41 protein-coding genes are annotated in these 47,205 nt (G+C 39.8%); 16 read left to right on the forward strand and 25 right to left on the reverse strand.

What is annotated here, in order from left to right:
- Nucleotides 1-718: 718 nt before the first annotated feature.
- Nucleotides 719-1,576, reverse strand: a complete 858-nt coding sequence (locus H5090_RS17265; RefSeq protein WP_182696307.1) for a tetratricopeptide repeat protein — start codon at nt 1,574-1,576, stop codon at nt 719-721.
- 111 nt (nt 1,577-1,687) lie between these two features.
- Here H5090_RS17265 and H5090_RS17270 point away from each other — a divergent pair, with 111 nt between their 5' ends.
- Nucleotides 1,688-2,998 carry a M20 family metallopeptidase gene (locus H5090_RS17270; protein WP_182696308.1) on the forward strand — a complete coding sequence of 437 codons (1,311 nt, stop codon included), beginning with the start codon at nt 1,688-1,690 and terminating at the stop codon, nt 2,996-2,998.
- Between the two features lie 76 nt (nt 2,999-3,074).
- Here H5090_RS17270 and H5090_RS17275 read toward each other — a convergent pair whose 3' ends face one another.
- The 4 genes from H5090_RS17275 to pomA all read right to left on the reverse strand — a co-directional run bounded on the left by H5090_RS17275 (nt 3,075) and on the right by pomA (nt 7,470).
- Nucleotides 3,075-5,015: a DNA topoisomerase III gene (locus H5090_RS17275; protein WP_182696309.1), complete on the reverse strand. Its 1,941-nt coding sequence runs from the start codon at nt 5,013-5,015 to the stop codon at nt 3,075-3,077.
- A 45-nt stretch (nt 5,016-5,060) separates the two neighbouring features.
- Nucleotides 5,061-5,567, reverse strand: a complete 507-nt coding sequence (locus tag H5090_RS17280; RefSeq protein ID WP_182696310.1) for a hypothetical protein — start codon at nt 5,565-5,567, stop codon at nt 5,061-5,063.
- A gap of 212 nt (nt 5,568-5,779) precedes the next feature.
- Nucleotides 5,780-6,700, reverse strand: coding sequence for a flagellar motor protein MotB (locus tag H5090_RS17285; RefSeq protein ID WP_024597196.1), 921 nt, complete (start codon nt 6,698-6,700; stop codon nt 5,780-5,782).
- Nucleotides 6,701-6,702: 2 nt separating this feature from the next.
- Complete coding sequence (pomA, locus tag H5090_RS17290) at nt 6,703-7,470, reverse strand: flagellar motor protein PomA (protein ID WP_024597197.1); 768 nt, start codon at nt 7,468-7,470, stop codon at nt 6,703-6,705.
- A gap of 321 nt (nt 7,471-7,791) precedes the next feature.
- Here pomA and H5090_RS17295 point away from each other — a divergent pair, with 321 nt between their 5' ends.
- From H5090_RS17295 to H5090_RS17310, 4 genes are all read left to right on the forward strand, one after another.
- Nucleotides 7,792-8,034, forward strand: a complete 243-nt coding sequence (locus H5090_RS17295) for an exodeoxyribonuclease VII small subunit (RefSeq protein ID WP_002961738.1) — start codon at nt 7,792-7,794, stop codon at nt 8,032-8,034.
- 2 nt (nt 8,035-8,036) lie between these two features.
- Nucleotides 8,037-8,924: a (2E,6E)-farnesyl diphosphate synthase gene (ispA, locus tag H5090_RS17300; protein WP_182694442.1), complete on the forward strand. Its 888-nt coding sequence runs from the start codon at nt 8,037-8,039 to the stop codon at nt 8,922-8,924.
- A gap of 105 nt (nt 8,925-9,029) precedes the next feature.
- Nucleotides 9,030-10,892: a 1-deoxy-D-xylulose-5-phosphate synthase gene (dxs, locus tag H5090_RS17305; RefSeq protein WP_182696311.1), complete on the forward strand. Its 1,863-nt coding sequence runs from the start codon at nt 9,030-9,032 to the stop codon at nt 10,890-10,892.
- 200 nt (nt 10,893-11,092) lie between these two features.
- Nucleotides 11,093-13,204 carry a hypothetical protein gene (locus tag H5090_RS17310; RefSeq protein WP_154903652.1) on the forward strand — a complete coding sequence of 704 codons (2,112 nt, stop codon included), beginning with the start codon at nt 11,093-11,095 and terminating at the stop codon, nt 13,202-13,204.
- A gap of 41 nt (nt 13,205-13,245) precedes the next feature.
- On the opposite strand, the gene H5090_RS17315 is transcribed toward H5090_RS17310, so the two are convergent.
- The 14 genes from H5090_RS17315 to H5090_RS17380 form a co-directional block, all read right to left on the reverse strand.
- Nucleotides 13,246-16,332 (reverse strand): ligand-binding sensor domain-containing diguanylate cyclase, encoded by a 3,087-nt coding sequence (locus tag H5090_RS17315; RefSeq protein WP_182672770.1) that lies wholly within the window; start codon nt 16,330-16,332, stop codon nt 13,246-13,248.
- A gap of 37 nt (nt 16,333-16,369) precedes the next feature.
- On the reverse strand, nt 16,370-16,855 hold the full coding sequence (locus H5090_RS17320; RefSeq protein WP_024596288.1) for a phosphatidylglycerophosphatase A: 486 nt from the start codon (nt 16,853-16,855) through the stop codon (nt 16,370-16,372).
- On the reverse strand, nt 16,852-17,826 hold the full coding sequence (gene thiL, locus H5090_RS17325) for a thiamine-phosphate kinase (RefSeq protein WP_024596289.1): 975 nt from the start codon (nt 17,824-17,826) through the stop codon (nt 16,852-16,854). The genes H5090_RS17320 and thiL overlap by 4 nt, the downstream gene beginning before the upstream one ends.
- Before the next feature lie 46 nt (nt 17,827-17,872).
- Nucleotides 17,873-18,283 carry a transcription antitermination factor NusB gene (nusB, locus tag H5090_RS17330; protein WP_002961751.1) on the reverse strand — a complete coding sequence of 137 codons (411 nt, stop codon included), beginning with the start codon at nt 18,281-18,283 and terminating at the stop codon, nt 17,873-17,875.
- Nucleotides 18,284-18,298: 15 nt separating this feature from the next.
- Entirely contained in the window at nt 18,299-18,763 is a 465-nt protein-coding gene (gene ribE / locus H5090_RS17335) for a 6,7-dimethyl-8-ribityllumazine synthase (RefSeq protein WP_002961753.1), read from the reverse strand.
- A 100-nt stretch (nt 18,764-18,863) separates the two neighbouring features.
- Complete coding sequence (gene ribBA / locus H5090_RS17340) at nt 18,864-19,976, reverse strand: bifunctional 3,4-dihydroxy-2-butanone-4-phosphate synthase/GTP cyclohydrolase II (protein ID WP_024603846.1); 1,113 nt, start codon at nt 19,974-19,976, stop codon at nt 18,864-18,866.
- A 29-nt stretch (nt 19,977-20,005) separates the two neighbouring features.
- Nucleotides 20,006-20,659 carry a riboflavin synthase gene (locus H5090_RS17345; RefSeq protein WP_024596291.1) on the reverse strand — a complete coding sequence of 218 codons (654 nt, stop codon included), beginning with the start codon at nt 20,657-20,659 and terminating at the stop codon, nt 20,006-20,008.
- A gap of 16 nt (nt 20,660-20,675) precedes the next feature.
- The gene (gene ribD / locus H5090_RS17350) at nt 20,676-21,809 is read right to left on the reverse strand and encodes a bifunctional diaminohydroxyphosphoribosylaminopyrimidine deaminase/5-amino-6-(5-phosphoribosylamino)uracil reductase RibD (protein WP_182696312.1); all 1,134 of its coding nucleotides are present in this window, start codon (nt 21,807-21,809) and stop codon (nt 20,676-20,678) included.
- Between the two features lie 2 nt (nt 21,810-21,811).
- Nucleotides 21,812-22,261, reverse strand: a complete 450-nt coding sequence (nrdR, locus tag H5090_RS17355) for a transcriptional regulator NrdR (protein WP_002961761.1) — start codon at nt 22,259-22,261, stop codon at nt 21,812-21,814.
- A gap of 415 nt (nt 22,262-22,676) precedes the next feature.
- Nucleotides 22,677-23,933: a serine hydroxymethyltransferase gene (gene glyA, locus H5090_RS17360; RefSeq protein WP_002961763.1), complete on the reverse strand. Its 1,257-nt coding sequence runs from the start codon at nt 23,931-23,933 to the stop codon at nt 22,677-22,679.
- Nucleotides 23,934-24,202: 269 nt separating this feature from the next.
- Entirely contained in the window at nt 24,203-25,486 is a 1,284-nt protein-coding gene (thrC, locus tag H5090_RS17365) for a threonine synthase (protein ID WP_039490421.1), read from the reverse strand.
- A gap of 11 nt (nt 25,487-25,497) precedes the next feature.
- Nucleotides 25,498-26,433: a homoserine kinase gene (gene thrB / locus H5090_RS17370; protein WP_182696313.1), complete on the reverse strand. Its 936-nt coding sequence runs from the start codon at nt 26,431-26,433 to the stop codon at nt 25,498-25,500.
- Between the two features lie 9 nt (nt 26,434-26,442).
- On the reverse strand, nt 26,443-28,860 hold the full coding sequence (gene thrA / locus H5090_RS17375; RefSeq protein WP_138489567.1) for a bifunctional aspartate kinase/homoserine dehydrogenase I: 2,418 nt from the start codon (nt 28,858-28,860) through the stop codon (nt 26,443-26,445).
- Between the two features lie 228 nt (nt 28,861-29,088).
- Complete coding sequence (locus H5090_RS17380; RefSeq protein ID WP_039490418.1) at nt 29,089-29,457, reverse strand: response regulator; 369 nt, start codon at nt 29,455-29,457, stop codon at nt 29,089-29,091.
- Nucleotides 29,458-29,812: 355 nt separating this feature from the next.
- On the opposite strand from H5090_RS17380, the gene H5090_RS17385 reads away from it, so the two are divergent.
- Together H5090_RS17385 and rdgC are read left to right on the forward strand one after the other, a co-directional pair.
- Nucleotides 29,813-31,582 (forward strand): sensor histidine kinase, encoded by a 1,770-nt coding sequence (locus H5090_RS17385; RefSeq protein WP_182696314.1) that lies wholly within the window; start codon nt 29,813-29,815, stop codon nt 31,580-31,582.
- Nucleotides 31,583-32,043: 461 nt separating this feature from the next.
- Nucleotides 32,044-32,961 carry a recombination-associated protein RdgC gene (gene rdgC, locus H5090_RS17390; RefSeq protein WP_002962662.1) on the forward strand — a complete coding sequence of 306 codons (918 nt, stop codon included), beginning with the start codon at nt 32,044-32,046 and terminating at the stop codon, nt 32,959-32,961.
- Between the two features lie 356 nt (nt 32,962-33,317).
- On the opposite strand, the gene H5090_RS17395 is transcribed toward rdgC, so the two are convergent.
- A complete protein-coding gene (locus tag H5090_RS17395; protein ID WP_002962663.1) occupies nt 33,318-33,554 on the reverse strand; it encodes a YgjV family protein in 237 nt (78 codons plus the stop codon).
- A gap of 287 nt (nt 33,555-33,841) precedes the next feature.
- Here H5090_RS17395 and H5090_RS17400 point away from each other — a divergent pair, with 287 nt between their 5' ends.
- Nucleotides 33,842-34,498 (forward strand): Crp/Fnr family transcriptional regulator, encoded by a 657-nt coding sequence (locus H5090_RS17400; RefSeq protein ID WP_002962665.1) that lies wholly within the window; start codon nt 33,842-33,844, stop codon nt 34,496-34,498.
- A gap of 48 nt (nt 34,499-34,546) precedes the next feature.
- Here the strand turns inward: H5090_RS17400 and H5090_RS17405 are convergent, their stop codons facing one another.
- Together H5090_RS17405 and pepB are read right to left on the reverse strand one after the other, a co-directional pair.
- Nucleotides 34,547-35,113: a phosphoribosyltransferase gene (locus H5090_RS17405; protein ID WP_002962666.1), complete on the reverse strand. Its 567-nt coding sequence runs from the start codon at nt 35,111-35,113 to the stop codon at nt 34,547-34,549.
- Nucleotides 35,114-35,296: 183 nt separating this feature from the next.
- Complete coding sequence (gene pepB / locus H5090_RS17410) at nt 35,297-36,592, reverse strand: aminopeptidase PepB (RefSeq protein WP_002962668.1); 1,296 nt, start codon at nt 36,590-36,592, stop codon at nt 35,297-35,299.
- 123 nt (nt 36,593-36,715) lie between these two features.
- Here pepB and sfsA point away from each other — a divergent pair, with 123 nt between their 5' ends.
- The 8 genes from sfsA to H5090_RS17450 all read left to right on the forward strand — a co-directional run bounded on the left by sfsA (nt 36,716) and on the right by H5090_RS17450 (nt 43,145).
- Nucleotides 36,716-37,435 carry a DNA/RNA nuclease SfsA gene (sfsA, locus tag H5090_RS17415; RefSeq protein ID WP_182696315.1) on the forward strand — a complete coding sequence of 240 codons (720 nt, stop codon included), beginning with the start codon at nt 36,716-36,718 and terminating at the stop codon, nt 37,433-37,435.
- Between the two features lie 308 nt (nt 37,436-37,743).
- Nucleotides 37,744-38,187 (forward strand): RNA polymerase-binding protein DksA, encoded by a 444-nt coding sequence (dksA, locus tag H5090_RS17420; protein WP_002962671.1) that lies wholly within the window; start codon nt 37,744-37,746, stop codon nt 38,185-38,187.
- Nucleotides 38,188-38,207: 20 nt separating this feature from the next.
- Nucleotides 38,208-39,152, forward strand: a complete 945-nt coding sequence (gene gluQRS / locus H5090_RS17425; protein WP_182696316.1) for a tRNA glutamyl-Q(34) synthetase GluQRS — start codon at nt 38,208-38,210, stop codon at nt 39,150-39,152.
- Between the two features lie 78 nt (nt 39,153-39,230).
- Nucleotides 39,231-40,712: a polynucleotide adenylyltransferase PcnB gene (gene pcnB, locus H5090_RS17430; RefSeq protein WP_002962675.1), complete on the forward strand. Its 1,482-nt coding sequence runs from the start codon at nt 39,231-39,233 to the stop codon at nt 40,710-40,712.
- Between the two features lie 4 nt (nt 40,713-40,716).
- Nucleotides 40,717-41,202, forward strand: a complete 486-nt coding sequence (gene folK / locus H5090_RS17435; protein ID WP_002962677.1) for a 2-amino-4-hydroxy-6-hydroxymethyldihydropteridine diphosphokinase — start codon at nt 40,717-40,719, stop codon at nt 41,200-41,202.
- A gap of 30 nt (nt 41,203-41,232) precedes the next feature.
- The gene (panB, locus tag H5090_RS17440; protein ID WP_002962679.1) at nt 41,233-42,027 is read left to right on the forward strand and encodes a 3-methyl-2-oxobutanoate hydroxymethyltransferase; all 795 of its coding nucleotides are present in this window, start codon (nt 41,233-41,235) and stop codon (nt 42,025-42,027) included.
- A complete protein-coding gene (panC, locus tag H5090_RS17445) occupies nt 42,027-42,875 on the forward strand; it encodes a pantoate--beta-alanine ligase (RefSeq protein WP_024597167.1) in 849 nt (282 codons plus the stop codon). Before panB ends, panC begins: the two co-directional genes overlap by 1 nt.
- Before the next feature lie 33 nt (nt 42,876-42,908).
- Entirely contained in the window at nt 42,909-43,145 is a 237-nt protein-coding gene (locus H5090_RS17450) for a hypothetical protein (RefSeq protein ID WP_024597166.1), read from the forward strand.
- A 70-nt stretch (nt 43,146-43,215) separates the two neighbouring features.
- Here the strand turns inward: H5090_RS17450 and H5090_RS17455 are convergent, their stop codons facing one another.
- From H5090_RS17455 to phoB, 3 genes are all read right to left on the reverse strand, one after another.
- Nucleotides 43,216-44,184 carry a PstS family phosphate ABC transporter substrate-binding protein gene (locus H5090_RS17455; protein WP_002962686.1) on the reverse strand — a complete coding sequence of 323 codons (969 nt, stop codon included), beginning with the start codon at nt 44,182-44,184 and terminating at the stop codon, nt 43,216-43,218.
- A gap of 115 nt (nt 44,185-44,299) precedes the next feature.
- Entirely contained in the window at nt 44,300-45,607 is a 1,308-nt protein-coding gene (gene phoR, locus H5090_RS17460; protein ID WP_182694011.1) for a phosphate regulon sensor histidine kinase PhoR, read from the reverse strand.
- 65 nt (nt 45,608-45,672) lie between these two features.
- Nucleotides 45,673-46,362: a phosphate regulon transcriptional regulator PhoB gene (gene phoB, locus H5090_RS17465; protein WP_006791869.1), complete on the reverse strand. Its 690-nt coding sequence runs from the start codon at nt 46,360-46,362 to the stop codon at nt 45,673-45,675.
- Nucleotides 46,363-47,205 lie beyond the last annotated feature (843 nt).

Here is a 47,205-nt window from a genome sequence, read left to right on the forward strand (position 1 = left end):
GAACTCAATCTGTACGAGTGCCCACACAGATGATTGCTTTATATTGTTAAAGAACGTTGCGATTATAAAGTTGAACTTTATCTCGCTAGGGCTGCGCATATTACGCTTTCCTATTTTTTTGTCAATACTTAAATTTAAACTTTCTAAAAAGATTCACTCTAAGTTTTACTTAACACCCTGAGTTGTTCGTGCCTCGCTATGCGTTGCTGTTTCCCGTCTCAGTGGGGTCGCATTATAGGGAGCGGCGGATTTTACGCAAGCGTTATTTGCATAAAATAGTAATTAAAATTAAGCCCCAAGCAAGCACACACGATAAGCACAAGTTACTCACAAAACCCTGTTGATAACTCTTTTTTTACATAGCTAAACCATACTAAAGCTATTAATTAAAACCTTAAAAATGCAAAAAGCACCTTATGTAGGTGCTTCTTAAAAGTAATAGTTATTAGAATCTAGGGTCTGTTTATCTTTCAAGGTTAAATTTGCAGCAGCCTGTTTGGTATTCAGGCAAGGCAGAGCCTATGTAGTGTGGTTACTCCCCATAAATAGGCGATAACGTAGCATTAATACCAAACAGGCGCTGCCCAAAGGGTTCTTCCTAGGGGCTATTTACTCTTTGTTACTCGGTTTTTACTTAGCCCACTAGGTTACAAATCTCGCGCCGCGATTAAACACCCCCTAGTTTGAACAAATTTTAATCCGCAAAGAGCAACAGACCCTAGTATAAAATACTATATAACTTGCGGCGATACTTAGCTGCGAGTGCGTCGCCATCAGGTAAAGAGGCAATAATGGCTAAAAAGCTTGGTTTTGCTTCGTTGAAGTTCAGATCTTTTTGTAGAACTGTAAATAGTACATCCAATGCCTCTTCTTTTCTGCCTGCTTCATTAAGTAAAATACTGAGCTCTTCTTTTAATTCTAAGTCATTTGGATACTTTTCTACTTGTTGTTGCTTTTCTTTAATCTCTGGTGAATCTTTTGCTTCAAGCGCGGCTTCGCATTTTGCTTTTATATTATTAAAGTAAGCATCTTGCTCTTGTGCATCTATTGTATTTATAAGCGCTTGCGCTTCATCTACCTTGTGAATTTGAATACATATGTCTGCTAGCACTAACTTGATACGTGCATTACCGCTGTCTATTTCATAAGCTTGCTTTGCATAATTAAATGCAGCATTTAAATCTGACTTTAATAACGCTTGCTTTGCTTGCTCTAATAGTAAGTCTTGTTGCGCAGGTAAATGCTTTGCTAGGGATTCGCGTATTTGCGCTTCGCTTTGAACACCTGCAAGTAAATCTACTGGTGCGGAGTCTTTTAATAATACAAGCGTAGGCAGTGTTTGCAGACCAACTTGTTGCGCAAGTTGAGAAGCGAGTGCTTGTTCTGCATCGCAATCTAAGTTTGCTACTACTATATAGCTTGCATATTCTGCTGCTACTTTATCTAAAATTGCAGCCTGTCCAATGCAGTCAGGACTTTGAGGAGAGAAAAAGTTAAGCAACACCAATTTTTGTTGTGATGTTTCACCGAGTACTTGTTGAAGGTTTTGCGCATTAATACTAACTATGTTGCTCATTGAATTGATTGCCATATTCGTCTATTTAGGTTTTTATATGGTGGTGAACATAATAATTACAAGTCATATACCTAAATCACTCGGTATACATATTCAACAATAAGGGAAAATATGAAATTAACTTACCTAAGTGCAATACTTTTATTAGCAAGCCCATTAGTACAAGCAAATGGACTCGATTTGAATTTAAGCAAAGCCATGCCAGCTATTGAAAAGTTTTACCTCGACTTACACCAATCCCCAGAGCTTTCTTATCACGAACAAAAAACAGGTAAAAAGATAGCAGATAGATTAACTCAGCTGGGTTTTAAAGTAACAAGTAATGTAGGTGGCTTTGGTGTAGTTGGTATTTATAAAAATGGTGAGGGGCCGACAGTAATGATCCGCACTGATACTGATGGCTTACCTATTATTGAGCAAACAGGAAAATCCTATGCCTCAAAAGTCAAAGTAATAGATGAGCACGGTGCAAAAGTAGGTGTAATGCACGGCTGTGGCCACGATATCCACATGAGCTCTTTTATTGGAACTGCAGAGCAGTTAATTGCTCATAAAAAACAGTGGCAAGGTACATTAATGATGGTTGCACAGCCTGCAGAAGAAGTAGGTGGGGGTGCTAAAGCGATGTTAAGCGAAGGACTATTTAGTAAATTTGCAAAACCTGATCATATAATTGCTTTACATGTAAGCGCTAGCGTCCCCGCTGGTAAGGTATCAATGAAAAATGAATACACGATGGCAAGTGTAGATTCTGTCGATATTACAATTAAAGGTAAAGGTGGTCATGGTGCTTATCCGCATACAACTATAGACCCAGTGGTTATAGCTGCACGCACTGTACTTGCTTTGCAAACAATCACAAGCCGAGAGCTTTCACCGCTTGAGCCTTCTGTTATTACAGTGGGGTCTATTCATGGTGGTTCAAAACATAATGTGATTTCGGATGAAGTAAAACTACAACTCACTCTTAGAAGCTATAACCCCGATGTAAGAAGCGCTCAAATAGCTGCTATCAAACGTATTACAGCTGGGATAGCACAAAGCGCTGGATTGGATGAATCAAACTACCCTGTAGTATATGTACATGAAGATGAATCGATTCCATCTACTTATAATAACCCTGCACAAACAGACATTGTTAGAAATTCTATTGCCAGCGCAATTGGCGATACTAATGTACTTGAAACACAGGCTGTAATGGCGGGTGAAGATTTTGGCCTATACGGGCGCACCGATGAAAATATCCCTATCACCCTCTTTTGGCTAGGAGGCGTAAACCAAGCACAATATGCAGATTCAATAAAAACAGCTGAGGTACTCCCTTCTCTACACTCTAGTAAATTTGCACCAGATTATAAAGTTGCTATTCCTACTGGAATAAAAGCAATGAGTAACGCTGCTGTTGCTTTATTTAATAAGTAACCTGAATTCTGGATAATAAATCTATCTCAAACAGAGTTCAGGTTAAGTAATATGGTTTAATAAAAAAGCTCTGTTGCTAACTAGCAACAGAGCTTTTTTTATAACTCGACTTTTTAAAGGTCGCTTTTCCACCTCGTTTAGCAAAACGTTTTTTAGGTGAGCTTTTTGGTAACTTCGCAAATGCATTGCTATCGCAGTTTGCTGCTAATTGAACAAACCCATTTAGGTCAGCAAGTAAAGGCTGTAAAAATTGCTGATAACTCATTGCCTGCTGTGCAATATCACCTAAGCTCGACTCCCACTTTGCGGTTAAATCAGGACTCGCTAAACCTTGTGGTAATACGCTAATAAGAGCAAGTCCCGTTTCGGTCGCTCTAATTGACTTACCTTCACGTTTTAAAAAACGCCGCTTAAATAGCAACTCGATTATTCCCGCACGTGTTGCCTCCGTACCTAAACCATCAGTGTCTTTTAATACTTTTTTAATTTGTGGATCTTTAACATAACGGCTAATGCCCGTCATCGCAGCCAATAATGTGGCATCGGTAAAATAAGCAGGGGGTGATGTATGCTTTTCGACTACTTCGCCTTTATCGCAAAAAAGAGGCATACCTTTTGTTAAAGGAGGTAGCGAGGCTTCATCTTTTAATTCAGATTTACCCATTAACACCTTAAAACCCAAGCTTACATCTTGCTTTGCATTTGCCTTAAAAAGCCCACCAGCAATAATTACCTCAGCTTTAGTTTCGTTATATATATAGTCGGGATAAAACTGAATTAAGTAATGACGGCTTATTAATTGATATACCTTTGCTTCGTCACCGCTCAAACTCGCTGACTTTAACTGCTTAGCCGTAGGCACAATGGCATGATGGGCAGCTACTTTTGAATCGTTAAAACATTTACTACGCTTTTTTACATCAGCCCCGTTTACTAATTCACTGCTTTGCCCCCCATTTGCACTTATTGCCTTTAAAATAGCAGATGCTTCTTGATGGTGATCTTTGGGTAAATAACGATTATCTGAGCGTGGGTAAGTAATTAGTTTATGACGTTCGTAAAGTATTTGGCAAATATCCAATACTTTTTGAGCTGGCATACCAAATGCTTTAGCGGCATCTATTTGCAGAGCAGATAAATTATAAGGTAATGGAGCACTTTGCTTTTTTTGTTTTTGGTCGAGTGAAATAAGCTCAGCACTTTGCCTTGTAATACGTGAAGCAACATTTTCTGCAAGAGCTTTGTTAAGTATTCGCCCTTCTTCATCTTGATGTGGCTCACATGCTTTGCTTGGAACCCACTTAGCTATGAATGGTTGATTATCTGGAGTAAGCAAATGCGCCAATACATCGTAAAAAGGCTTAGATACAAAGTTCGCTATTTCGTTATCTCTATTAACAACAAGACCTAAAATAGGGGTTTGCACTCGCCCTACCGAAAGCACATTACCAAACCCTGCTTTTTGCCCAGCTAGTGTGTATGCACGTGTTAAATTCATACCAAATAGCCAATCAGCACGAGAGCGCGCTAAAGCAGATACACTTAACGGAATAAAATCTCGATTAGAACGCATTGCGCCCAATGATTTCTTTACCGCCGATAAGTTTAAATCACTAATGAGTAAACGTTGCGTACTCTGCTTTTTAGCCTGACTTATTTTAGCTTCTTCTATTACTTGGTCGACCAGAAGCTGGCCTTCACGGTCTGGATCGCCAGCGTGAATAAGTTGCGAGGCCTGTTTAATTAATTTTTTTAAAACAGTGAGCTGTTTGCGAGTTTTGGTTTTGCCTTTTAACTTCCACTGTTCAGGTATTATAGGTAAGTGTTCAAACTGCCATTTTTTAAAGCGCTCATCATAGTCATCGGGTTCTGCTTGTTCTAGCAAATGCCCAATACACCACGATACACAATCGCCATTAGCGACTTCTATATAACCATCATGTTTTTTATGTGGTTTTGGTAAGGCATCAGCAATTGCTCTGCCTAGTGATGGTTTTTCTGCAATGTAGAGTTTCATGGGAGTCGCTCACTCACTGTTTATAAAAACAGTAGTTTAGCACAGCTATTTTGAAGGTGGGGAGTTTTCTATTTTTGACTTTACACTACCTTGCTTAGTGAAAAGGATAATTAAAGGTAAATAGCATACAACCACCGTGGCAATATTGATAAATGGCATTAGGGTCTGATAAATAACGGTACTGTAAGCTAAATCCCACAAATGGCGGTCAACTAATCGGAATAGTTGTAATATAGGTGCGCCAATAACAACTAGTTGCCCAATAACACATTGCCATAAATAAACTTTATCCTTTATACCCCAGTAAGCTATAAGTGCCATCCAAATAATATCTGTGATCGCCCAAACTAAATAACGATAAATATAAATGTCATCAAACGCTCGTAGGCTTGAAGCAGTTAGGTTACCAAAGAGGAAAAAAGCTGCGGTAAGTAATACAAATCGAAAGGCTAGGCGATCTTTAAATACAAAAAATATAAAAATAGCCGGACTTAGCATTAAAACCCAGCTTTTGCTTAAAATACTAACAATATATAAAAACCATTCAGGCAAAATACTCTGCCCTATTTTGTTTTTTTATCGTCATCAGTACCATCACCATTACCCGGCATGTCGCAATATTTATTGATTATTTTCACAGGCACTCCATTACATATGTTAAGGAAATGTACTGTAAGCTAAAATGACGAAATTGCCAAGATACTTAAGGCAATTAAGTACCTTAAATCAAAACAAACATAGTGAAATATAACACAAGCAATAACTTAGCGCACATCAATAGGAGCAGACTCTTTAGCCTTACCTTGCAGGATTGATATTTCTACTCGGCGATTCCTGCGGCGATCTTCATTTGAATCGTTTGGAACAAGTGGACGGGTATCAGCCCGCCCCACTACCATCATGCGGTTTTTATCAAACCCTTGCACCGTTTGCAGCTCGCTTGCTACTGCTACAGCTCGCTTTGACGATAAGTCCCAATTATTAATATATAACTCATTCGATACCTGAAAATCGTCGGTATGGCCAGATACAGTTATTTCACCGGGTACATCTTTTAACAGTACACCAATATCTTGAATTATGGGTTTAAACTTAGGTTGTAAAAATGCACTACCCGAAGGAAATGAACCATTCTCTCTAATACGAATAATTATTTGCTGCCCTAAAGATTCAAGCTCAATTGCACCATCTATTATTTGCTTTTCAAGCTGCTGCGCGATTTTTTTAACGAGCTCGTTAGTTTGTTCCTGATCGGCCGCTGAAGTTGCTTGCTCTGACGATTGCTCTTGAGAAGTACTACGAGATTCGCCACCACGTTTATCCCCGCGTTGTTCTTGCCTGCCGCCAGCCGAGCTTTCATCTCCAGCCTGAAACTCTAACATTTGTTGAGTCATTTCGACTGTTTGCTGCTGAATGGTTTCTATTGGGGTTGGCTCTGGTTTGCCTGGGGTAAACTCCATAGCAATAACAGAGGTACCTTTAGGGATATCTTTTACTTCAATTTTATTCTGCACTCCAAAAGCAAACTTCATAGAGCCCGCAATTTGTTTAAACTTAAGTACATCCATTTCTGAAAACGCAAGCAAGAGTACAAAAAAGCACATTAACAGTGACATTAAATCGGCAAACGTTCCCATCCATGCTGGTAGGCCTGGTGGTGGGCATTTGCACTCTTGATCAGACATAATTACTCCTCGGTATCTACTTTGCGTTTAGATTCAGCTAAGTAATTTTTCAAAATACCTTCGATAACTTTTGGATTTTGGCCATCTTGTATACCTAAAATAGCATCTAAAATTAAACGCTGATTCATAGCTTCTTCGTCTTTACGCAGTTCAAGTTTTACCTGAATAGGAATTGCCACAACATTGGCTAAAAACGCACCATATAAAGTTGTTAAAAGCGCTACCGCCATTGCCGGGCCAATTGCTTTTGGGTCATCCATGTTAGATAACATTGCAACTAAGCCAATTAGAGTACCAATCATTCCCATTGCTGGTGCAATATCGGCTAATGACTTAAATAAGCCTGCACCCATTTCATGTCGAGTAGTGGTTAAAGAGATGTCTTTTTGAAGTGTGGCGCGAACAACATCTGCGTCATGGCCATCAACAAGCATGTCGACGCCTTTGCGCATAAATGGATTTGGGATTTCAGCTTCTTCGAGTGCTAAAAAGCCCCCTTTACGAGCTGAATCAGCAAGTTCTACTGCTTTTTCAATAAGTTCTTCTGGCGTTTCAATTTTAAACATAAACGCTTTAGCAACAACTTTACCTATACCCAAAAACTGCGACATGGTGAAATTTGATAAAACAATGAAAAGTGAACCACCAAATACAATTACACTAGAAGGAGCATCGGCAAACATAGCCATTTCACCGCTACTACTCATAAACATAGACATGACAATTAAGCCAATTGCGCCTAGGATCCCGATTATGGTTGCTAAATCCACATTTCCTCCAGAAGTTTCATGCTTAATGGCCTTATCATAAACTTTTATTATTAACTGCTTATCGGCAACATATTGAATTGCTTAAGCCATTTTTATAAATAAACATAAAAAGCAGCCTTTAGCACTATTTTAGATCAAGTTATAAGGGCTACCTAATTATCAATTGATTTATTAAACTAACAGACCGCTATTAAGGCTTTATTAATACACTTGAAATATAATTTAACGTTATAAAGGTAAAAAACCAATATCATCCTTTGACCTAGTTTAGCATTCCCCCTAAAATTGACCCCTAAATTTATTATGTAAGCTGAAATAAAGATGGCGACTAAAAAACCTGAAAACTTAAGTTTCGAACAAGCACTAGAAGAATTATCTACAATCGTTAGTGACATGGAACAAGGTGACTTATCGCTTGAGCAATCGTTAAAGCAATTTGAGCGTGGAATTGCATTAGCAAGTGCTTCATCAGGTAAATTACAGCAAGCAGAACAAAAAGTATCAATTTTGATGGGGAATGGCGAAAAGTCAGTTCTTACGAATTTTGATAATGATATGGAATAGCTGTGAGCATAAATAATTATATCGAACGTGCTCAAAAAGATGTAGTAGCGACCTTACAACAGCATTTTAAACAGTCTCTCGATACTGAAGAAACAGTCAAGAACGCCACCCAGTATGGATTATTTAATGGCGGTAAAAGATTACGTCCATTTTTAGTTTATGCCACAGGTAAAATGCTCGGTGCAAACCAGCAAGACTTACATGTACTTGCAGCTGCAATTGAGTGTATCCATAGCTATTCGCTAGTTCATGATGATTTGCCCGCTATGGACGATGACGACTTACGCCGTGGCCGCCCTACTTGCCACATAGAATTTGGCGAGGCAAATGCAATTTTAGCCGGTGATGCCCTACAAACACTCGCCTTTGAGCTTATTGCGAATCACAAATTTACATGCTCGTCGCAAACACAAGTAAAAATGATTGCTACGCTTGCCAACGCATCAGGCCTTGAGGGCATGGTAGGCGGACAAGGTCTTGACATAGCAGCAACAGATAAAGTAATTACCGTACAAGAGCTTGAGCGAATACATAAGCTAAAAACCGGAGCTTTAATTAATTGTGCAATTACACTTGGTGCACTGTGCAGTGAAAAGGCAGATCAACAAACCTTAGAAAATTTAAGCATTTTTGGGTATGCTATAGGGCTGGCGTTTCAAGTACACGACGACATTTTAGATGTTGAAGGCGATACGGTTACTTTAGGTAAACCACAAGGCTCCGATATTGCCGCGAATAAAGCGACATATCCGGCGTTATTAGGTATGCTAGGCGCTAAAGAAAAGGCGCAAAATTTAATACAACAAGCCCATGAAGCGTTGGCAAATATAGATGCTGACACAACACTTCTTGCGTCGCTAGCAAATTACCTAATTGAGCGTGACCACTAATTTTTGCTCATACGTATTGCAATTAGCACTGACATTATTACTCAACATTAATTATTCGTAAAAGCTTTGAATGAATTAATGTTAGCGAAGGATATATATAAAACCATGACACTTGATAGTAGCAAGTATCCATTACTTAATTTGGTTGACGAGCCAGCCCAATTGCGTGACTTAGCGCAAGACAAACTCCCTGCATTTAGCAATGAGCTGCGCGATTATTTACTCAACTCAGTATCGCAAAGTAGCGGTCATCTAGCGTCTGGTTTAGGGACGGTTGAACTAACCGTTGCGCTACATTATGTTTATAACACTCCAGACGATCGCCTAGTTTGGGATGTGGGTCACCAAGCTTATCCACATAAAATCCTTACAGGTCGTCGCGACCAAATGCACACTATTCGCCAAAAAGACGGTTTGCACCCTTTTCCTTTTCGCGATGAAAGCCAATACGATACGTTTAGCGTAGGTCATTCAAGCACCTCTATTTCAGCTGCCTTAGGTATGTCTATTGCCGCCCAAAAAGAAGGCAAAGGTCGAAAATCTGTAGCCATTATTGGTGACGGAGCTATCACCGCAGGCATGGCATTTGAAGCGATGAATCATTTAGGCGATGTAAAATCAGACATGCTTATTATTTTAAATGATAACGAAATGTCGATTTCAGAAAATGTTGGCGCATTAACAAATCACTTTGCCCGAATTTTATCAGGTAGCTTTTATACTAACATTCGTGAAGGCAGTAAAAAGTTACTCTCAGGTGTGCCTCCGGTAAAGCAACTTGCCAGTAAAATGGAAGAGCACATTAAGGGCATGATGATCCCGGGGACCTTCTTTGAAGAATTAGGCCTAAATTACATAGGCCCAATTGATGGTCACGATGTAAACATGCTTGTAGATACATTGCGTAATATGCGTAATTTAAAAGGCCCACAGCTTTTACATATAAAAACGCAAAAAGGTAAGGGCTACAAACCGGCTGAAGCCGATCCTATTGGCTACCATGGTGTACCAAAATTCGATCCGAGCACAACTAGCCTGCCTAAATCTAAACCTAGCGCTGCTACTTTTTCAAAAGTTTTCGGCGATTGGTTATGCGACATGGCAAAGCAAGACAGCAAGTTAATGGCTATTACGCCAGCAATGCGCGAAGGCTCTGGCATGGTACGTTTTTCTAAAGAGTTTCCAGATCAATACTTTGATGTGGCCATTGCAGAGCAGCATGCTGTTACTTTAGCAGCTGGTTTTGCTTGTGAAGGTTTAAAACCTGTTGTTGCTATTTACTCGAGCTTTTTACAACGTGCGTATGACCAATTAATACATGATGTTGCACTGCAAAACTTACCTGTATTATTTGCCATTGACCGCGCAGGTATTGTTGGAGCCGATGGTGAAACTCACCAAGGTGCGTACGATTTAAGCTTTATGCGCTGTATTCCAAATATGGTAATTATGGCACCAAGCGACACCAACGAATGCCGCCAAATGCTATACACCGGTTATAAAGAAAACTGCCCTGTTGCAGTTCGTTACCCTCGAGGTAGCGCAGGTACTGCAGACATTGAAAGCACTATGCAACTGCTTGAAATAGGTAAGGCAGATACAATTAAGAAAGGCAGTAAAATTGCCATTTTATCGTTCGGTACATTACTTGAAAACGCCCAGCTTGCAGCTAACGAATTAGATGCAACGCTTGTTAATATGCGTTTTATTAAACCACTTGATACTGCACTTTTAAATGAGCTTGCTACTAGCCACGATACCTTTGTTTCGCTTGAAGATAACGCGATTGCTGGCGGTGCTGGCTCTGCAGTTAATGAATACTTGGCAACGCAAAAAGCTGATATTAATATCCTTAACTTAGGTATTCCTGATGAGTTTATTAAACACGGCACGCAAGATGAAATGCACGATGAAATGGGATTAGGCGAGCAAGGAATATTAAACGCTATTAAGGCGTTTATCGCTTAAGCTATTTACTTAGTTTATTAAAAAGGAGCCTCAAGGCTCCTTTTTTTGTTTTTAATTTTAACTTTTTTGCATCCAGTTTCATTTTATAGCCGTTATTGATATGAGGTTAACATGTAAATAATCGGTGCCGCTTAGTCTATGCCTTATGAGCAAGCGCGTTATTTACCTACATTTGATGGAATATTTAAAAGGTAAAAATGATGAATAAAGCTAATTTAACAACTCATTCAACACAAAAAAACACACTTAAACACACGCTTAGTTTTTCAGCTTTAACACTTGCAGTATTAATCGGCATTACAGGCTGTAGCTCAGACGATGGTGAAAACGGCGTAGATGGTATTGCAGGCACCGATGGACAAAACGGTACCGACGGTACAAATGGCAACCCTGGTTTTGCATCAGCCACATTAATTTTGGCAAACAATGGCGAGAGCAATACAGGCACTATCGATTTAATTAACCAAAACGCCTCTAAACTAAAAACCTTTAATACAACAGCTAACGAAGGCGTTGCATTTGATAGCTTAGGTAATTTATTGCAAGCAAGCGACAGCGAAAATGGCAGTATTAAAACTATTTGCCAGCTTGCAAATCGTAGTGACGGCGCAACCTATACAGCTAATACAGATCGCGAAATAACAGGTACTAACACAACACTGGTAAACCCTAAAGGAATAGCTGTAGCACAAAAGAGTGGCCTTGTTTTTATTGCTGACTTTGGCGCTATGCAAGTAACGACTTTTGGCGCTACAGCCGCGGGCGATGCAGCGCCTTTAGGCACAACTATTACAGAAGCGGCGCCGTGGGATGTTGATTATGATGAATCTAACGACCGCCTTTATGTAGCACTAACAAATGGTGATGTAGCCGTTTATGATAATTTTGTTGGTGGTGAATTTGCCGCAATGCCAAGCCGCACAATTACTCCAAGTAATAATGATGGCACGCAAATATCTGTAAATATTCACGGCATTGTTTATGACTCAAATACTAACAAACTTGTTTTGTCTGATGTAGGCAGTGCCTCAGACGCAACCGATGGTTCGTTATTTGTAATTAATAATGCTTCAACTGCAGAGGGCTTAGTAAGCGTTGCACGAAGTATTGCCGGTCCAGCAACAATGCTTGGTAACCCAGTTGATATTAGCCTTGAAGGTAGTGACTTACGTGTAGCTGAAAAATCAAATGATGCTGTTCTTGTGTTCAGCAATATATTTTCAGGTGAGAGCGGCGATATCACTCCTGATTTAGTTACCTCAACAATTAAACCTGAGTCAATTACTAAACTGGGTATACAAAATGAAATGGCTGATATTTCAGATAGTGATACCGCTAATATGGCGCTGCTAGGTGTTGCTGTAAGTAGTAATCCGGGCACTGCAGGTGAAACAACTGGGCAAATTAGTCGATTAAGTTCACAACTTAACACAGAAATTGGCAACTATAATGCAAGTCAAACTATCGAAAGTGTAACTTTTGATAAAGCGGGTAATAGTTATACAACGTTCGATAACAGTACAACCTCAATTGGCGGTATTGTTATTTCAAATAAAGTGGCAATAAACAGAGATGGGCAAACTTATAATACGAACCAAGACAGCATTATTACTGGTTCGAATACAGGCCTTATATCTCCTAAAGGTCTTGATGTGGCTTCTGATAGCGGTATGATTTTAGTTGCAGAAAATAATGCAGATACTCCAAGTATTTCAATATTTTCAACTTGCACCACAGGGGATGCAAGCCCATTAATGACGCTTACGTTTGCAAACGATGCTCGCCCTTGGGATGTTGATTACGATGCAAACACTGATCGAGCTTTTGTAGCACTAACAAATGGAACCGTTGCTGTATTTGACGAAGTTAAAAGCAAACTAATGGCTGGTAGTACTAATATTGCAGTTGAGGATAGGCTTATAACGCCAGCAAATGCAGGTACAGCAGTAGCAGCACCAAGCAACATGCACGGCATCGACTACGACTCGCTAAGTGGCTCGCTAATACTCTCTGATGTTGGTAGCGCAGCAGTTGCTGACGATGGCAAAATATACGTATTGAATAACGTAGCAACGGCATCGGGCTTGGTAAACATAAGTACCACTATTAGCGGTCCAAATACCCTACTGGGTAACCCTGTTGATATTATGTATACCGGAACAGATTTATACGTAGCTGAGAAGTCAAATAATGTGGTTATGCGATTTAATAATATTTTAAGCAGTGCAGGCGGTGATATAAGCGCCGATACCAGTACGGCATTTACAGCCCCTGAGTCGATTGCAATATTACCAGCTTGGCTTAACAAATAGAGTTAACCTCACCATGCCTGACCAATAACCTTGGTCGGGCATTATCGCATCCACACTTTTATATCTGCCAAGCCATTACTTTGTAAAATACCTAATTGCTGATCAACATTAGAGTTTTGTTCAAACTCAAATGCATCGAGCTGCTCATCAAACGTAATATTAGCCACACCATCACCACCGCGTTTTTTAACTTGATGCAATGCTATATCTGCTAAGTTAATAGAGGTTTCCCAGCTAATTACCTGCCCGCCTAATAAAGGTAATGGATAAAATGACCAACCAATTGATGCCGTGATATTAGTTGTTTTTCCATTTGGTAATTGGAACGAATTAGCCGCTATTACTTTACAAAGTTCTGAAGCATAGCTGTCTATTTTATTGCATTTAAAGTCACGTAATAATAATAAAAACTCATCACCACTCCAACGTGCCACATAGTCAGAGCCCTGCGTACGCGAATTTAACAATGCAGCCATTTGCTGTAAGCAGCTATCACCTGCAATTGGGCCGTAGGCATCATTAATACGGCTGAAGTTATCAAAGTTAATAATTACCAGCACCAGTGACTTACCTTGTGCCTGCAGCGACTGTGAATTACGTTGAAAGTGCTCAATATCTTTAGGGAGTTGATCAAACAAAAAGCGGCGACTACGTAGCCCTGTTAGCTCATCTGAGTGACTCACTAATTTAAGCTGTGAATTCACTTGGCCTAATTTATCATTAGCTTGGCGAAGCTCTAAGGTACGCTCAGTGATTAAGCCCTCTAATGCTTCTTGTTTTCTGCGCTCTTGTGCTCTAAACACCCAAAAAATGAGATAAAAAAGCAAAATAAAACCACTGGTAATTAAAAGCCTAAAGTAAATTGTTTCGTCAAAGCGCTCAGGCACTACAAAACCGTATTCTACATCTTGCGCTTTAGCCCAGTCTTCACCTTGGCGCTTAGCTTCTAATTGAAACAAAAACGAGCCAGGAGGCAAGTTAGTATAAATAGCTTCACGTCGCGTATTTGCATAGCGCCAGTCACTATCTAAGCCACTTAGTTTATATCTAAATTCAATGCTGTTTGGTGCATAGTAATCAATAGCTGTGTAAGTTAGCGTTATATCACGCTCGTCTGTTTCTAATGATGGTTTTTTACCAAGCGCAGCGGTAGTTAAATGACGAAGTGGCGTTGTTATTGTCTCTATTGTTGGCTTTAATGCAAGCACACCAAATAGCTCTACATTTTTAGGTATTTCAACAACACCTTGTAAGCTTGGGTACCAAATAGAATTTCCGGTGTCTGCTACCGCATCATGCCCAAGTCCACTACAACATTGATTCGCTTTACCATCAAGTTGACGGTCAAAAGATGAAATTACTTCTTCAACTTTTAAGCTTTTTATTTCTGTTTTAAATTGCTCTACAGGCATTCTGTAAACACCTTTCATGGTGCTTACCCAAACATGCTTTAACTTTTCATCATATTCTAGGCTAAATATAGAACCATACGGTAGACCATTAGCTGCATCGAGCTGACGCCATTGCCCTTGCGTACTTCTGTAAAAAAGCCCATCGTTAAGAGAGCCTATTAAAATACCCACGCCATCTATATGTAGCACGCTAGTTACGTATGCGCTTTCAAGTGTTGTTTGGTCGCCAATTTTTTCAATGCCACGGTCTGTAAAGTAATATGCGCCCTTACTAGTACCAATCACACCAAAGTTTGTTTTATCTAATACGTAGGTAATAAACTTACTACCTAAAAAAGCGTTATAGGCAAAAGGCGTTAAACCAGCATAATTTAATCGATATAAACCGCGTCCGGTACCAATCCAAAAGCCGCCTTTACTAGAGCGACTTATTGCAAATACCGGATTATCGCGAAGTGCTCGACCAGGGACGGTGTAAAGTGTCTTGTTTTCAAAAACAAATAAGCCGCGCCCTGTGGCTATATATAATCGCTCACCATCAAATTGTAGATCGTGTACTGATGCGTATCCATATTTACTACTTGGGACTAAATTAATAAAACTTTTATCTAAATCGAAATAACCAATGCCGCTTTTATTCGCAACCCACAGTTTACCATCGGGTGCTTGGCTAATAGCCATAACAGATTCGGTCATATTTGAAACTGCTGAATGCCTTTCGACTCGCCCTTCATGAGCAAGCCACAAGCCTTCACTAAAGCTTGCTAACCAAACGTTATTTTTATCATCTCTAAAAATATCAGCAAACCATATACTTTGATCGAGTTGGCTAGGCTCTACCCATTGCCACTCACCGGTTTTATCTCTGAATAATAAGCGTCCATAGGTCGAAACCCACAAGCCACCATCGGTATCACTCATAAACTTATAAACGGCTGAGTTATTTGCATTAGGTAGAGGAAAAGGTCTTAGCTCGTCATCTAAATCTAAAAAGTATGCACCTAGCTCAGAAGCTATATACAAATTACCATTTAAAAATGATAAATCGTGCACTATGGTTTGCGCTAAGCGCTCTGGTAAAGATATTTTTGCGGTAAGCTCTAAACGTAGTTTAGAAAAATCTGATGAGTTTTTTGTAAGGCGTAATAAATGACGATCATTAACCAGCCAAATGCCTTCAGGAGAGAGTGCCATTTGGCTAACAGAGCCAACTATTTGTGTGATCACAGTAGCATTAACAATAGGTAGAGGACCATTTACTTCAGTGCGTAAATCAACTTGCCCTCTATCTACATAGTATAAGCCGTTGGCCGCAATCCATATGCTACCTTTAGAGTCCTCAAGAATATCCCTTACTGGACCTTTAATATTAAATTCTTGTGCTGCAAATGTGGCTGGGTTAATAACTACCAAGCCACTTTTAGTGCCTACCCATAGCAAACCACTAGAATCGACTAAAAGCTTATTAACACCATTACTAGGCAAGAATGGACTATTTTGCGTGTTATAATTTGTAAATGTTGTACCATCAAAACGGCTTAAACCAAATTGCGTACCAAGCCACATATAGCCTTGCTGATCTTGCACAACACTTTTAAGTGATTGCGACGGTAGGCCATCTTTTATATTCCATTGCTTAACTACGTAATCAGTAATTGAAGCCCAACTTGGCGTCGCGCACAACATAAGTACACAAACCAGTAAAAATCGCATCATATTGCTGCCACCTAGTTAAACAAATCAAATATAAAAATTAAAAGGGCAGTAAACCCACTTTTATTAACGCTTGTAAACATATAAGCGAAAAAATACCCGCAAGTATATCGTCGGCCATTATACCTAAACCGCCATGTACTCGTTTGTCTAGCATACGGATTGGGCCGGGTTTTGCTATATCAAAAAAGCGAAATAACAAAAAACCTACGAGTAATGTTTGCCAGCTAAGTGCTGCGCCAATCATAGTGATGTAATAACCCGCCACTTCATCCCATACAATAGCAGGATGATCGTGCACGCCTAAATCATCAGCCGTTTTACCGCACGCCCATATACCAAATATACTGATCACAACGGCAAATACAATTTGCAGCCATAACGGATAATACATGGTCATAAAAATGAATGGCAAGGCAGCAAACGTACCAAATGTACCGGGCGCTTTAGGGGCAAGCCCAGTCCCAAAGCCCAGACCAAAAAACTGATGTGGACGCTTTAAATTAAACTTGCGGTTATTGTTCAAACCAGCTCCTTTGCAAAGTGCTCAAAACCCTGCGGTTCAAAATCAAACTTTTCACCGTTGTGTAAAAGCTCAATTTGGCCATCGCCACTTTTAACTTGGCCAATGCATGTTGCATCTACACCATACTGGCGTAGCTTTATTTCTAACATACTTTTATTGCTATCAGGGACCGTAAAAATTAATTCGTAATCATCACCGTAACTGAGAATAAATGGCAGCTGCTGATTAAAATCAAGGCTTGCTTGCATCGCATCTGAAGTTGGAATACTTTCAATATTCACCACTGCACTTACTTGTGACATATCGAGTATATGACTTAAATCAGCTATTAAGCCGTCCGACACATCGATAGCCGATGATGCAAGGCCTCGTAATACCTGCCCTGCAGCAACACGTGGGGTTGGAAAGTCAAAGCGTTTATTTACGTACTTTAAATGCTCTGGCTCAATACTTATACCTTGTTTGCGAGACTCAATTGCAAGTCCAGCGTCACCTAGCGGACCCGTAACATAAATCCAATCACCCACTTTTGCGCCACTACGACGAAGTGCAGTACCTTCGGGTACAGTCCCTTTCGCACAAATAGTGATGGTTAGTGGGCCCTGAGTTGTATCGCCTCCTATAATCTGCACATTAAAATATTCAGCAATTTCATGCATGCCATCAGTAAACTCTTCAATCCACTGTGGGTCAATACTTGGCAAAGTTAACGCAACTGAAACCCAAGTCGGCTCAGCGCCCATGGCCGCTAAATCACTTAAATTAACAGCAAGCGCTCTGTGACCTAATGCACGAGGGGAAATATCATCAAAAAAGTGTACGCCAGCAACAAGAGTGTCTGTTGTAACGGCAAGTTGGCAGTTTTGTGGAACGGTTACTAAAGCGCAATCATCCCCTATACCTAGGTTTACATCACGACGGGTGATACCGCGACCTTTAAAGTAGCGGTTAATTAATTCAAATTCCTTCATACACAAAAAAGCCGGCCTATGCCGGCTCCCCTCTTTAACGGTTTACTTACTTGCGTAAATGCTTAACAGCTTTATCAAGTACACCGTTTACAAATTTATGGCTGTCTTCAGCGCCAAAAATTTTGGCCAGCTCAATACCTTCGTTAATAGCAACTTTATAAGGTACGTCTTCACGGAACTTAAGCTCATAGCTGCTCAAACGTAAAATTGCACGCTCAACCATATCTAAGTCATCAAACGGACGTGTTAAATGTGGTGATACAGCTTCGTCTAGTTGCTTGTAATTTACAGCAACACCCGTCGCTAGATCTTTAAAGTATTCAACATCAATTTTAGTAACGTCTGTTTCGATCAACATTTGTTGTTCGATATCGGCAATTAAATTGCCACTTATTTGCCAAGAATAAACGGCTTGGAGTGCTAAGATACGTGCTTTACGTCTTGCTGCTGGTTTCACAAAAATTCCTTAAACTTAAATTTTATCTAACACATTAACCATTTCAAGCGCGCCTAAAGCAGCTTCGCCGCCTTTATTGCCCATTTTGGTGCCAGCACGCTCAATTGCTTGTTCAATGCTTTCTGTGGTTAATACGCCAAATGCAACCGGGATATCATACTCAAGTGATACTTGCGCAAGACCTTTGTTTGATTCGCCAGCAACTAGGTCAAAGTGTGGTGTACCACCTCTGATCACTACGCCTAATGCGATGATTGCATCATACTCTTTTTTTGCCGCAACGCGTTTAGCCGCTAAAGGTAATTCTACCGCGCCTGGCACATAAATAACGGTAATGTCGTCATCTGATACGCCACCTGTGCGTTTTAGCTCATCAACAGCACCTGCAAGGAGACTGCTACCAATAAAGTCATTAAAACGAGAAATGACAATGGCAAATTTTTTGCCTGGAGCGTACTTATTACCTTCAATAATTTTCATTTGATAACCCTAAAAATAAGTTCAAGCGGTTGCGATTGCGCAAAAATTGCTGCGCATCATACCATAAAAATAAAATAATAGCCTAGTTTAAGCGTGATGCTTATTGTGGCTCAACGTAATCAACAACTTCTAAATGAAAGCCCGAAAGTGCATGGTACTTTTTAGGGCGACTCATTAATCGCATTTGTTTAATTCCAAGATCGGCAAGTATTTGCGAACCTACGCCAACAGTACGAGATGTACCTTTGAATTTACGTGGCGTAACGCTTTCGCCAGCATCAGCTGCTGCAAATGCTTTCACAGTTGCCTCTAACTCTTCAGTGCTTTCTTGCTTACCTAAAATAACTAAAGCACCTTCATTTTTAGCGATATAAGCCATTGCTTCAGAAAGGCCCCAGCTACGGTCAGCACTTCTGTCTGAAAGTAGAATATCGTTAAAGGTACTTTGCAAATGTACACGTACATTTGTCGGCTCTTGATCTTTTATATCGCCTTTGAGCAATACGTAATGTAATTGGCCGTCAATTGTGTCTTTGTAAGTAACTAAATCAAATTCACCATGAACAGTTGGTAACTTACATTTTGCTACTTGCTCAATTGTTGTTTCGTTTAAGTTGCGGTATTCGATTAAATCAGCAATGGTGCCAATTTTAATATCGTGCTCTTTCGCAAAAACTTCTAAATCAGGGCGACGTGCCATAGTGCCGTCAGCATTAAGTATTTCAACAATAACAGATGATGCTTCAAGTCCAGCTAAACGCGCTAAATCACAGCCAGCTTCAGTGTGTCCTGCGCGAGTTAATACGCCACCAGGTTGCGCCATAATAGGAAAAATATGTCCAGGCTGAACAATATCACTTGGGACTGCGCCTTTAGCTATAGCCGCTTGCACTGTACGCGCTCTATCTGCTGCTGAAATACCGGTTGTAACACCTTTTGATGCTTCTATCGACATTGTAAAGTTAGTCGAAAATGCTGCACCATTGTTTTTAACCATTAACGGTAAATCAAGTTGCTCGCAACGCTCTTGCGTCATGGTTAAACAAATTAAACCACGGCCATGGGTAGCCATGAAATTAATCGCTTCTGCGCTAATATGCTCAGCTGCTATTATTAAATCGCCTTCATTTTCTCTATCTTCATCATCCATTAAAATAACCATTTTACCGGCTTTAATATCGTCGATGATTTCTTGCGCACTGTGTAAATTCATAAATTTGCTCGTGTAAGTTGTCAGTTTCGTTATTTAATAAAACCCGCTTTAGCGAGTAAGCTCATCGAAATATCAGAGCCCGTTGGTTGCTCTGCACCCTTTATAAGGCGCTCTAAATAACGTGCAATTTGATCGACTTCTAAATTAACTTGGGTACCTACTTTAAAATGAGCAATTGTGGTTTGCTCACTCGTGTGTGGGACAATTGTTAATTTGAATTTATTACCCTCTACAGCGTTTACTGTCAGGCTTATACCATCAATACATACCGAACCTTTGTAAGGAATGTATTTCATTAAATTTTCGTCAGTTGTAAGCCAATATTCTGTTGCTCTGGCGTTTGCTGTAATACTTGTAATTGTTGCGATACCATCAACATGGCCAGACACTAAATGACCGCCTAAACGAGAAACAGGTTGCATGGCTTTTTCAAGATTCACCGTTTGTCCTAAAGCATAGTGAGCAAAACCGGTCAAACTAATCGTCTCATTAGATAAATCCGCACTAAAACCATCAATATGTTTATCAACTACAGTTAAGCAAACACCATTAGTTGCAATGCTGTCACCTAACTTTACGTCTGTCATATCAAGATCAGTACTTTGGATACGAATGGCTAAGTCGCCTTGTTTTTTTTGTAATAAAGCAATTTTGCCTGTGGCTTCTATTATCCCAGTAAACATAGCACTACTCTTTTTATTAAGTGATTTTAATGAGTTTTGACGCGGTGATACGTAAATCGTCACCAATGCGCGCACATTCATTAAATGTTAAATCAACGGTGTTTTGCATACTCGTCAATTCAGGAAAATTAACTAAACTTTTTGCATCATGGCCCATTAGTTTAGGCGCTAAATAAAAAACAAACTCGTCAACTAAATTAAGCTCTGTCATTTTACCAGCAAGTGTTGCGCCAGCTTCAAGCCAAACATTATTAAACTGCAGTTGCCCAAGTTTTTCTAAAACGGCTTGTAAATCAACTTTACCGTTACTTTCACTGACTTCAATATGCTTTACAAAATGCGGCCATTGCAATGATTTATCAACCTTAGTCGTAAATATTATTACATCACTTTGGATTTCAAATAAAGCAAGGTCAGGTGTTAAACGGTTTTGAGAGTCAATTATAACACGCACGGGCTGGCGAAGCGGCAAATCAGTAGGCAGTGTGCAAGGCAGCTCACTTAGTCGCACATTAAGTCTAGCATCGTCTACTAGCACTGTATCGGCACCGGTTAAAATAGCGCAGCTTTTCGCTCGGTATAATTGTACGTCTTGTCGAGCAGCAGGACTTGTGATCCACTTACTTTGCCCATTTTTAAGCGCCGTTTTACCATCAATACTCGCTGCCATTTTGCAAATCACATAAGGTAAGCCTTGTTCCATACGCTTAAAAAAGCCAACGTTAAGTGCGCGAGCTTGTGATTCGAGTAACCCGTAAGCAACGTCAATACCCGCGTCGCTCAGTATTTTAAGGCCTTTGCCAGCAACTTGTGGATTTGTATCAACCATAGCAGCAATTACTTTTACCACACCGGCAGCTTTTAAGCCTTCGGCGCACGGTGGCGTACGGCCATAATGACTACACGGTTCAAGCGTTACATAAGCCGTTGCACCTTGTGCATTTTTTCCAGCGACAGCCAGTGCATTTACTTCTGCATGGCCTTGACCTGCTAATTGATGAAAACCCTCACCAATTATTTGATTATTTTTAACTAAAACACAGCCAACATTAGGGTTAGGTGTGGTAGTAAACCGGCCTTTTTTGGCAAGTTCTATGGCGCGTGCCATATACATTTCATCATGTTCAGTAAAAGGAACTTGGCTTTGCATTGTTACTCCCCTAAGCGGGCAATTTCTTCGCCAAATTCGCGTATATCTTCAAACGAGCGATAAACAGAGGCAAATCTTACATACGCTACTTTATCGAGCTTTTTGAGGGCTTCCATAATGCATTCACCAACCAAATGGCTTGAAATTTCTCGCTCGCCTGTAGCACGCAACTGCGATTTTATTATATTCACTACTTCGTCTACTTGCTCTGTGCTCACTGGGCGTTTTTCGAGTGCGCGATTTAAGCCATTTAATAATTTATCTTCGTTAAATGGTTCGCGGCTGCCGTCTTGTTTAATAACACGAGGCATAACCAGTTCAGCGCCTTCAAATGTAGTAAAGCGCTCATGGCAGTCGTTGCACTCACGGCGCCTGCGAACTTGATGGCCTCCACCAACAAGGCGTGAGTCAATAACTTTAGTATCTTTTGCGGTACAAAATGGACAATGCATAGCTCGGTACTTCCGTTTTAAAACAAAAAAGACCGCTAAATAGCGGTCTTTTATCTTAGCAAAAAAATAGGGCCTGTTGACCTTTCAGGATTAAATTTGTTCTATCTATGGGTGATTTAATCGCGGCGCGAGGTTTGTAACCTAGTGGGCTAAGTAAAAACCGAGCAAAGCTTCCGCGTCCTGCTCACGCCCCTTACCTACATCCATGTAGGCAACAAAGAGTAAATCGCCCCTAGGACGAACCCGAGGGCAGTGCATGTTTGGCATTTATGCTGCGTTATCGCCTATTTGTGTGGAGTAACCACACTACATAGACTCTGCCTTGCCTAAAAACCAAACATACTACTGCAAATTAAACCTCGAAAGATAAACAGGCCCCTAGCCTATGTGATCTAAATTACTGCTGCTTATGCAATTAAGCGTAAACAGGTAATTTTGCACAAATTGCTTTTACTTTTTCTTTAACTTGCGCCTGTACAGATTCATCAGTGATGTTATCTAGTACGTCACAAATCCAGCCAGCAAGCTCTTTTGATTCTTCTTCTTTAAAACCACGACGAGTGATTGCAGGAGAACCAATACGCAAACCAGATGTTACAAACGGAGAACGTGGATCGTTTGGCACTGAGTTTTTATTAACTGTGATGTTAGCGTTACCAAGGGCTGCGTCTGCATCTTTACCAGTAATATCTTTATCGATTAAATCGAGTAGGAATAAGTGGTTTTCAGTTTTGTCAGATACGATTTTGTAGCCGCGCTCTTGCATTACAGCAACCATTGCTTTTGCGTTTTTAACAACTTGTGTTTGGTATACTTTAAATTCTGGTTGAAGCGCTTCTTTAAATGCCACTGCTTTTGCTGCAATAACATGACATAAAGGACCACCTTGGCCACCAGGGAAAACTGCGCTGTTAAGCTTTTTATAGATTGCTTCATCGCCACATGCAGAGATAATTAAACCACCACGAGGACCAGCAAGTGTTTTATGCGTAGTTGTAGTTACAACATGTGCATGAGGAACTGGGCTTGGGTAAACGCCTGCCGCAATTAAACCTGCAACGTGAGCCATATCAACAAACAGGTAAGCACCTACTTTGTCAGCAATTTCACGGAACTTAGCCCAATCAACAATACCTGAGTACGCTGAGAAACCACCAATAATCATTTTTGGTTTATGCTCAAGTGCTAGTGCTTCAACCTGTGCGTAATCAATTTCGCCCGTTGTTTCATCTAGTCCGTATTGAATTGCATTGTAAAGCTTACCAGAGAAGCTTACGTGTGATCCGTGAGTTAAGTGACCACCATGAGCTAAGCTCATACCAAGTACAGTATCGCCTGCTTCTAATAGCGCTAGAAAAACAGCTGCATTAGCTTGCGAACCAGCATGTGGTTGTACGTTTGCGTAGTCAGAACCAAATAACTCGTTAGCACGGTCAATTGCTAATTGCTCAACAACATCAACGTGCTCACAACCGCCATAATAACGTTTGCCAGGGTAACCTTCTGCGTATTTATTTGTAAGCTGTGAACCCTGCGCTTCTAGTACACGTGGGCTACAGTAGTTTTCTGAAGCGATTAGTTCAATGTGCTCTTCTTGGCGAGCAGTTTCTTTGTTTATCGCGTCAAATAACTCTGGATCAAAATCCGAAATATTCATGCTACGTTCTAACATTGGGGTCTCCTAGGGCAACGTGTATGGTGTTTTTTAGAGGCTTTATTGTACGCTTTAAACGACTCTTTGCCTACGCTCTTAAGTTGAGGATATTTAAACAGGGATTGAAACTATTTCACAGACTTTTTAAGATGATATTTTCTTATAAAACCATAACGATTTTAAATGAATGCTATTTCCTACATTTAATTAGTAAATGCAACTCACTAGATTTAAAAGCCTAAAGTTATAAAAAAAGGCGGCTTAACCGCCTTTTTGAACTAATTAACTTAGCCAAGTTTAGCAAGTATTTCTGTACGTAATGCGTCGTAATCGGCCTTTATATCGCTTGCTAGGCATGGTTTTGCTAGTGCGTCGCTAAGTGGTTTTGGCATACCTAATTCAATATTTAAAATACCCTCTACGCTTTCTTTAAACTTAGCAGGGTGAGCTGTGGCTAAAAAGATACCCGCGGCCCCTGGCGCTCGATTTTCAACAAGACCTTGGTACGCAATAGCAGTGTGAGGCTCTGCAACATAACCCGTTTGTTGAATTTTTTTCATCACCGATTGCGTGTCTTCCTCGTTTACGCTAGTTGAATAAAAGTTATCGTAGCTAAACCAGTTATTATCTAACATTGTTTGCACACGCGGCCAGTTGTTTGGCTTACTTACATCCATTGCATTTGAAAGCGACTCAAGTGTTGCGTTTGGCGTCCAGGTTTTATCAAGCATAAAGCGCGGCACAGTATCATTTTGGTTGGTTGTTGCACTTAATTTACCTACAGGTAAGCCAATAACCGCACCAATCATTGCAGCACATACATTACCAAAGTTGCCACTTGGCACTGATATATGCGCTGTTGCGCGTTTTTCTTTTGGTAGTTGTGCAATGGCCTCAAAGTAATAACAAACCTGAGCAACTAAACGGCTAATATTAATTGAATTAGCAGAATTAAGCCCAAGTGTTGATTTAACTTCTTCATCTAAAAAGGCATTTTTAACCAACTCTTGGCAATCATCAAAACTGCCATCAACTGCGTAACAATGAATATTGTTACCTAACGTAGTAAATAGCTTTTGCTGAGCGAGTGAAATTTTGCCTTTAGGATATAAGATGACAACATCGATATTCGGCTTGTTATAAAAAGCATGTGCAACGGCTGCACCAGTATCGCCCGATGTTGCGGTTAAAATAGTTACTTTTTCATCTTTATTAAATTGCGCTAAACACTCAGCCATAAAGCGACCACCAAAGTCTTTAAACGCAAGCGTAGGACCATGAAACAACTCTAAGCAGTATGTATTCTCTTCAACTTCCACCAGCTTAACTGGAAAGTTAAATGCATTTTTAACCATTTGTGCCACAGTGTCGCTAGGCAGCTCATCACCAATTAGGTGAGATAATATTTTGCCACTGCGTGTAACAAAGTCCATATCAAGCAAAGCATCAACATCGGACAGTGGGGCAAGGGATTCAGGGAAAAACACACCTTGATTACGACCCAAACCTGTTTTTACGGCTTCAACGAACGACACTTTTTGTGAGCTATCTTTTAAATTATGTAATTGCATGACTACCTATCCTATAAAACTGTTAATTGACGCGTGCCGTCGTTATCTAATTTACAAATGTGGCAAAAGCCTTGCTCGTTAATGTAATTTGCCTCTAACCACTGCGCGCATTGCTGTGCAGCTTCAAGTGTTTTACATACACTAAACAAGGTAGGTCCTGCGCCCGAAATACTCACTATTTCAGCGCCCAACGCTGGTAAGCTTGCTTTGGCTTCACTAAAACCTTTAATAAGCGGTGCGCGGTAAGGTTCTGCTATTTCATCTTTCATTATGCTCAGTGCATCGTCAAAACGATTAGTCAACAGTAAGCTACTAAATGCCGATAAACGCTGTGCAAACTCAACACTTGCATGCATGCTCAACTCTTTTGGTAAAACCGAGCGCGCTTTTGCAGTGTTGAGTGAAAAACCAGGGAACGCAGCAACGTAGTACCAATTTTCATCAACAGGCAGTGCAATCGATTTATCAGGGACTAAATCACCTGTTAATTGCAAACCACCTAAATAGCATGGCGTGATGTTGTCGTAATGACGACCACCGCTCACTATAGCTTCAAAGTCAGCCATAAGCTCAATAAGCTCAACCTGACTTAAGTTAGTTTGTGCAAACTTATCAAGGGCAGCAAAGGTAGCCACGACCGAGCATGCACTAGAACCAAGTCCAGATCCAATTGGTAAATTCTTTTTAAGCTCGAGCTTTACGCTTGGCATATCAGGCGCAACATGCGCTCTAAAATGTACTAAACACTGGTACGCTAAGTTTTCATTCGCATCACTTGGTAACTTGTGAGCGTAGTCGCCAGTGCAAATAAATTCGTCACTTGGTGCTGCACTTACAACGGCTACATCGCCTAATAAACTACCATCAATTGGCGCAAGCGCTGCGCCAAGTGCATCAAAACCCACTGCAAAATTACCAATAGACGCCGGAGCATATACTTCAATCATAACGAGCTCCTAGCGCGATAGTGTTTTTAAAATATCAGCAAATACACCCGCTGCTGTTACTTCAGAGCCGGCACCATAACCACGAATTACAAACGGACGTGGCTGGTAGTATTGGCTTAAAATAGCAAGCGCGTTTTCGCCATCGCGAATTACATTAAGCGCATGTTTTTCATCAACAGCCTCAATACCTACTTTACAGTGACCTTCTTTAATTGTACCTACATAACGAAGTACCTTTCCTTCGCTCGCAGCACTTTGAATGCGGTCATTAAAATCAGCATCTAGGCTTGGTAGTTTTGCCATAAACTCATCAACGCTATCACCTTGTGCAAAACCTTGTGGTAATACTGACTCAACTTCAATATCGCTTAGCTCCAACTTCATACCGGCTTCGCGAGCAATGATCAGTAACTTACGTGCTACATCGGTACCCGATAAATCATCACGAGGATCTGGCTCAGTAAAACCGCTTTCTTTAGCTTTAATAGTTGCCTCAGAAAGTGATAAACCATCTTGAAGTGCACCAAACATATACGAAAGTGAGCCTGATAAAATACCGCTAAACTCTAGTAACTCATCACCGGCACCAAATAATGACTGCAAGTTATCGATTACTGGTAAACCTGCACCAACGTTAGTTTCGTATAAAAATTTACGATTATTCTTTTGCGTAGCAGCTATTAAATCTTGGTAATACGTGTATGAGCTTGTTGTCGCTTTTTTATTAGCTGCAACCACATGAAAACCTGCATTTAAAAAGTCTACATACTGCGCAGCAAGTGCATCTGAAGATGTACAATCTACTAATACCGGATTCACTAAGTGGTTTTGCTTAACAAATTGCTCTACTAATTTTAAATCAAATGCTTGCTCAGATGAGGCCAATTTTTGCTGCCAATCACTAAAAGCGATGCCTTCGTTATCAAGGTGTAATTGACGAGAGTTAGCAACACCATACAAGTTAAGTTTAATATTACGCTTTTCAAGCCAAGCTTGCTGACGTTCAAGCTGATTAATAAGCTCTTGCCCTACTAAGCCACAACCTAGTAAAAACACATCAATTGACGGCACATGCGTGAAAAAGTTTTCATGGCATATTTTTACAGCGTCATTACATAACTCACCATCAATTACCGCAGAAATAGCACTTTCTGTAGAATCCTGTGCAATTGCCACAATATTTACTTGCGCTTGTGCAAGCGATGCAAAAAACTTAGCCGCTAAGCCTCGGTGTGCGCGCATGTTGTCGCCCACTAAAGTAACAATGGCTAAATTACGTTGTACTTGTACAGGCTCAATAAGCCCTGCTTGTAATTCAAGCTCAAATGCAGTTTGTAGCGCATCGAGTGCAAGTGCTAGGTCTGTTTCGTGCACACAAAAACTAATACTAAATTCACATGATGATTGCGTGATCAATACAATTGATACGTTATCGTGAGCAAGCGCGTTAAATACCTTAGATGCCATGCCTACTTTACCTTTCATGCCTGGGCCTGAAACAGTTAACATTGCAAGGTCTTGTAAGCTAGAAAGCGCTTTTACGGGCTCATCAGATGAATAATCGTTACCAATTAATGAGCCTTGTGCGTCTGGGTTATGCGTATTTTTAATTTCACATGGCACGCCTGCTTTAGCACACGGTAAAATTGTTTTTGGGTGAAGTACTTTTGCACCAAAGTAAGAAAGCTCCATCGCCTCTTTATAAGATAAAAAATCTACTTTAGTGGCTTTTTTAATATAGCGAGGATCAGCGCTATATACGCCATCAACGTCAGTCCAAATTTGGCAAATCTCAGCTTCTAAACATGCCGCAGCAATAGCTGCTGAGTAATCTGAACCATTACGGCCAAGCGTCGTAAGCTCACCTTTATCATTACTCGCCGTAAAACCAGGCATAATATAAATAGTTGCAGGGTTTTCTTTAAGCACAGCTTGAAAGCGAGCTTTACTTGCCACTAAATCAGCTTCTGCATCAATGTAGCCACCAGTTGAAGCAATACAGCTTGTTGCTTCTAAGTACCTTGCATCTTGTGAGCTCAATAAAGCCTGCATTAAAGAAACGCTAACGCGCTCTCCAAAGCTAATTACAAATGCGCGAACTTGATCAGGGCAACACTGTATAAGCGACACGCCATCTAATTTATTTTTAAGCTCGCCTAGGTCTGGCCAGCTTGTAACTACTACGCCACTTTTTTCAACGTCAGCTTTTAAGCCTTCACAACGACTCGCTAATGCTTGCCATTGCTGCGAAAAATCTAAGCCTTGCTCTGCAGCACTTGCAAGTGCAACTAGCGAATCGGTCATTCCACCTGGAGCAGAAAGCACCAATAACATTTCATCTTTTAACTGTGCTTTAACTAACTGAGCTACCTGTTGTAAGCATGCATAATCGGCAAGTGAAGACCCACCAAATTTTAAAACTCGCATTGTTTATGTTCCTCATCCCATAAAACGAAAAAAGGCCTGTGTTCTAAGTGAACACAGGCCTTTAAATTTGTTGCACCGACCTATGCCACTATCCAGTAAGAATGATGGTTGTAATAATAATGGTCAGTACGCGATTAATTGTTTTCATATGTTAAGACTGCCTTAACAAAGGCTATGCTGTCAACCCTAAATCAAAAGATAAAACAGCCTTTTTTAACATGAAAAAACCTAATGAATGCCAAATTTATGCAATATTTCATTCAAGCTTGATTTATTAATAGGTTTATCAATAAAATCAATTGCGCCAAGTTGGGCGACTCGTTGCTTCATTTTTTCCTGTATATCAGCAGAAATAACCAACACAAAGCACTCTATTTTTTCTGTTTTTATAGTTTCAAGTACTTGTATACCATCAACCTCTGGCATGGTGAGGTCTAGGCACAGTAAATCAAAGTTTTGTGCTCTTAAAAGATCGAGGGCGTTTGCTCCATTTATAGCTTGTTGTATATCTGCGTCTATACACTCATTTAAACACCGCACGACTTGTTTACGAGCAACAGCAGAATCATCACAGACTAATACAGAAAATTTCATCATGTTTACTACTACACAACCATCAAAGTTATTAAAAGACCATCTTTCTTTGCACACAGGACACTTTAACACGCATCTAAATACTTAGCGCATTAATAATTCAATGTAATGATAAATATAGAATTAACTCATTTAAATATGATTAACGAAACTAAATTCTAATCAAACTTACAAAACTTAACGTCTAACAAATTTACTAATTCATAGCTGAGTTTAATTACATTAATACTACATACCTACTTAATTAGATTTATCTTATCAAATTTTAACTTTTTTATTTATTTTTAGAGGTTTATTGACTAACTTTTAAATTACAATAGTAACGTTACAAAAATAACAAAGGATGAACAAGTCACTCATGTTACAAAAAAGCCTTTCTAAGAAGCTGCTAACAAGCGTTTTATCCGTTTATTTTTTGCTTACCTTCGTAGTGACTTGCGGACAGGTGCTTGCTGAATATCTCAATACTAAAGACTATATACGTGATGAATTAAGTACATTACAAAAAACCTTTAGTCGTAGCTTAACACGTGCAATTTGGGAGCTTAATACCAAGCAAACAATTACAACAGCAGAAGGTTTACTCGCCATTCCCATGATTGAAGGGATTATTGTTCGAGACGACAGCGGCGAAATTATTTCACAGTTAGGGCGCTCGCTCGACATACATAAGCTATATAACCAACAGTTAGTACAAGAAGAAGCTATTTTAGAAGACGCGAAATCCGGTCTGTTTGGTTACACCTTTCCACTTATTTTTGAATTTTCTGGCCGTGCTACCCAAGTGGGCGACGTTACCTTGTTCTCTAGCCGAGAAGTTGTTTTAAGCCGAATTATGGTATCAATCTACTTTTTGATTGGTAATGCGATGATTAAAACTACCTTTTTAATCATTTTATTTTTAATGGCATTTAGAAAGCTTCTTACAGATCCCTTAGCTGAGCTTACTGAGCAACTAGAAAACCTAGAATTAGATGAGCTAGAAGGGCAACACATAGAAATAGAAACAGAGGAGCATAACGAACTAAAAGTAATGGAGCAGTCGTTTAACAAACTAATAGATAAAGTGGTTCAGTACAGAAAAGAGCTTGAGCACACCCAAAAAGAACTTATTATTAGTAACGAAAAGCTCGATCATCACAACATACAACTTGAGCAAGACGTAGCCCGTAAAACATCAAACTTAAGCCAAGCAATGATGGAATTACAACAGCAAAAATACGAACTTGAGAAGCAAAAAATTGTGCTCACTGAAGAAATAGACTTACGCCGCAGCACAGAGCAAGAGCTAATTACAAAACAAACTGAATCTCAGCGTTATATAGAGGAATTAAGCCTTGCACAGGAACGTTTATTAGGCACAGAGAAGATGGCCGCACTAGGCGGGCTCGTGGCGGGTATTACGCATGATATTAACACCCCTATTGGTATAGGTGTAACGGCAATATCGTTTTTGCAAGAACGCTTAAATAAACTCGAAAGTGCTTATAGTGAAAAAACACTTTCACCAAAAGCACTAGAAGAATTTATTAACGAAGCAAAACAAAGTACAAGCTTGTTAACCACTAACTTAGATAGAGCCTCAGAGCTTATTGCTAGCTTTAAGCAAATAGCGGTCGATCAGGCCAGTGAAGCTGTAAGAACTATTAACTTTAAAGATTACACTAACGAAGTAATACGCTCACTGCATCCAAAACTAAAAAAGACATCCCATACAATAAAATTAGAATGCCCTGATGATTTAGTTTTAAATTTACCGGCAGGCGCCATCAGCCAAATTTTTACTAACTTAATTATGAATTCACTCATTCATGGCTTTGAAGGTAAAAGCAACGGTGTGATGGATATCAAAATAAGCGCAGATAACACTAACTTAACGATTGATTACAAAGATGACGGTAACGGAGTTACCAGTGAGCAATTGAAAAAATTGTTTGACCCATTCTTTACGACTAAACGCGATGAGGGCGGAAGCGGATTAGGTACCCATATAATGTTTAATTTAGTTAAACAAACTCTTAGTGGATCTATTGATGCAACGAGTGAACCTGGTAAAGGTCTGCGTTACTATATTCAATTTCCAAAGAACATGGCTAAGCCAATGCCTATTTTTGATAAATATGAATAAAAAAGTATATGTATTAAATTATTAGGGCGTGTTGATCTTTGGTGGTTGAATTTGCAGCAATATGTTTGGTTTTTAGGCAAGGCAGAGCCTATGTAGTGTGGTTATCCCCCATAAATAGGCGATAACGCAGCATAAATACCAAACATGCGCTGCCCTTTGAGCTCGATCTAGGGACGATTAACTCTTTGTTGCCTACATGGATGTAGGTAAGGGGCGTGAGCAGGACCCGGAAGCTTTGCTCGGTTTTTACTTATTCTTACATGGGTGTAAGCCAGTAGGGTAACGCAGGAGCAGTTACTTAGCCCACTAGGTTACAAACCTCGCGCCGCGATTTAATCTTCCTTGGATTGAACAAATTTCAATCCATAAAGTTCAACACGCCCTAGTAACAAATCAGTCATTTCGAGATGCTGTTTTTATTGCTATGATTGGACAAATTTTTCAAATGGATCAATTCCCCTATGTGGTTTAGTAACCTTATTTGTTACCGCTTTAAGCAAGACGTTTCATACACCCAAGAAGATTTTGATAAAGCATTAGAGCAAGATTTATTTCGCCCATGTACTGGTCAAGAGCTTGCAACATTTGGTTGGACGAAAGCGTTTGGAAAGCATGGCGAAACACTATCGCATTTTTCTCAAAAAAGTATTTTAGTTTGCGCAAAACGTGAAGAAAAAGTACTCCCTGCTTCTGTTATCAACGAACTAGTTGCTGAGAAAATTGATCAGATAGAAGCCGAAGAAAACCGCCCTGTTAAAAAGAAAGAAAAAGACGAATTAAAAGAAAACATTCTTCATACTCTTCTACCCCAGGCATTTAAAAAGTCGAGCTTACAATTTGCCTTTATTGACCAAGAAAATGGCTGGGTGGTTGTAAATAGTGGCAGCTTTAATAAAGCTGAAGAGCTACTGGCACTACTTCGTAAATCGTTAGGAACGCTCCCAGTTGTACCTGCGTTTGCTAACTACGACCTAGATGTATTCTTAACTGATTGGTTAACTAACTTTAGTACACCAGAAGGCTTTGCTATTGGCTCTGACGCTGAGCTTGAAGAAGCTGACGACAGCGGTGCACAAGTAAAACTAAAAGGCCATGATCTGGCATGTGATGAGGTTAAATCGCACTTAGAAAGTGGTAAACGCGTAACTAAACTGGCACTTGATTGGCAAGAACGCCTTAAGTTTATGCTGCAAAACGATGGCTCTATCAAGCGTTTAAGTTACTCTGAAACTCTAAAAGAAGAGAACGCAGATATTCCTAAAGAAGATATGGCTTTAAAACTTGATGCTGACTTTATTTTAGCTTCTGAGGAAATAAAGCAATTACTTGAAGAACTAACCGCTGGCTTAGGTGACGTTGAAGATTTAGAAAAAGCGTAAATACCACAACCTACATAAATATTTAAGCGCTTTGAAGCTTTAAATAGATTCATATATAAGCAGGTTGGTATAACAGATAAAAAATCCGATAGCAGTTTACTGCTATCGGATTTTTTAATGGAATTTTTAGAAGCACTTATTTATATATTTGTTATCCGCGAACAGAATTTAGCTAACGTTCGGCGTATTAAAACCTAAGGTAATCATCTTTTAAGTAAGAGCTTACAGCAAGGTTCAAAGAAAAGTTATGTAGAGTGATATGAGATTATCTGTATTCACTTCAAGCCGGAATGCACAAAAAACTGAAGTTTTGATTTTAATTGAAATCATTAACTTATTTGTGCAGATAACTTATTTTAGCTTTTAGCGTCTTCAACTTTAGGTTGGCGATATATTTTTATAATGTGGTATAAATTTACAAGCGACAATAAGCCGTTGGTAAAAATAACAGGTACTGCGCCAATGGCAACACCGTATGCAGTAAATACAATACAACCGAACATGTTGTACCAACGCAGTTTTACTACATCTGTCATTGTTAACGATGCAACCAATAAAGCTGATGCAATATAGCCTAAATATTCCCAACTCAATTGTTCTCTCCTAGCCTTTAGGTTAGCATTACATGTACTGCTAACTTATGGCACTTATAAGTATTGCAAAGTTACAACAAAATAAAAAAGCTAACTTGCTTAAAAACCTGAAAAAGTTTGCCGGAAAACACCAGCAAATTCTTAAATCATTACACGGGAAATGAAGGTAAAATAATACTATTAGCAAAGCTAATAATATTAGTAGCAAGTTAGCGTAAATTCTTAGTGTCTTAATGCTAACGTCATTAAGATGTAATAAATAGGACAAATGTCCGAAGAGCACATTGATGTTTCAATACCATTTTTCTAGTTACCTTGTTGATCAGCTTTTAACCTTTGCCGGTAGTAGCTATCAACAATCAAAAAAAGAAGTTCTGATCCATCAAGATCAGCCTTTAAGCAAGCTTGTGCTTGTACGCAGTGGCACTGTGTCGTTTAGTTACGACGTAGGTAATGGACGACGCCTGCTGTTAGGACAATTGGATTGTAACAACACCCTTATTGGTGAAATAGAAGCGCTAAATAATAATCCGTGTATTTATACGGTAACGTGCTTTAGCGATGTAACTTATAATCTTATTGAATTAAGACATTGGCGTGCTCTGCTGCTTGAAAAACCAGAACTGAGTTTATACACCGCACAAACTATTGCGGCTAAATTTCAGGAAAACCAAAAAATCAATTTAGATAAGCTACTACTACCATTGAGCTACAACATAGCCAAAGATTGCTTACTAAGGGCCGAGAACAACAACCCTACGCTACTTAGAGCCTACCCAACTGTAAATGCTGAAGCCGAACGTTTTGCTACCACTGAGCGAGCTTACAGACGTGTTGTTACAGAACTTGTCGAAAAAGGCTTGGTACTTAGAAGTAACGATGGCTTACAAGCAGTCGATATACCAAAGCTAAGTGAATACGTAGATAGCTTTGCTCAGCTTTAAAATAAAAAAAGGCCTTAACGGCCTTTTTTTATTTATACAAATTACTGATTACTTCTCTAGCAAAATGTCATGAATTTTCACAAGATCAGATTTACCTGCAATAATTTCATCCGGTGTTAAACCCGATAGTTCATGCGGGAACACTAACCACTCTTCAGACTCATGAATATAATAATCTGGAACAGTGTCTACTTTTGAGTTTTTTGGCTTGTAGTACGGACATGCAATACGAATATCACGTGGCAAGTTTAAGCGCATAAGCTCTGAAAGCTTTTCTTTTAATGCAACAATACTACGACCAGAGTCAAATACATCATCAACAATTAATAATGAGTCGCCTGCATTTGCGTTCTCAACAATGTAATGCAAACCGTGGACTTTAATTTCTTTAGATTGTTTACCAATACCGTAATAAGACGATGTACGTACTGCAATGTGGTCAGTCTCAATGCCTTTATAATCGTAATATTCTTGAACAGCAATACCGATCGGTGCACCACCTCGCCAAATACCAATAATAAAATCAGGACGAAAGCCATCTTGGTATACTTGTGCCGCTACGCGGAACGAATCTTCAAGCAGCTGTTGAGCTGTGATGTAGCACTTATCTGACATAATTAGAAACCCCAGTGGTGGATATAAGATTTGAGCGCAGCTTAGAGTTAAGCAAAAATTAAACTCAAACAGGTATTGGCAACGGATTTTACCGCAAATGAAATAAAATTGCTTGCCTGTAAATTAAAAAATAGGCACCCATAGGTGCCTATTTTTAGTGTAAAAAGCATAATTTAGTAAATATTATGCTTTTTCTTGTAGGGTACGAGCAACCGTACGCATACCTTGGGTTGTTGCGCCCGCTGCCCATTGGCTTGTACTGCCCATGTTAAAAGCAGCCGCTAAATCTATGTGCACCCAGCCTTTGCCATCGTTTGGCACAAAGCGTGATAAAAAGCCTGCAGCATTCGATGCACCGCCGTAACCGCCACCCTTTTGTGCACGGCTATTTGCCGTATCAGCATAAGGAGATGGGCAGTTTTGTTGATGCCATTTTTCAAGAGGAAGTGGCCAAGCAGCTTCCATTTCTTGAGATGCAAAACTTTCAACTTCACGTGCAAGTTCTTTATCAAGTGCAAATAATGCATTGTACTCTTGGCCAACAGCAACAAGCGCTGCTCCAGTTAGTGTTGCTGCATCAATGATAAGTGGAGCGCCAGTCTCTCCTGCTGCCATTAAGCCATCAGCAAGTACTAAGCGACCTTCAGCATCCGTGTTTACAATTTCAACTGTTGTGCCATTTTTATAAGTAAGAATGTCACCTAATTTGTATGCATGACCCGAAATTAAGTTCTCAGCACAACATAAAAACAGCTTAATACGTTTTTCAATACCACGGTTAATAGCCAATGCTAAACCTGCTGTTACTGTTGCAGCGCCGCCCATGTCGCACTTCATACCAAGCATACCTTCGCTTGATTTAATTGAGTAACCACCTGAGTCAAACGTAATACCTTTACCTACAAGCGCAGCACTTACTGGTGCATTTTCGTCGCCTGTTGGGTTGTAATCAAGCTCAAGCAATACTGGTGGGCGAACACTGCCGCGACCAACTGCATGAATACCAATCCACTGTTGTTCTAGTAACGCATCACCTTTAATAATTTGGTAACTTACGTGTTCAGGCGCTAATGATTGAATAAACTCAGCTGCTTTTTCAGCTAGGCTTTCTGGGTAAATGTCATCGGCAGTACCGTTAACCATTTCACGTGCCCAAATTGCTGACGTTTTTAAGTGAGCAAGTTCTTTAATATCTGATTGTGCGTTATCAACAAACTCAACACCGTTTAACGATTTTGGTGTTACAAAGCCTTGGTAAAAAGCCCACTGGCTTTCTGTACACCAAGTATCACCTGCTAATTCAACATTTTTAACGCCTTGGCTTGCAATAGTACGGCCTGCTTTTTGAACATTTTTTAATGTGTCTTGCTCAGATAAATGAACAGTTGCACCGCGCTCGTTAAAAGACAATGACGCATTATCGCCCCAATGACTCGCTGCTGCTTGTTCGCTTAGTTGAACAACAAATTTTTCACTCATGTTAGAATTCCCTTGCACTTAAATGTGCCACCGAGTTTACTATAGAGCGCTTAAGTTCCCAACAGCTTGAGATAAATAACATAAATCACACTGCTGAGCAGTGTTTACGCTTTGGAAGTTATTATGAAGTACACGCCAGCGCTGCAACCAGCCATATTATTAAAGCGCTACAAACGCTTTTTAGCTGATTTACAATTAAGTGATGGCAGCGAATTTACCGCCCACTGTGCAAATACAGGTAAAATGACGGGATGCGCTGAGCCAGGCTTTACTGCTTTTTATTCAACAAGCGATAACGCAAAACGAAAATACCCGCATTCATTAGAACTTACGCAAAATAACTTATCGCAGCTTATTTGTGTAAATACAGCGGTGGCTAATAAAGTAGTTGAAGAAGCAATAAACAATAATGTGATAAGCGAGCTACTCGACTACAGTCAATTGCAAAGCGAAGTTAAGTACGGCAGCGAAAACAGTCGTATCGACTTTTTACTCACAGACGAAAATAAGCCCAATTGTTATGTAGAAGTTAAATCAGTCACATTATTAAGCGAAGATACACCACAAAGCGGGCAAGGCTACTTTCCTGATGCGCAAACAGTGCGTGGACAAAAGCATATTCGCGAACTAATAGAAATGATCGAACAAGGCCACCGAGCAGTATTACTGTTCGCTGTTTTGCATGAAGGAATAAATACCGTAAGTGCAGCTGCGCATATTGATAAAAAATACGCCACGTTATTAAACCAAGCAATAATAGCCGGTGTTGAAGTATTAGCATACAAAGCCAAAATTTCAGCTAATGGAGTCTTACTTCATAAAAGAATAGCATTTATAGAATAGTGTAATAAACCAAGAGATTGAACTAAGCGTAATTTACAAAGCACTCTAATTATAGAAAGTGGTAAAAAGTGAATTATAAAAATTAACTTGCTTTTGAAGCTTTTGCCCATATAACAAGGCAAGTTTTAGAAAGCGAATATGTGAATTAATTAAAAGTGTAAATAAACTATTAATACACTTTTTTACTCAGTAAGCATGGTTGAAGCTAATTCGATTAATTAAAAATAAATTTGCCTAGGGTATAAGATTCTGTTATTTATACCGCCGGCTAATGCTGAGGCATTAAATTAAGGATTTAGGAGAGAGTTATGCCAGACCAAAAGAAACATGGTTTATTGGCTCAAGCCGGTTTAGAACCATACCAAGAAAAACCAGGCGAAGAGTACATGAATGATGCACAACGTGCTCATTTTAGAGCAATTTTAGAGACTTGGCGTAACGATTTACGTAACGAAGTTGATCGTACTAAATCGCACATGCAAGACGAAGCTGCTAACTTTCCTGACCCAGTTGACCGCGCTGCACAAGAAGAAGAATTCTCTTTAGAACTTCGTACTCGTGACCGCGAACGTAAATTAATCAAAAAAATTGAAAAAACAATTAATTTGATTAAAGAAGATGATTTTGGCTTTTGTGAGTCTTGTGGCATCGAAATTGGCATACGTCGCTTAGAAGCACGTCCTACTGCCGATTTATGCGTAGACTGTAAAACACTTGCAGAAATCAAAGAAAAGCAATCTGGACGCGGCTAATTAAAACTTATTAGTTAGTTATGTCTCCTACAGCCGTTACTGCGCCTATGTGTAAATATCGCGGTCGTTTTGCGCCGTCTCCTTCTGGGCCATTACATTTTGGCTCACTTGTAGCGGCTGTGGGTAGCTACCTAGATGCAAAAGCTAATCAAGGAAAATGGTTAGTTCGTATAGAAGACATTGACACTACGCGCGTGGTTAAAAACGCCGACTCCGATATTCTAAATACCTTACAAGCCTACGCCCTTTATTGGGATGAACCTGTTGTATACCAAACACAGCGTCTGTCTTTATATCAAGATATTACCCACTCTCTTTTAGAGCAAAACCTTGTTTATGGTTGCACCTGTACTCGAAAGCAAATAAAAGCCATTGGCGGTATTTATCAGGGGCATTGCAAAGCACTTAATCATCATACTCAATCCGGCGCGCTTCGTTTAGTTCAGCAACATCCAACGACTCAATTTAGTGATTTAATTCAAGGTGATATATCGGTAAATAGTGCATTATCCCACGAAGATTACTTAATTAAACGCAGTGACGGTTTATTTGCATATCAACTTGTTGTGGTCGTCGATGATATCGATCAAAGGATAAATCGAATTGTAAGAGGCGCAGATTTAATTGAACCAACAGCTCGGCAAATTAGTTTGTTTAAACAACTCGACAGCCCTGTACCTGAATTTGCTCATTTACCTTTAGCGGTTGCCAAACCCGGTTTTAAACTATCTAAACAAAATTATGCCCCCGCCATTTGTAAGCAAAATCCAAAGCCTGCTTTAATTAGCGCTTTTGAATTTTTAGGGCTACCTGTTATAGCTGATTTAAGCGACTTAAATATAGAACAATTAATCGATTGGGGAATTAAAAAGTTTAGCTTAAAACAGGTCCCCCAAGTATCCGAAATACAAATTTCTCAACATCCACATAGCCAGAAAGTCCAATTTACACATTTAAGTAAATAAAATAGCTAAAAACGGCTTAATTTCAACACATCAACTTAATTTTTAAACCCTGCTGGTATATGATAGCCGCCTAAATATATGCTAATTACGTCAAACAGCTTGTACTGGGTTATAACCGCCCTATTTGCTGTAACTTTTGATTGCGATGCAGAGTCAATCACACCTTCTAGGAGACAGACTATTATTTCCAAGCTTTTTCAATTTTGCCGACAAATAATCGGCCCGAATACCAGTGCCGAAAGCGCTTCTGTAAGCAGTGAACCTATTGTTGTCACTCGTGGTGAGCATGGTATTTCTCGCAAACAATTTAGCCCAAATGCAATCAAAGTATTATACCGCTTAAAAGACGGTGGCTACGATGCCTACCTTGTTGGTGGTTGTATTCGCGATATATTGTTAGGCCAACAGCCAAAAGATTTTGACGTAGTTACTAATGCAACTCCAGATCAGGTAAAAAAACTATTTAGAAACTGTCGCCTGATAGGTCGTCGCTTTCGTCTAGCACACATTGTATTTGGCCGTGAAATTATCGAAGTGGCAACAATGCGTGGCCACCACGAAGCGCAAGAAGACAAAAATCAAATAAGCCAATCAAGCAATGAGGGCCAACTACTACGTGATAACGTATTTGGCAGTATTGAAGAAGATGCAGAGCGCCGCGACTTTTCAATCAACGCACTTTATTACTCAATTAAAGATTTTAGTATTCACGATTACGCCAACGGCTTAGCGGCAATTAAAGCTAAACAAATCGAGCTTATTGGCGACCCTGAAACGCGTTACCGCGAAGACCCTGTTCGTATGTTACGTGCAGTACGTTTTGCCACTAAGCTTGATATGAGCATTGCGCCTAAAAGTGAAAAGCCAATTAGCGAGCTTGCAAGCTTGCTTGATAACATTCCGCCAGCTCGTTTATTTGAAGAAATTCTTAAACTGTTTTTAAACGGCAAGGCCGAAGCTAACTTTTTAATGCTGCGTAAATACGGCTTATTCCGCTCACTTTTTCCTGAACTTGATAAAATTTTAGATAAAAACCCAAGTGGCTTAGAGCACACGCTTATTCAGCAAATGTTTCAAAATACCGACAAGCGTATTAATGCCGATAAAAAAGTAACACCGGCGTTTATTTTTGCTGCCCTACTTTGGTTCCCACTGCTTGAGCGCACTAAAAAAATTCAAAGCCAAGAGCAACTATCTGAATACGATGCTTTCGCACAAGCAATGAATAAAGTACTAAGCGATAATTCACAGCATATAGCTGTTCCTAAGCGCTTTACTTTAGGTGCTCGCGATATTTGGCATATTCAGCACCGCTTAGATAAACGTGCTGGCCAACGTGCATACAGGCTAACGCAACAGCCTCGCTTTAAAGCCGCTTACGACTTTTTATTATTACGCGTAGATGCAGGCGAAACTCAGCATACAGAGCTTGCTCAGTGGTGGACACAATACTTAAGTAAAGATATAAACGGCCAAAAAGAGATGGTTAAAAGCTTAGGTCATCAAGGTGGTCCTAAGCCGCGAAAGCGCCGTCGCCCTACTAAAAAGCCAACTGAGTAATAACATGCATTGTGTTTATTTGGGTTTAGGTGCCAACCTAAACTCACCAAAAGAGCAGCTTGATAACGCGATAATTGCGCTTAAAAAGCTGCCTAATTGTGAATTTGTAAACGTATCGCATTACTATGCAAGTAAGCCTATGGGCCCACAAGATCAACCAGACTATATCAATGCCGTAGCCTGTATTAAAACGACCCTTGATCCAGAGCAATTACTTGATTTAACACAAAGTATTGAGCTTGAGCATGGTCGAGTAAGAAAAGCTGAGCGTTGGGGTCCGCGCACACTTGATATCGATACCCTATTATTTGATGATCAAATTATAAATACGGCGCGCTTAACCGTGCCTCATTATGGTTTGAGTGATCGCGAGTTTGTGGTTTACCCACTATTAGAGCTTGCACCTGAACTTATTTTACCTAGCGGCATTGCATTAAAAACCATTGCAAATAACTTACCGCTCAACGACTTACAACAATTACCTCTGTAATTAACCTAGGCTTTTGCCTGCGAGGATATTATGTCTAAAATAACCGTTTCTACTTTAAATAAAATGAAAGCAGAAAATAACAAAATTACTGCATTAACAGCCTACGACGCTAGTTTTGCAAAGTTATTTCATGATAACGGCGTTGAAGTTATTTTAGTGGGCGACTCATTGGGCATGGTACTACAAGGCGGCGATGACACCCTTGGCGTAACAAATCAAGATATTGCATATCATACCCGCTGTGTACGCGCTGGTAGCCGCGAATTATTTGTAATTGCTGACTTACCTTTTATGACCTACTCAAGCGTTAGTGATACCTGTAAAAATGCAGCTGAGCTTATGCGCGCTGGCGCAAACATGATTAAACTTGAAGGCGGAGAGTGGCTTTACGAGAGCATTAAAGCACTCACTCAACAAGGTATCCCAGTGTGCGGGCATTTAGGCCTTACACCACAGTCAGTTCATGTATTTGGTGGCTTTAAAATACAAGGTCGCGAAGAAGATAAAGCACAAAAAATGATTGATGATGCGAAAGCACTTGAAGCTGCTGGCGCGCAATTATTAGTACTTGAGTGTATTCCAAGTGCCCTGGCAAAACGCATTACAGACGCTTTAAGTATCCCAACTATTGGTATTGGTGCAGGCAGCTTAACTGACGGCCAAATACTGGTAATGCATGACCTGGTTGGTATTTCGGCAGGTTACATTCCTAAATTTTCTAAAAACTTTTTGCTCGAAACAGGCAATATGCCTGCAGCCGTTCAAAAGTATTGTACAGATGTTAAAAGTGGCGCATTTCCAAGCGCTGAACATGAGTTTAAATAATGCAATCAATAACTGAAATCAGATCGTTACGTAGTCAAATTAAAGCATGGCGCCAAGCAGGTCTTAGCGTGGCGCTTGTGCCAACAATGGGCAACTTGCACCGTGGGCATTTTTCGCTAGTAGAAAAAGCAAAAAACTTGGCCGACAAAGTCGTTGTAAGTATTTTTGTAAACCCAATGCAATTTGGTGCTAACGAAGATTTAGATAACTATCCTCGTACGCTAAACGAAGACAAACAAGGCCTTGCTGAACTAGGCACTGATATTGTATTTACCCCAAGTGTAGAAACAATCTACCCTAACGGACTGGGTGCACAAAGCTTTGTAGATGTACCTGACATTTCATTAGGCTATTGCGGTGGCTCACGTCCAGGTCACTTTAGAGGTGTTGCAACAATCGTAACTAAGTTATTTAACTTAGTGCAACCAGATTACGCCTGCTTTGGTGAAAAAGATTTTCAGCAACTACAAGTAATCAAAACTATGGCACGCGACTTATCAATTCCGGTTGAAGTCATTGGTGTACCTACAATGCGAGAAGTTTCTGGCCTTGCTATGAGCTCACGTAATGGTTACTTATCTGATGATCAAAAAGCGACTGCAACCGTATTATTTAAAGCCCTTAATACGTGCGCTGAGCAACTTAAAAGTGGCGAGAAAGACTTTGTAAAACTTGAAAGCTTAGCTAAACAAAGTTTAGAGAAAGCAGGCCTAAAACCAGACTATTTTGAGATTGCTCAACGAGATACATTAAAAACTGCTACAATCGAAGATACTCAATTTGTTATTTTAGCCGCAGCCTATTTTGGTGGTGTTAGATTGATCGACAATATCCAAGTCGAAATTTAATATTATTGCGACTCCATTTTAAGGATAAGAAGCATGCACACTTTAATAAAAACAAGCGTAGTCGCCCTTACTTTTGCACTATTGGCAGGTTGTCAAAACCAAGTTGAAAACCCTGAAATGAATCAGTGTGCTCAACAAAACTACCAGTGTGAAAGTAGTTGTGAACAGCAAACAACTGCTGAGGGCTTAAAGCAACAAGTATGCTCTGGCAAATGTGTTGAGAGCTATAATCAATGTAAAGCACAAGCCGAAAAATTAGGTAATATTTAATTCCTTAAAGTTTTTAGTTTTAGGCACAAAAAAACCGCTCAATGAGCGGTTTTTTATTGCTTATAGTTTATTAATTTAAACCAAGCTTCTTAAGTTCTGTTTCTACTAGCTTTGCAGAAAGTGGTACATAACCATCTTTTTCTACAATTTGCTGACCATCTTTTGAAAGTACCATTTTTAAGAATTGCGCTTCCATTGGAGACAACGGCTTGTTTGGGTGCTTATTCACATAAAGGTATAAAAAGCGAGATAATGGATATTTACCTTGTGCAACGTTATCAAGTGTTGCATCAACAAAGTTATCGCCTTTTTTAGCTAGCGGTACTGTACGTACGCCCGATGTTTTATAACCAATACCTGAGTAACCAATTGCATTTAATGAAGATGAAATTGACTGTACTACTGATGCAGAACCCGGTTGCTCATTTACGTTATTACGGAAATCACCTTTACAAAGTGCTTTCTTTTTAAAGTAACCATACGTACCTGATACTGAGTTGCGTCCGTAAAGTTGCACATCTTTAGCTGCCCAATCACCTGTTAGACCAACATCGCTCCAACGGTTAACTTGTTCTGGTGCGCCACATTTACGAGTAGATGAAAAGATAGCATCTACTTGGTCAATACGAAGACCTTCAATTGGGTTATCTTTATGTACAAATACAGCAAGTGCATCAATAGCTACGCGAACTTCTGTTGGCTTGTAACCGTAACGTTTTTCGAACGCTTCGATTTCTTTAGATTTCATTTTACGGCTCATTGGACCTAGGTTAGCAGTACCTTCGGTAAGTGCCGGTGGAGCAGTAGAAGAACCTGCTGCTTGAATCTGAATATTTACATTTGGGTAAATACGTTTGTACTCTTCAGCCCAAAACGTCATCATGTTGGCTAAAGTGTCAGAACCTACTGATGAAAAGTTGCCTGAAACACCACTAATTTTTTGATACTCAGGAATATTTTGGTCTAGAGCAACTGCTTGTGCAGATACGAAAGTTGTAACAGCCACACCCATTGCGGCAACTAAGTTTTTAAATTTCATGTAGAGTTCTCCGGTTTGTTCGTTCCATTTTCTAACTGCTGCCCACTCTAAAGTGAGTACATGACAGTTACATTACTCTTAAATGACACTTTTATGACTTGACCTATTAGCTTAATTATTTAGTCAGCGAAACTATCTTATCTATTGAAAATTCAAAAGAAAAACACGATCCTTTGTTAACTTCACTGCGAATATTTAATTTACTATCATGGCGAGTTAACACATGTTTTGTTATAGCGAGCCCTAAGCCTGAGCCACCTGTTGTTCTACTGCGAGCTTTATCAACACGATAAAAACGCTCAGTTAATCGGTTAATATGCTCAGGCGCAATACCATCACCATTATCGGTAACACTAAAACACGCTTTATTGTTTTTGCGCTGCCAGCAAACTTCTACTTTACCGCCTGGTTTTGTGTAATGAATCGCGTTGAATACTAAATTAGAAAACGCACTACGCAGTTCATCCTCAGAGCCTTTAATATCAAGGGTTTTATCAATATCAAAAATAAGTTCGTGGCCTTTGTCTTGATTAATTGAGTTTGCTTCAGTGTGAATATAACCAAGTAATTGCGGTACATTTATAGCTTTATCGTTGTCTTGGCGCCGTGCACCTTCAATACGCGAAAGCGATAATAATTGGCTGACTAAGCTATCCATGCGCTTACATTGTTCAAGCATGGTATTTTGCGCTTTGTTCCACATTGCTGGCGGCGGCATCATGTCGCCATCCATCATCTCAAGATACCCTGTAACCACTGTAAGCGGTGTACGTAGTTCATGCGATACATTGGCTACAAAGTCTTTACGCATCTGTTCAAGCTGTTTTAAGCGCGTTACATCACGTACCACAACCATAAGTTGCGTACTTGCATATGGCATTACCCTAAACTCAAGCACCTGCTCAATACTGTGACCGTTATCCAGCTCAAGCGCCTCGTCAAATTCGCCTTTGTGCATGTATTTAGCAAACTTAGGTTCGCGAATTAAATTATCAAGGCGCTGACCATGATCGGTAGGCCACTGCAAACCAAGCACTTTAAGGGCTAATTGATTACACCACACAATACTTAAATCGTTTTGTAATACCACAACCGCATCAGGTACCGCTTCAGCCCCATCGCGAAAGCGACGAATTAAATCTGCAAGCTCATTACGTTTTTTACGATTACGGTGCTGGAGATGGTAAATACCTTCGAACACTTGCTCCCATGCACCCTCCCCCTCTGGCGGATTAAAGCTGCGTTGATTAAGTAGCCAATCGCTCAAACGATAAAGTTGATGGTAGTGCCAAATAAGGAGGGAAAAAGATCCTAAAAATAAAAGCAAAAATGGCGCGCCAACCAGCACACCAATTAATAGTAAGGGTAAAAAATAGATAAACAGGCGTTTAACTAACGCCTGTTTATTAACAACTCGATACATACACTCACTTTACCTTAGAGTAGTAATACATGCGTATTTTACACATTAGCTAAGTTTTAAGCTGATCACAGCTTACTTGAAAAACGATACCCAGCGCCACGTACTGTTTGCACCAAACGGTCATGTCCAAGTGGGCCAATTGCTTTACGCAGGCGACGAATGTGCACATCAACCGTGCGATCTTCTACGTAAACGTTAGTTCCCCACACATGATCAAGCAGTTGTTCACGGCTATAAACACGCTCTGGGTGAGTCATAAAAAAGTGCAGTAATCTAAATTCGGTTGGCCCCATATCAAGCTCGTTACCTTCTGAGGTAACACGATGCGAAATAGGGTCTAAACGCAGGCCATGTACTTCAATAGCTTCTTCTAATGAGGTTGGCGATACACGACGAATAACCGCTTTAATACGTGCCATAAGCTCTTTAGGAGAAAACGGCTTAGTGACGTAATCATCTGCACCTACTTCAAGGCCGCGTACTTTGTCTTCTTCTTCGCCGCGAGCTGTAAGCATAATAATTGGGATTTGGCGGGTGTGTTCGTTTTGCTTAAACTTTTTAGCAATTTGAATGCCGCTTCCACCTGGTAACATCCAATCAAGTAAAACCATATCTGGGTAAGGTTCAACCATAGCTGCAATAGCAGAGTCGTAATCTTCTGCTTCAATTGCTTGAAATCCATTTTGCTCTAAAACAAAAACCAACATCTCCCTGATAGGAGCTTCGTCATCTACGACTAGTACTTTACGTGACATTCCAATTTATCTCTTACGCTATCGAATTAGTTTTCATTATTATGACTAAGTATGACATTTTTATGAAAGTGTAACGTGTAAATTAAAATGGTGGTAAAAAAAACACAAATTAGTGACAAAAAACCTCATTAACGTCATATTTTTAAAACCTTTTTAATATTTAACGTAATAAAAAGAGATTTACGATAAATTTATGTAATAGCTAACTTTTTGAAATTATCTTTTTTGTATCGCTATTTAAACCACTAAACAATATTAAACTAGCTGGGATCATTGTTTTACTAACCAAGACATTTTTACAGATCGATCGTTTAAAAGTAGCTTTAAAGCCATTTTAAAATCAACAAACCCGCCTGTGTACCAAACAATACGTTCAAAAATAGATCTAAATTTTACTAAGCCCCAAATAAAGGATCAGATTTTTACCAAGCCGATCCCCCCTCAGATCAGAGTTGTACCTAGTCAAAGCCATAAGTTGTTGATTGTTTATACAAATAAATAACGATCAAATTATCTCAGAGCCCGAAATAGCATTAAAGTGTATTCGGCTTAGTAAAGTAATGATCCGAAAAAGGCTGTGTTAGTAAATGCGTGATCCCAAAATTCCGCGTTGGTAATGCAGTGATCTGATCAAAAAACCGTAATCTGTAATATAAAAAGGGCTGACATTAAAAAAGCCAGCAACAAAGTTACTGGCTTAGGGCCTGTTGACCTTTCTGGATTAAAATTTGTTCAATCTAGGGGCGATTTAATCGCGGCGTGAGGTTTGTAACCTAGCGGGCTAAGTAAAAACCGAGCAAAGCTTCCGCGTCCTGCTCACGCCCCTTACCTACATCCATGTAG

Source organism: Pseudoalteromonas sp. SR43-5 (assembly GCF_014163835.1).
In the GTDB taxonomy this organism is placed as follows: Bacteria; Pseudomonadota; Gammaproteobacteria; order Enterobacterales; family Alteromonadaceae; genus Pseudoalteromonas; species Pseudoalteromonas distincta.

What these genes read in the sequence shown, in the direction of transcription:
- sfsA (WP_182696315.1), top strand. Translation starts at nt 36,716, where the DNA reads ATGAAGTACACGCCAGCGCTGCAACCAGCCATATTATTAAAGCGCTAC.
- H5090_RS17285 (WP_024597196.1), bottom strand. Translation starts at nt 6,700, where the DNA reads ATGTCTGATCAAGAGTGCAAATGCCCACCACCAGGCCTACCAGCATGG.
- H5090_RS17450 (WP_024597166.1), top strand. Translation starts at nt 42,909, where the DNA reads ATGCACACTTTAATAAAAACAAGCGTAGTCGCCCTTACTTTTGCACTA.
- thrB (WP_182696313.1), bottom strand. Translation starts at nt 26,433, where the DNA reads ATGATTGAAGTATATGCTCCGGCGTCTATTGGTAATTTTGCAGTGGGT.
- H5090_RS17265 (WP_182696307.1), bottom strand. Translation starts at nt 1,576, where the DNA reads ATGAGCAACATAGTTAGTATTAATGCGCAAAACCTTCAACAAGTACTC.
- H5090_RS17270 (WP_182696308.1), top strand. Translation starts at nt 1,688, where the DNA reads ATGAAATTAACTTACCTAAGTGCAATACTTTTATTAGCAAGCCCATTA.
- H5090_RS17295 (WP_002961738.1), top strand. Translation starts at nt 7,792, where the DNA reads ATGGCGACTAAAAAACCTGAAAACTTAAGTTTCGAACAAGCACTAGAA.
- nrdR (WP_002961761.1), bottom strand. Translation starts at nt 22,261, where the DNA reads ATGCATTGTCCATTTTGTACCGCAAAAGATACTAAAGTTATTGACTCA.
- pepB (WP_002962668.1), bottom strand. Translation starts at nt 36,592, where the DNA reads ATGAGTGAAAAATTTGTTGTTCAACTAAGCGAACAAGCAGCAGCGAGT.
- dksA (WP_002962671.1), top strand. Translation starts at nt 37,744, where the DNA reads ATGCCAGACCAAAAGAAACATGGTTTATTGGCTCAAGCCGGTTTAGAA.
- ribD (WP_182696312.1), bottom strand. Translation starts at nt 21,809, where the DNA reads ATGCAAAGCCAAGTTCCTTTTACTGAACATGATGAAATGTATATGGCA.
- H5090_RS17385 (WP_182696314.1), top strand. Translation starts at nt 29,813, where the DNA reads ATGTTACAAAAAAGCCTTTCTAAGAAGCTGCTAACAAGCGTTTTATCC.
- H5090_RS17275 (WP_182696309.1), bottom strand. Translation starts at nt 5,015, where the DNA reads ATGAAACTCTACATTGCAGAAAAACCATCACTAGGCAGAGCAATTGCT.
- panC (WP_024597167.1), top strand. Translation starts at nt 42,027, where the DNA reads ATGCAATCAATAACTGAAATCAGATCGTTACGTAGTCAAATTAAAGCA.
- thrC (WP_039490421.1), bottom strand. Translation starts at nt 25,486, where the DNA reads ATGCAATTACATAATTTAAAAGATAGCTCACAAAAAGTGTCGTTCGTT.
- H5090_RS17345 (WP_024596291.1), bottom strand. Translation starts at nt 20,659, where the DNA reads ATGTTTACTGGGATAATAGAAGCCACAGGCAAAATTGCTTTATTACAA.
- H5090_RS17380 (WP_039490418.1), bottom strand. Translation starts at nt 29,457, where the DNA reads ATGATGAAATTTTCTGTATTAGTCTGTGATGATTCTGCTGTTGCTCGT.
- thrA (WP_138489567.1), bottom strand. Translation starts at nt 28,860, where the DNA reads ATGCGAGTTTTAAAATTTGGTGGGTCTTCACTTGCCGATTATGCATGC.
- glyA (WP_002961763.1), bottom strand. Translation starts at nt 23,933, where the DNA reads ATGTTAGAACGTAGCATGAATATTTCGGATTTTGATCCAGAGTTATTT.
- H5090_RS17405 (WP_002962666.1), bottom strand. Translation starts at nt 35,113, where the DNA reads ATGTCAGATAAGTGCTACATCACAGCTCAACAGCTGCTTGAAGATTCG.
- H5090_RS17310 (WP_154903652.1), top strand. Translation starts at nt 11,093, where the DNA reads ATGAATAAAGCTAATTTAACAACTCATTCAACACAAAAAAACACACTT.
- gluQRS (WP_182696316.1), top strand. Translation starts at nt 38,208, where the DNA reads ATGTCTCCTACAGCCGTTACTGCGCCTATGTGTAAATATCGCGGTCGT.
- folK (WP_002962677.1), top strand. Translation starts at nt 40,717, where the DNA reads ATGCATTGTGTTTATTTGGGTTTAGGTGCCAACCTAAACTCACCAAAA.
- pcnB (WP_002962675.1), top strand. Translation starts at nt 39,231, where the DNA reads ATGCTAATTACGTCAAACAGCTTGTACTGGGTTATAACCGCCCTATTT.
- H5090_RS17400 (WP_002962665.1), top strand. Translation starts at nt 33,842, where the DNA reads ATGTTTCAATACCATTTTTCTAGTTACCTTGTTGATCAGCTTTTAACC.
- panB (WP_002962679.1), top strand. Translation starts at nt 41,233, where the DNA reads ATGTCTAAAATAACCGTTTCTACTTTAAATAAAATGAAAGCAGAAAAT.
- ribE (WP_002961753.1), bottom strand. Translation starts at nt 18,763, where the DNA reads ATGAAAATTATTGAAGGTAATAAGTACGCTCCAGGCAAAAAATTTGCC.
- phoB (WP_006791869.1), bottom strand. Translation starts at nt 46,362, where the DNA reads ATGTCACGTAAAGTACTAGTCGTAGATGACGAAGCTCCTATCAGGGAG.
- ribBA (WP_024603846.1), bottom strand. Translation starts at nt 19,976, where the DNA reads ATGAATTTACACAGTGCGCAAGAAATCATCGACGATATTAAAGCCGGT.
- thiL (WP_024596289.1), bottom strand. Translation starts at nt 17,826, where the DNA reads ATGAAGGAATTTGAATTAATTAACCGCTACTTTAAAGGTCGCGGTATC.
- phoR (WP_182694011.1), bottom strand. Translation starts at nt 45,607, where the DNA reads ATGTATCGAGTTGTTAATAAACAGGCGTTAGTTAAACGCCTGTTTATC.
- H5090_RS17455 (WP_002962686.1), bottom strand. Translation starts at nt 44,184, where the DNA reads ATGAAATTTAAAAACTTAGTTGCCGCAATGGGTGTGGCTGTTACAACT.
- dxs (WP_182696311.1), top strand. Translation starts at nt 9,030, where the DNA reads ATGACACTTGATAGTAGCAAGTATCCATTACTTAATTTGGTTGACGAG.
- rdgC (WP_002962662.1), top strand. Translation starts at nt 32,044, where the DNA reads ATGTGGTTTAGTAACCTTATTTGTTACCGCTTTAAGCAAGACGTTTCA.
- H5090_RS17315 (WP_182672770.1), bottom strand. Translation starts at nt 16,332, where the DNA reads ATGATGCGATTTTTACTGGTTTGTGTACTTATGTTGTGCGCGACGCCA.